This window comes from Janthinobacterium lividum, assembly GCF_011601275.1.
GTDB classification, from domain to species: Bacteria; Pseudomonadota; Gammaproteobacteria; order Burkholderiales; family Burkholderiaceae_D; genus Janthinobacterium; species Janthinobacterium lividum_E.
Genome location: NZ_JAAOLY010000027.1, coordinates 1 through 54871 on the forward strand (window position 1 = coordinate 1; position 54871 = coordinate 54871).

Consider the following 54871-nt stretch of genomic DNA (forward strand, 5'->3'; position numbering starts at 1 on the left):
CCTGCTGGAGCCGCTCGGCTATATACCGCCGGCTGAAGCTGAGGCAAACTATTACAAGCAACTGAGCAGTCAAGCCGTCGCGGCCTGACTCACACCAACCGGCCTCCACGAAAGCCGGGGCGATTCAAGGCGATTGCGGCGGGTGGTGTCTTGAGCAAGTGCGTTCACGCGCTGGTGCATAATTGTTGGGCCACGCCAAACAAGGTGGAACCGGAAACATTAATCCGGGGCTGTGAATTTGACAGTTGCCGCTATGTCAACGATACTTTGGCACGCGCAAATGCTATATTATCGGCCCCTCTCTGAATTCCCTTTATTAACCCTCATGCCGATTACATTGCCACAGCTGGAGCGTCATCTATTCAAGGCCGCTGATATCTTGCGCGGAAAGATGGATGCTTCTGAATTTAAAGAATATATCTTCGGGATGCTGTTCTTGAAACGTTGCTCCGACGTATTCGACCAGCGTCGCGAACAGGTTGTTGCGCAGGAAAAGGCGGGGGGCAAGTCAGAGGCTGATGCAGAGGCCAGTGCCGAGCTCAAACGCTGGTACGGTCAGTCCTTCTACGTGCCACCGACTTCGCGCTGGGACTATCTGGTCAACGAGGCCCACGTCGATGTCGGCGGCTTTCTCAACCGCGCGCTCGGAGGCCTGGAAAGTAACAACTCCAGCCTGGCCGAAGTGCTCGAACACATCGACTTTTCCCGCAAGGTCGGGCAGAGCAAGATTCCCGACATCAAGCTGCGCCAGCTGATCAGCCATTTCGACACCTACCGCCTGCGTAATGAGGACTTCGAGTTCCCCGACCTACTGGGTGCGGCCTACGAATATTTGATCGGCGAGTTTGCCGACTCGGCTGGCAAGAAAGGTGGCGAGTTCTACACGCCGCGTTCGGTCGTGCGCATGATGGTGCGACTGGTCAAGCCCGAGCAGCAGCACAGCATCTACGATCCCTGCGTCGGCTCGGGCGGTATGCTGATCATGGCCAAGGAGTATATCGATGAGCACGGCGGCGATGGTCGCCGCGCCGACCTGTGCGGCCAGGAGGCGAACGGTACCGTCTGGTCCATCGCCAAGATGAATATGCTGTTACATGGCATCAGCACTGCCGACTTGCGCAATGAAGACACGCTGGCCGAGCCGCAGCACGTGGAAGGGGGGGAGTTGATGCGATTCGACCGCGTGCTGTCGAATCCGCCCTTCTCGATCAACTGGGGAAGCGCCGATACCGACCGCAATGGCCAGTCCGTCTGGGCGCCCAAGTTCCGCGCCGAACGCTTCCGCTACGGCGAGGTGTCGCTGGGCAGCAAGAAGGCCGACCTGATGTTCCTGCAGCACATGGTGGCCGTCCTGCGCGACGGTGGCCAGCTTGCCACCGTGATGCCGCACGGTGTGCTGTTCCGTGGCGGTGAAGAGCGTGCCATCCGTGGCGCCATGATCGAGGCCGACCTGGTCGAAGCGGTGATTGGCTTGCCCGCCAACCTGTTCTACGGCACCGGTATTCCCGCCTGTGTGCTGGTGATGCGCCAGCGCCAGGGCAATGACAGCGGCAAGGCGGCGGAGCGCCGTGGACAGGTACTGTTCATTAACGCCGACCGCGAGTATTTCGAGGGCCGCGCGCAGAATTACCTGCTGCCCGAACATATCGAAAAAATCGTCAACACTTTTGAAAATTTCAAGGCCGAACCGGGCTTTTCTGCCGTCGTCAGCACGGCCACCTTGCGCGAGAATGACTACAACCTCAACATTCGCCGCTACGCCGACAACGCCCCCGCGCCTGAGCCGCACGACGTGCGCGCCCACTTGCTGGGTGGTGTGCCCAAGGCCGAAGTGGCGGCGAAGATGGACATGCTGGCCGCGCACGGCCTCGATCCGCTGGCGCTGCTGACCGAACGCGACGCTCACTATTTTGACTTTGCGCCGCAACTGTCGACGCGCCAATCCATCAAGCTTGCCGTCGAGACCAACCCGGGCCTGCTGCAGCGCGAACTAGCGGTGCGCGACGCTTTTGACGCATGGTGGCGCGAGCACAGCCCGCGCATTACCGCCATTGCAGGCGCCCCCAGCATCGTGGGCCTGCGCAACGACTTGTTGCACAGCTTCGCCGAAGCGATGGAGCCGGCCGGCGTACTGGGACGCTTCCAGGTGCGCGGCATCGTGGCCGGCTTCTGGGATGATGCCAAGTACGAGTTCATGACCCTGATGGCGCGTGGCGCCAAGGGTGTCGTCGACGCCTGGCGCACCAGCATACTGGCGGCAATGGACGACGAGCAAAGCAAGGACCAGCCGTTTGAGCATAAGCTGGTCAAGTTCTTGATGGCCGACTTCGTCGATGCGCAGGCCGCGCTGGAGGCGCGCAAGGTCGAGTTGGACAGCCAAGTCAAGGCAGCAACGCCAAGCAAAGGCGCGGTTGAAGAGGGCGAAGAAGCCGAGGTTGCTGACGACGAGCCTATTATGGACGAGGCGCAGGTGAAGGCGTGGAAGACGCAACTGGGCGCACTGAAGAAAGAGATCAAGGCTCAGGAGCAGGGCTTTACGGTACGGCTTAATTCGGCTGTCGATGGACTCGATGATGCCAGTGCTGCTGCCCTATTACTGACCATCTTGCGGAATGACATGGTTTCAATCCTAGAGCGCTGCATAACCGCGCATCGGGTGCTGGTTGTTTCCGAGTTTGAAAACTGGTGGGGCAAGTATCGAGTGACGCTGGCCGTATTGGAGCAAGAGCGCAATATCGCCTCGATTACGCTGAGCGCACACCTTCGAGGGCTTGGCTATGTCTGATTTGGGCGATTTACTTTCACTTGAATACGGTGAACCTTTGCCATCTGAAATTCGGACTGGGCATGGATATCCAGTGTTCGGATCCAACGGAGAAGTTGGTCGACATGATAGTTTACTTATTGAAGGCCCTGGTATTATCGTCGGCCGAAAAGGTAGTGCAGGTAAAGTCTGCTGGACGGATGAATCATTCTGGCCGATTGATACGACTTATTGGGTCAAATGCGAATCCGGCGACCAGCGCTGGCTTTATTGGTTACTATCACACTTGCCGCTAAGTCGGCTCGGTTCGTCAACAGGTGTACCTGGATTAAATAGGGATGATGCTTACACATTGCAAGTATTTGAACCACCTGGAAACGAACGGCGCAAAATTGCAATGGTCCTCGATACACTGGAGACCTCGATTCGCCAAACCGAAGCGATCATTGAGAAGCTCAAGCTGGTCAAGCAGGGGCTGCTGCACGACCTGCTGACCCGTGGCATCGACGCCAACGGCGAACTGCGCCCGTCGCAGACCCATGCACCACATCTCTACAAGGACTCGCCGCTGGGATGGATTCCAGTGGAATGGGAGGTGTTACCTCTTTGCGAACTTGGGGATGTCTTGCGTGGCAAGTTTACCCATCGTCCTAGGAATGATCCGGCATTTTATGGGGGAGCATTCCCGTTCATTCAAACTGGCGATGTAGCTCAAGCGGCCGGTGGTTACTTGACTGAATTCTCACAAACGCTGAGTGAGCGTGGAGCAGCGGTAAGTCAAGAGTTCCCGGCCGGCACTATTGCAATTACAATTGCCGCGAACATCGCAGACACTGCGATACTTTCCATACCAATGTATTTCCCTGATAGTGTGGTTGGAATGATTGTTTCCCACGCCATTAATGTTCAGTTTGTCGAGTTATCTATTCGCCGTGCGAAGCCGAAGCTTGACGCGCGAGCGCCCCAAAGTGCACAAAAAAATATTAATTTACAGGATTTGCGTCCTCTATTGATTGCCGTGCCGCACAAGCATGAACAGGATGAGATTGCCTCACGAGCTGAAGCGATTCAGCTGCGTATTCAGGCAGAGGAGAAGTTCGTCGACAAACTTATGAGAGAAAAAACTGGGCTGATGGACGACCTCTTGACTGGCCGCGTGTGCGTTACTCCGCTACTCGAAACGCTAGGCACGTAACCATGATCTCAACCCTGCCACAGCATGAATCCCTCACGGTCGAGTTCAAAAGCGACCGCAAGCGCCTGTCCGACAACGATCTGGTCGAGGCCGTGATTTGCCTGGCCAATGCCGACGGTGGCGAACTGTGGCTGGGTGTGGAAGACGACGGCACGCCAACGGGCCTGCATGCCGAACATACGCAACTGGCCGGACTGGCGGGACTGGTGGCCGCGCGTACATCGCCGTCGCTGGCGGTCGTAGTCACGCCGGTCGCGCTGGGTGATGTGCATGTGGCAAACATCGCCATACCCAAGGCGCATGGCGAAGTGGCGACTACCGGCGGCGTGTATCTGCGCCGGCGCCTGAAGGCCGACGGCCAGCCCGAATGCGTGGCGATGTTGCCGCATGAGCGCGCCAGCCGCGCCACCACCTTCGGCCTGGTGGACGCCTCCGCCCAGGCAGTGTCCGGCGCCAAGCTCAGTGACCTGGACCCGCTGGAACGCGAGCGCCTGCGCCAGAGCGTGCAGCAATATGGCGGTGACCGCGTGCTGCTCGAACTCGATGACGAAGCGCTCGATGGCGCGCTTGGACTGACCGCGCGCCAGAGCGATGGCACGCGCGTGCCCACATTGACAGGCCTGCTGTTGCTGGGCAAGGAGCTGGCGCTGCGCGAACTGGTTGGCACGCATGAATTCGCGTTCCAGGTGCTGGCGCGCGAGGCGGTCGGCTTCAACGAATTTCGCCGCTTCCCCCTGCTCAAGGCGCTGGACTGGCTGGAGACGAATTTCCGCCCTTACAATCCCGAGCGTGAAATACAGGTCGGCCTGTTCCGCGTGCCCGTGCCCAAGGTGGACTTGGGCGCGTTCCGCGAGGCGGTCGCCAACGCGCTGGTGCATCGTGACTATCACCGCATGGGCGCGGTGCATGTGCGGATGGACGACGAAGGGCTGACGATCAGCAACCCGGGTGGCCTGATGGATGGCGTGACGCTGGCGAACTTGTTGACCACCGAACCGCGCCCGCGGAATCGCACGCTGGCCGACGCGATGAAGCGCATCGGCGTGGTCGAGCGTTCGGGGCGTGGCGTCGACAAAATCTATCGTGGCATGTTGCGCTTCGGGCGTCCCGAGCCGGACTACCGGCGCACCGATGCCACCAGCGTCATCCTGCGCCTGGCCACGACGGATGCCGACGAGGCTTTCCTGAAACGCGTGGTCGAAGAAGAGGCGCGGCGCGGCAGCGCATTGCCGATCGACAGCCTGATCGCCTTGGCGGCGCTGCGTGGCCTGAAGCGCCTGACAACTGAGGAACTGGCCATCCACATCCAGCGCGAGCCGGCGCAAGCGAAGCGCACCCTGGAGGCTTTGGTTGAGGCTGGCCTTGCGCAAGCCCATGGCACGACGCGTGGCCGCACCTATACGCTTGCAGCCGGCGTTTATCAGGCCGAAGGGGGCAAGGCGGCTTACACGCGGCAGATGGGTTTTAGCAATCTCCAGCATGAGCAGATGGTGCTGAGCTATGTGCGACAGCATGGATCGGTGCGTCGTAGCGACGTAGCTGACTTGTGTCGCCTGACCTCAATTCAGGCGAGGGACCTATTGAAGCGCCTCAGGCAGTCTGGGCGCCTGCAACAGCATGGCGAGAGGCGGGCGGCATATTACGTTCTGGGTGACGCTGAGTAGCTTGGGTTTATAGACGGTTTAGACGTCTTTGGACGTGGTTTTGGACCTGTTATAGACGTCTTTCAATATTTTTCCCATTGAAATCAACGAACTATAGAACTGAACGGATACTTATGAATTGGGAATTGGACGAAGTCGAACGTCCGTTTGTTGAGCAACTGACCGCGATGGGCTGGGGTTATGTGGCAGGTGACCTGGACCAGCCTGCCAAGACCGGCCGCGCTAGTTTCGCCGAGGTGGTGCAAGAAGCTACGCTGCGCCGTCAGCTCTACGACCTGAATCTGCGCGATGTGGCCGGGGTGGCGCAGCCCTGGCTGGATGACGAACGCCTGTCGCAAGCCGTCGGCGCCATCACGCGCATCCCCACGCACCGCTTGATGGAGGCAAACCGCGTGGCCACCGAGTTGCTGCACGGAGGTATCACGGTCGACGGCATGCCGGATTGGGATGGCGGCCGCGTCCAGACCATTCACTATATCGACTGGACTCACCCTGAACGCAACGAATTTACCGTTGTTAACCAGTACCGGGTGGACTGCCCGCCGGGGTACAACCGGGGCAAGGCGTTTATCGTGCCTGATCTGGTGCTGCTGGTAAACGGCATTCCGCTGGCGGTGATCGAGTGCAAGAGTCCGTCGGTTCCCGAGCCATTGGCCGAGGCAGTGGACCAGTTGCGCCGCTATAGTAATGCGCGCCGGGCCAGCGGCGAAGTCGATGACAATGAGGGCAATGAACCACTGTTCCACACCAATCAGCTGTTGGTGGCGACCAGTTTCGACGAGGCCAGGGTGGCTTGCATAGGCGCAGAATTTCGCCATTATTCGGCCTGGAAGACGGTGGTGCCGATGACCGAGGAAGCCGTGTGCGAGAAGCTGGGTAAGACCCAGCTGTCCGAGCAGGAGCGCCTGGTGGCCGGCCTGTTCGAGCCGCGCACCTTGCTCGACGTGCTGCGCCACTTCATGCTTTTCATGAATATGGATGGCCACACGGTCAAAACCGTCTGCCGCTATCAGCAGTACCGCGCCGTCGTTCGTGCCATTGAGCGTCTGCGCACCGGAAAGACGCGTCTCCAGGATGGCGAGCATGACCGGCGTGGCGGCATCGTCTGGCATACGCAGGGCTCTGGCAAGAGCCTGACCATGGTATTTCTGATCCGCAAGCTGCGCACCGATCCGCAACTACGGCGCTTTAAAGTGGTGGTGGTGACCGACCGTACCGATCTGGAACAGCAGCTTTCCCTGACCGCCGCCTTGACGGGTGAAACGGTGGAACGGGCCACATCGGCAGATAAGTTGAAGGCGATGCTGCGCCGTCGTGGCCCGGGTTTGGTGTTTGGCATGATCCAGAAAGCACGCGGAGGTGATGCTGCCGGTGAGCCTGGTCTTCAGCTGGCAGACTTGCCACGATATGAAGTGCGCCAGTCGGCACCTGCCGAAGTGCTCAACGAAGACGACAGCATCCTGATTCTGGTGGACGAGGCGCATCGCAGCCAGGCCGGCGACTTGCAGGCAGCGCTGCAGACTGGCTTGCCCAACTGTGCGCGCATCGGTTTCACCGGTACGCCAATTCTGATGGGCGACAAGAAGCGCACATATGAAATTTTCGGCGAGTTTATCGACCGTTACACGATCCGCGAAGCCGAGCAGGATGGCGCCATCGTCCCCATACTCTACGAAGGCCGCACGGCCAATGGTGCAGTCAAGGAGGGGGCCAATCTGGACGAATTGTTCGAGGACTTGTTCCGCGAGCATACGCCTGAGGAACTCGAAGCGATCCGCAAGAAGTATGCGACCAAGGGGCAGATTTTCGAGGCGCCCGCGCTCATTGCCGACAAGGCGCGCGACATGCTGCGCCACTACGTGACGTACATTCTGCCTAACGGCTTCAAGGCCCAAGTGGTGGCATACAGCCGGCTCGCCGTGGTGCGCTACGTGGACGCTTTTTTTGTTGCGCGCGATGCGCTGCTGGCCGAAGCCGAGGCCTTGAGCCCGGAAGACAAGGCGATGGACGACGAGATTTTGTGCCGCCGGTCGCCGCTGGTACAGGCGCAGGTTCAGGCGTGGCGCTATCGCGACACCTTGCGCGCGATTGAGTTCGCGCCGATTATTTCCGGTGGCAATAACGACGATCCCGTATGGAAGCAATGGACCGACGGTGTGGCGCAGGAGCAGCGCATCAAGCGCTTCAAAAAGCCACTGTTGCACAAAGACGCGGCGAAGACGGATCCGCTGGCCTTCCTGATCGTCAAGTCGATGCTGCTTACCGGCTTTGATGCGCCGATCGAAGGCGTGATGTACCTGGATCGCCCGATCCGCGAGGCCGAGCTATTGCAGACCATCGCGCGCGTGAACCGCACTGGGTACGATAAGCAGTTCGGCATCGTGGTCGATTATTTTGGCCTGGCCCATCATCTCAAGCAGGCGCTCAATGTGTATGCCGACGAAGACATCGACGGTGCTTTGCAAAGCTTGATGGACGAAATCCCTGTACTGCGTGACCGGCACCTGCGTGTCGTCGACCTGTTTCGTAGCCGGGGCATCGAAAGCCTGAACGATTTCGATACTTGCGTCGAAGTGCTTGCCGACGAACGGCTGCGCGCCGAATTTACGGTCAAGCTCAAGCAGTTTTTGAATACGCTCGACGTAGTGCTACCAAGACCGGAAGGTTTGCCCTTCGCGCCGGATGCGAAACTGTTGGCCTTCATTTATGCCCGCGCCCGCAATCGCTATCGTGATACGCCGGTGCTGGGCAAGGACGTGGGCGCCAAGGTGCGCAAGCTGATCGATGAGCACGTCATATCGTTGGGCGTGGACCCGAAGATAGCGCCCGTTTCGCTGACCGATGCCGACTTTGCCATGAAGGTGGCGCGCGAGCCGAACGATCGCGCCAAGGCGTCAGAAATGGAGCACGCGGTGCGGGCGCACATCCGCGAGCACATGGATCAGGATCCGGTGGCATTCCGCAAGTTGAGCGAACGCCTGAAGGATTTACTCGACAAGCTGGGCGACCATTGGGACCAGTTGGCGCTAGCATTGAAGGGACTGGTTGACGAAATTCGCAGCGGCTACGTGGAGCATGACGACCGCCTGCCTGACCTGCCAGAACAATACGGTCCCTTCCTTCGCTTGCTGGTCGACACGGCCGTCGGCGACGCTGCAATGGCCGATGTCGAGCGCAAGAAGCTGGTGGACCTGAGCGTCGAAGTGGTGGACACCATCACCTCGGAATTGACGCCCAATTTCTGGCGCCCCAACCGCCAGCCGGCGCAGGACGCGCTGAACACGCGCATTTTCGAACTGCTGATGCGCTCACGCTTGTTGCCCACGCCGCAGATCGAAGCGCTGGTCGACAAGCTGATGGAGCTGGCGCGCGCCAACCACGAAAAACTCGTGACGACATGAACATGCTGACTGTCGATGACTTGTGCTTTGAGGTCCGGCGCAGCGCCGTGCGACGGACCTTGGAGATTACTGTTGACCGTAGTGGTGAGCTGATTCTGTCAGCGCCTGCGGAGACTGCAGAGGCCACTTTGCGCGACTTCGTTCAACGCAAGCGTATGTGGGTCTACCAGCAGCTGGCGCGCCAGGAGACCTTGACGCGCGAGGTGCCCAACAAGATGTTCGTCGATGGCGAGGGCTTTCTCTACCTCGGCCGCAATTTTCGTCTGCGCCTGATTGATGAATCGATTGCGCCAGTCAAGTTAGTTGGTGGACGTTTCGTGATGTCCAAGATACTCGCGAGCGAAGGGCGTGAACACATGATTCGCTGGTACTGCGGCAACGCAACGCGCTGGCTATCGGCAAAAGTCGAAGACTACGCCGCGCGGATGGAACTTGCGCCGGCCGGTGTGAAGGTGCAGGACCTTGGCTATCGCTGGGGCTCATGCGGCAAAGGCGGGCTGCTGTACTTCCATTGGAAGACCATTCTGCTGCCAGCGCGAATCGCGGAATATGTTGTCGTCCACGAGATGGCGCACCTGCATGAGCCACATCACACCCCCGATTTCTGGCGACGCGTTGAACGTGCGCTTCCTGATTACGAATTGCGGAAAGACTGGTTGAGTAGGAATGGGGCTTCGGTTGAGGGGTTATAGACTTGGTTAGGCGTAATCAGCCTCCTGAGTTCGGCCAAAAATTGGTACTGATCCCAGGCAATGGAGCCTGTCAGACTTTCTCTATGAAGCGAGGTCATGAAATAATACTGAAAGCGAAATTCCATGACCGATTTAGTGACCACAAAAAAACCAAAGAAGCCGAAGGCAGCATATCCATTGCTGGTTGCATTGATTGATCAGTTGCTGGCCCAAGTCGAATCCAGGATGCCGAGTCAATTTTAGATGAGTCCAGTTTTGCCGGACAATTGAAAAAGATGTTAGCCGAGCGTATGTCGTCTCCTATTGCGTAGGTCTTGCACTTGATGCGCTCGCGCTTTGAAGCTGAAAAAAGCTTTTAGCGACAGATTTTTAGTAACGGTTCCACGTAGACTCATACTTGGCACCATCTTGGGCTTTGGACTCGACGTTTGGCATACACATAGCTTTGTAGTTGTATAGATGCTGTGGATACTGACATTAAGCCGTTCAGTGCCCTCGACTGCCGGATGCCCGCGCCCGAAAAACTGCTTGACCGCTGCGACCTTGAGCTCTTCCGTGTAACGTTTTCCACTCAAGGCAAGACCGAAACCTGTCGCGACCTAGTAAAAAAGTGTGTTAACTATTGAGAGAATTTCCTTCAATTTTTTCAATGTAGCTTGCAATTTCAGTTTCAAGCGACTGCAACTGAGAGGCAATCTGCGCCCGTTCTACACGAATAGCGGGGAGGTTGAAAATCGCTTCTTCATCGTCCATGCTAGGCTCAACATATCGTGCGATGCTAAGATTGTAATTATTCGAACGAATCTCATCAAGGCTTACGCAGCGAGAAAAATTATCCATGTTTTCCCTTGCTCGGTATACATCTACGATTCGAGAAATATGTGCTTTGGATAGTTTGTTTTGAGTCTTTTCGGAATCGAATTCTCGGCTAGCGTCGATAAATAATACTTGTCGTTCGACGCGACCCATCCGGAATATTAGAATTGTAGTCGGGATCGAAGAGTTAATAAAAAGTTTTGCTGGTAGGCCGATAACCGTATCTAATAAATTCTCTTCTAGTAGTTGCTTCCTGATATCTCCTTCGATAGCGCCGCGAAATAAAACTCCATTTGGGACCACTATACCGAGACGACCGGTTTTAGGCTTAAGTGTTGCTAGCATGTGTAATATGAAGGCGAAATCTGACTTCGCCTTTGGTGGAATTCCTCTGGAGAATCGATCAAAAGGATCGTTCTCTGCAGTTTCGCAGGCCCAAGCGGAAGAAAAAGGTGGGTTAGAGACAATTACATCAAAACACATTAATTTTCCACTTGCATCGATAAGTGTCGGATGCTGCAAAGTATTACCGTGATCGATCCGGTGATCGAGCTCATCATGCATCAACATATTCATTTTTGCTAAAGCCCAGGCAGTCCTGTTTGCTTCCTGCCCAAAAAGTTTTCCGTGCGGCCCACTAGTACTGGATTGGTCCCCGCGTGCGCAGCCAAGTAAGAGTGAAGCCGCGCCACAGGCGGGATCGCAAATACTTTCTCTTTTATTAGGGTTTAATAAGCGAGCCAATAGTTGCGTTATACATTGAGGAGTATAAAATTCGCCACCCTTTCGACCTTCAATCGTGGCAAACTCTCCGATCAGTACATCGTACGCATCACCAATTACCGATCTATTTTTGATAATGCTAGGTCGCATGTCGAGCGCATCGGTAGCAAAGGCTTCAAAAAGATGGCGAAGAATTCTATCTCTCTGAACTTCAGTACCAAGAATAGAGCTATCGAATCTAACACCATTAAATAAGTCTTGCAAAATATCGTGATTGGCGTTTTGAATAATATCCAGAGAATGATCAATTCGCGCTCCATTTCCCGGCTGATGTCGTGTTTTATAGAGACTCCAAAAATTTGCACTTGGAGGTAAAATCAGTTTTTTATGTTCGCTAAAATCTTTAATTAAAATTTCTCTTCCAGTATTCCAGGATTTGTCATTGTCTGATAAATCTCTCCACTCATCGGAGAGAAACTTAAAAAACAGCATTGTGAGAACGTATTCTTTGTAACTACTAAAATCGACTAAGCCACGAAGTACCTCACATGCGGAGAGGATGGAGTGACTTATACTTTTTTTATCCAGAATGTTTTCCATGTTTACCCTTTTTCCTTATTGATGAGGTTTTTGCAAACTCCTTCAACTTCAATTTCTTCAAGAGTAAGTAGCCGATTCCGTAATAATCGACTCTCAGCAAGCATTTCTTGTAATTTACATATTTTATGCTGAGTATTTATTGGCGGTACGTAGATTGGAATTTCTAAGAGACTTGGTTTGTTAAGCGCCTTGATATTGCTTCCTGTTAATACGCGTTCAATAGCCGCTTGTGCCGCAGGTTGATTCAAATACCAAGAAAGGTAGCGTCCATGTAGAGCGGTGGTTGGTGTTATGATATTAATTTGACCAATTGGAAATATATTCGTCTCGCTTCCATTGAAATAGCGTGCTGGATAATGATCGCCACGAGATGGTATTAAAATTTCTCCATTTTTAAGGCAATTTCCTAAAAGTTCATTGCCTATGTTTATCCGATGAAGATTTTCAAAATTATACGGCCAGTTTCCAGCGACGTCCTTAATCGTCAACGCACGTACGTTGCCAACCGGATCTTCTTTTGGTGATTGTTCCCTAAAGATTGTGGCTGTTCGAACAGTAGCTACATTTCCTAATTGGTGTAACATAATCTTTACTCCCTTATACAAGGATATTGCTTGATCATGAAATGAATGAACAAGCAATATATTAGAGCGAAACTAAGGAATCAATATTTCCAAATGAGGAAAACTGAGGGTAAGATGAATACTTCCCTAGTACTATGAGCTGAATGCATCATCAATTTATGGAATTATTAGTGCTCGACAAACATCTTGACGATATGAATGAGTTCTTCCAGTTGCGTGGCAATCACAAAGAGAGCACCTCCTACCATACCCCATGATGATTTGTGTCCCATGAGATTTTTCCTTCGACGATATTGTCGGTTCGCATCACGAGAAGCGGTTTTGTCCTGCTTGGCATTCTTGGTGTACAATTTCATCGTTATATCCTTTTTTTGAGATGAGGCGGTAACAGACGACGAGCGCCAACTCGTCGTTTTTTTTGCCCTCCAATAGAGCAGTAGTCGTCTATTCGCGGCAAGATCACATAATGCCTGCTTCTGAGGATTTTGTAAACAAGATTTTTCTACTGCAATCGAGATGCCGGATGTAAGGCGCGTAAATGGCATAGGACAAGTTTGCAGGGAAGCAGTCCAGAAGCGCATGGGCTTGTGTCACGTCAGCGCCGTTGCTAGCAGTGCCGACGAGCGTCTGCGTGAGACCAGACGCGAGTCCACACCAATCTGCGCCTTCATGCCCAAGAACCAGTTATTGCTCTTCTCGACTGGTGCGAAGATCAAATCAGTGCTTCCTTAAAGGGAGTATGAATGGGGGCATCCTCCGATTTGGAATTTGTCGAAATCGCACAGCCATATGGCCTCCGGAGCATGATTCGAATCCCCCTCTCCGCCAAAGATGAAAAAGAAAAAGCTACCCTCGGGTAGCTTTTTTTTCGTCTATGGCGGAGAGAAGCAGGGCGCCTGCGCGCCCTGCGCGGGGGATTCGAAGGGTCGGGCCTACCGGCCCGGCCCTCTCCGAATCCACTGACTGCTGCCGCTGCGCGGCAGCCCCGCGCGCCTGCGGCGCGCGTTCGTGGTTCTAATTAGGCTTGCTGCTGAGCTGGCTTCTACGGCGACCAATGCATCAGTCCGTGTACGGATGGCGGACCTGACCCCGGCACGTGAAAAACCTACGGTGAGGGATTTGTTATTGAAACAAGAATTCTCTTATATTCAGAAATGGCCGCTGTTTCACGAATGTTTTCAAATGACATTAAGTATGCCAAGTGCCCACCTAATTGCTTGGTTCGCGCCTGAAATTCTTCAGGATATTTTGAGGCATGATGAAACATTGCACGCACCTGACGACGATAGCTTCGAGTAGGTTGAACGATTTCATTTACAACTAGACCTGTTACTACTTGCCGTGATGCCCTTCCAGCAATTCTAGTTTTCTTTTCATTAAGTAAGAAATTTAGATCTTTTAGTTTTTCAGTGGCAAATTCAATGGCAGAAAGAATTTTTCCACGGTCAGCACCACTAATTGTTATGTCATCAGCGTACCTAGTATATTGCATCCCGTTTTCCGCCACGTACACACTAATTTCCTCATCAAAGCCAGATAGAAATGCATTGGAGATTAATGGACTTGTTGGCGCCCCTTGGGGTAAGCTCCCTTCAAAAGTTGTCAGGCGGGAAATTATGTTGCTTGCGATTTGACCATATCCATTGGTAATAAGAAAGTCCTTCAACATATCCATCGTAATAGAAGGGAAGTAATCCTTGATATCAAAATTGCCAACATAATTCGATTTTAAGTGAACGACCGCATTATCGTAAATTGATACACCTTCCTTAAAAGAATAACACGCAGAATGAACGGGTAATTTATAAAGGATATGATCCAATATCCAATACTGAACTACTTTCAGCATCGTACGTGGCGCACAAATTCTTCGTACACCGCCAGTCTTTTTCGGGATTTCAAATTCCCTGTAGTGCTTGCGTGCATTGTGTGTGAAGGATGACAGTAGTCTAGCGCTTATACCAATGCCAAGTGCCAAATCAGAAATATTGAAATCAGTTCCATCCGCGCCATTCTTGTGCGCGGCATGGCAAGCTTTAAGGGACGGGAATGAGCCGAATCGAAATCGGGTGCCAGAAGAGCGAACTGTAGAGCCAACGAGAAGTTGCTTTCCGAGAAGCGGCCAATAAGCGGGCTCGCGACGATGAGTGGAGCGAAGAGGAGTGAGCGCGCTTATTGGCCGCTGCTCTTCTTGTGAAACGAGGTCATTTAAACTAGCTGACGAAACATCAGCCAACTCTGATTTCGCTTCTTCTGGCAATCTGATGCTACCATTGCGGAGATCCTTAAGCAAGAACAGTCTAGTTTTGTCGCGCAAATGACGCATTTCTTTTGAAAGGCTATGGTTTCCAGTTGCACTCAAAGAATACAGATTTTCCCGGGCATGTACGCGTTGAATAAGGCCATCTGTTTTCCAGCGTTCGAACAAAAGTGTTAGTTCGTTCAGATCAACCTTCGATTTCCCTTTCAGCAAAGATTGTTCAATGAAATTCGCCACCTCGGCTGGGCTCGCCGGTTGAACAATACCTAGAGATAAAAGAGATGCTTGAGGGTTTAATCGAACAGCCATTATTTGGCAGGCCTTCCACGTCCATCGTAAAAATAAGCAGATCGTCTACGCTCCAACCGCGAAACAATATCTATTATTTCTGCTGTCGCAAAATCTACGTATCGAACCATTCCAAAATCTCCGATTGCTTTAGCGGGGCCTTCACTAAAATAAGACCTATCTTTTTCGTAATCTTTATTTACCAAAAGAACGAAATCTCTATTATTTGTGCCGCCAACCGCTTGTTCATGGGCAAACAGTCCTAGTTCGCAAAATGAGCCAACGCTATCAGCAACCAAAACAATTGCGGCACATTCCTTTTTTATAAACGCTAATTCGTTTAGATGAGCATAACTTTTGGACACGGTTAACCGGACATCCTCGAGGCCATCATCCTCACCAAGCACAACCTCGAAATCTTGGTCTTCTAAAGCTTTTTTTAGGCGTTTACGTAGCTGAGCACCAGGTGTTTCCATCTTCAATGATGGGCCACACAGAAATACGACCATTCGATTGTCCGAAAAAAGTTCGGTAATTGCCTCACCGAAGCGCACAACTGATGGATTATCGATCATGGTAAAGAGATGCCTGCGTGAACTTTTCGGTTTTGAGACTTTTCTGACGGTCGCTCAATCAGTAGTCAATTATGCTGTATTGCCTAGAGACAAACAACCCCTACCTTTTGGCCCCAACACCATGACTATCGGGCAGTCCAGTTACCCCTTTATTATTTCTTTTCCGACTGTTTGGCTGCGGCCTTCGCAGCCTTATTTGCATCCTGTTCTGCCTTGGCCTTCGCAGCTGCTTTCTGCTTCGCGAACTGGCGCACGCCCTCGGCGATGTCCTTCGGGATGTAAACGTACTTGAGCACCTCATCGATGATCTCAGGATGCAAGAAGAACGGTGAGTTGCCTGATTCCCAGCTCGCTTGCATCTTCACGCCCTTGCGTCGTGACGGGCCGAAGAACAGGTTGTTCCAGATCAGTGCTTCGCGCGCTGGGTGATCTATCTTTTCGATGACCTTTTCCAGGATGCCTCCCATGACGCATGTCCCCTTTTTGTCCTTCGCCTTCGCCAGATGGACGCGATCGAGCTCAAGGGCTAGCAAGTTCACCGTCTTTCCGTTCATCTCAACGATGTCGTAGTCCAGCGGCTGGCAGTACCTTCTGAGCTCCCAAACTGCCTGGTCGAATCGAATAATGTCGAATGCCTGTATGTCATATGAAACCTCGTAGTACCGATACTCTGCTCCATAGTCTTCCAATTTCTTGATGAACTGGACAGTATCGACACTGAGCTCGAGTTCGAACTTACCGTGCTGCTTCATTCTCTCAATGCCCGGAAGCACGCTGTGGCCCTTGTGGGCCTTGACTCGATTGAGCACAAGAATGCCTTTGACGTACTTCTCCAGGCAGTGCAGGGCAGACCACAGAAATGGCTGAATCAGCCGTGCTCGGTAAGCCATCCTTGCAGCAATGTAGTCTTTGTCCGCTGTCTCGCGGAAGCTTCTGATCGCGAAGTCGTTGATCAGGATATGCATCGGGTTAGGCATGCTTGTCCTCAGCAATGGTAGGTCTTGATTGCACCGGCGAACATTGAGCACGCCAGAGCCGCCATCCAGCAATATGTCAGCGCAGTCATTGCAAGGAAGCGACATGCAGGCTGCTTGCGCTTGGAAGCAATGTGGATGTGCACTGACGCTAACCAACCTGTTTTTCTTGATTGGCTGGCAATTCCCAGTTCACAAAATGTAATACTTTCACCTGTACAAAGTGAATCAAAAGATGTTGCCTTTTGGTAAAGGCGCTTGGAGCAGTTGTTTCTGGCATTCGGCCGTGGATCGATGCTACATTAGTAGTGATTTCGCTCTGCTTCGGCGGAGGGTGTTCAAGATTGTGAAGCATGTGAGCAAACATGGGACGACGCTGGCAGGAAGTTGCCACTGGCGTTTCAATTGGATTGCCATTTCTGTCATCAACACGATGGCTTGCGATCACGTTCCAAGAAGCCTTCTTGCGATTTCATCCGTTTCAGCGATCGATATTTCTTCCACTGGTCCGAATTCAGTTCCCCCACCCTCCAGGGTGCCAGCCACATGAAAATGAACGTGGCTAATTGCTTGTCCCGCTGGAACTCCGTTGTTCTGCCAAACAGCGATCCCCGGCTTTGAGTATGCACGGTCGATTAACATGGCAGCATTTCGTACCTCGACACCCAATGCGGCAGCCTCGACATTTGTAAGCTCCAGAATAGTTGGCACATGTCGTATCGGTAAAACAAGTAGGTGCGGGTGTCCTCGCTGTTCGCGAGTGACGAATGTGGCCGTGTTTTCGGTACGAGCGAGGATCGTGTACAGACGTTCGCCCCTGAGGTAGGCGCAGAACGCACATCCGTTGTTCTCTGGAAGGTCAATGTTCGATTCGGGAGTCATGATGATCGCATTGATGACAAAAAGGATTGGAGTTCGAGCCGATCAAGCTTCTTATAGTCCTCAGGTCTGACGACGATTCGAAGCTCGTCGCAAACCTTCTCACTGCGCGATGCAAACATGAATGAAAGGATGGTCAGGCGAATAGCATCCTGAGCCGGGAGAACGCTCGACAGGCGCGCTTGCCCCCCACCGATTACCGGCACCGATACCGTTCCACCGTTGCTCCTTTTTGACACTTCGTCCCAAAGCAACAGGAGGCTTGTCCATACCTTGTCCGGCGTCGAATGGGCAGTGTTATGGACATCCATTTCGGCATATGCGAGAAAGAAGATCAGTCTAGCAGCATGCGTTACCGTTGCAACGGCACCAACACCGAATTGCGTCTGCTTTCCTGATTTTGCAATGGTACCTATTGTTGGCTTGCCCGCGAGCGCGTTGGTCAATTGCGTATCAAGCGCTCTTAAATCACCGCCAAACAGCACTTGTAGAGCTTGGCCCTGAAGACTGTTTTGCGAGATGATATTTGGCGTTTCAGTGTCGAAAGTATCGTTGACCCCAATTACGAGGTGCGTAGTTTCCGCTAGTATGTCACCTTTGATGATTGTGATCTTGGTCTGGGGCGCACTATAGTCTTGCGAAATTGGCCTTGGCCAAGACAGTATTAGTCCAACACCAAGTGAAATGGCAATGACCGAGCATAAGACTGGCATGCCTTGGAAAATTGTCACGGATGGGTTGATCACGTTGCTGGTCTGCAGTACCGTCGACAACCCGCCTAAGCAAGCGAATGACATCGTCAAGAAGTGGCGCCAGAAGCGCCACGTCCGCAGGTCTTGAAAGATTTCCATTTACAGTCCGAGGTCGCTATAGACCTTCGTCGGATACTGGTGTGGTCCCTTCTTGTCGCTCGAAGCGAAAGTGACGGCATAGTTGTCGAGCGCGTGCATGATGATCTTCGGCTGATATGAAACTGACACGGTGTAGTAGTCCACGTTCAACAACGGATTGGGGATGTATGCCTTTTCCACGGTCCGATGTTGATCCAGATTGACGATGACAACCGGCAAATTGAATTCAATGATTATTTCGATTTCGTGAGCCAAAAACGACACGCCATCACTGCCCTTTTTCTTCCCGTCTTTGCTTCCCAATAGAACAACTTGCTTCGCATTTTTCAACCGTTCTCGTAAATTCCATTTAATCGTTTCCGGCTTACTTGTATCGCGAGAAATGAAGAGATCGTGCGCGTCGTAGAAGTCAAAATCAATGTGTTGATTCGCCTTCCACGCCTCCATCAATCGGTACTTGCCGATGTCTTCGCTAGCGAAAGCTACGTAAGTTTTGTTTCTATAGCCCATAGATTCCTCGTGTTGTTGATCTGCTGGATGTTACCGACTCCGTCCCGGACTGACTGTTTTCGATTGCGATTAAATGCAATCACACTGCCCTGGATGCTGCCAAACGTCTTCAGACGGTCCTTACACGGCGCTCGAGTGACGACTTAAGCGGTAAGCGAGTACTAATCGCCGCTGATAGCAGACTAAATCTTAGCGACGTCGATCTGATACCCTGCTGCCGTCATTTCCTTTGCTAGCAGCAAGCCCGCTTCCCTTTCGAGATTGTCCTTGAATGGAATGTAAATCAGCCCTTGGATATCGGACGGTCGTTCCATCATTTCTTGTTGATGAAGAAGGATAGCGACCCTTGGCCGTCCGAGCTTCGCCAGCAGCATACCTAGCTCTAGTACAACGTTCTGCCGCGCACGCAACGCCTGTTCATCGGGGTGGCCACGTCGGTGTCCTTCGTCATCGGGCGTAGCCAGCACCACGGCGAACCGCGCGTCCTCGGTGTACTTTTCCAACTTTTCGATAATAGTTTGACCTTCCGAAGGCAACTGATCCAAAATCAGCGGTTCCAAGCCCCAGCGGCGAAGCATGGCATCTAGCCTTGCTCGCGCTTGGTCGTCATGGCCATAGACGACGAATACTTTGCGGTTGGCCGCAGGCTGGGCTGCTACCGCCACGACAGCGCGTGCAGGTGCGGCTGCTGCCTGACCAGGCACCAGACCTAGTAACTGCTTGACCTGATCTATTTCTCTTCCCTGCGGAACGACCTTTCCGCTATCAAAGACACTCACCAAGGAGCCGTTCGTAAAGCGCAATTGGCAACCGTACTGAATTGCGGTCTCGGAATCGACGATAAAACCGTTGGCCGTCATGATTGCTACCACCTGATCCTTCTTCATGTATGCTCTTTATGCCTTAGTCAAGATGTTGGCTAATATACCACTCCTGTTGCGAGTTAAGTGGAGCGGGCACAGAAGGCGCAAGAAGCGAACAAAGGCCTGCAACTGGCACAACGAATGTTGGGGTAGGGGGGAGGGGTCAAACTCGCGCAAATCGGTGACAAAAACCGGCGCTGCGTAAATACTGCTGGCTGACCGGAAATGGGCCGGACACAAGGACTGTGAATTCAAAAAAAAGCCAACCGGTGACGGTTGGCGTTTCGTGAGGTATGTTCTTGGTGGCCCGGGGCGGAATCGAACCACCGACACAAGGATTTTCAATCCTTAGCTCGAATGGATATTTTTTGTTGCATTAATTCATGGTGTAGGTAGGAAACTTTTTGGTAAGGGCATCGTTTGGGGTATTCTTTAATCTAGCATCCGTCGAAATCAGCCATCCATGCGCTTTGCCAGCTATGATTCGAATCCGCGGGGGATTCGAAGGGCCGGGCCTACCGGCCCGGCCCTCTCCGAATCCACTGACTGCTGCCGCTACGCGGCAGCCCCGCGCGCCTGCGGCGCGCGTTTGTGGTTCTAATCAGGTTTGCTGCTGAGCTGGTTTCTACGGCGACCAATGCATCAGTCCGTGTCCAAATGGCGGACCCCGGCACCTTACCATTCATGATTTCTCTTTTGCCTAAATTAGGGCTCAGGAGTCTCTATAATAGTTATGGCGATTCATATCGTACCTACTTAGCAGGACCGGGGTCTGCCATCCGGACATGGGCTGAGTTATTAGGTATGGTAACAGCCAGCTCAGTCGAAAACATGATTAGAGCCACGAACACACGCCTTCGGCTTGCGGAGCTGGTCGATTTGGAGAGGGCAGCGCCTGGCAGATGCTGCGCCTGGCAGGCACCTCCCATCACCGCGCCCCACCACCCTTGGCTTCGGCCTCGATCAACCTGAGCGCCGCACGCGACAGCAGGCCGCTGCGCGTCTCGTGCCGCGCCGCCGCATAGCGGTCGATCTTGCTCAGTACGAAGCGTGGCAGGCTGATGTTGATGCGTTCGGGCTTGCTGTCGAGTTTTTCAAGGTCGAGCTGGACCAGTGCCCAGATGCCACCCGCATGCTCAGGATTTGCCTGCAGGGTTTCAATCTTGCTCTGCGTGATCTCCACGGGCTCGCCCAGCTCCAGCAGCGTTTCGATGTGGCTGGTGATGGCTGCTCTGACGTTATTGAGCGCGTCCTCCACGCTGTCGCCCCACGAGTGGACGCCTTGGATGTCGGGGACGTTCACGCCGTACACGCTAGCGGCATCTTTAAAAATGACAACGGGGATATCCATTGCTGCTCCCTGATTTCCTATTTGTCGAACTTTGCAACACGCGAGACATCCTTACTTCAGCCCGGCGGATCTTAATATGCTGTTCCAGGTGCCGGCAGGCAGATCCTTTTTTGGATGTGGCACCGTTACCAGGCCAGGCTTTTCAGCATGTTTGAAGTGATGGTGGCTGCCTTTGACGCGTACCTCTTGCCAGCCATCGGCTTTCAGCATCTGGATCAATCGACTTGAGTTCATGCTTCACTCCCAAGTACCGCTACCTGTAATCATACACAGAATGTGTATAAGTGTGTATTGATGGCTTGAAGTCACGCAACGTTTGGGCAAATAGTTACGAGACCGGACATAGTGCGGAGCCTGTCAGGAATGATGTGTAAAAGAAGCCATACGACAAAAGTATCCGATGCGCGAGCCGTTCATCGAACGGCCCGCCCCCGAATCAAAACCGGTATTTGAGCGTCGCCGTCACAGCCCGCTCGGCGCCCAGGTAGCATTCGCCGTGGTAGCAGATGGTGTGGTAACGCTTGTTGAGCAGGTTGCTGGCGTTGAGCCTGAGCAGCCAGCGCCCCGTCTCGTATTTCAGCATGCTGGTGAAGAGCGTATAGCCGCCTGCGCGCGACGTGTTGGCCTCATCGTTCTGGCGCGGGCCGACGTAGTTGATGCCGCCGCCGATGCCGAAGCCCTTGGCCAGCGTCTGGTCCAGCCAGAGCGAGGCCATCTGCTGCGGTTCCGTGGCGGGCACCTTGCCGGCCTCGGTGCGGTCGGCGCTTTCCAGCACCCTCAGGTTCATCTTGGTCAGCGACGCCGTCAGATTCAGGTCGCGCGTCAGTTCTGCCTTGGCTTCCAGCTCGATGCCGCGCGAGCGCTGCTTGCCGATCTGGCGGGTATCGCCGCTGATGTTGTCATAGGTGACGACGTTGGTCTTGCGCAAGTTGAACAGGGCGGCGCCAAAGAAGATGCGCGAATTCTCGGGCTGGTATTTCACGCCGGTCTCTACCTGCTTGCCGCGGCTCGGTTTCAATGGATCGTTGTTGTAGTCCATGCCGTTGTTGGGAAGGAAGGATTGCGTGTAACCGGCGTAGGCCGCCCAGCCATCCGCGAACAGATAGTTCAGCCCGGCGCGGCCGCTGAAGACGCTGTCGCTCTGGACGGTGTGGCTGGCGTCGAGCCGGTCGTCCGTGACGCTGCGCGCGTAATCCTGGCGGCCGCCCACGGTCACTATCCAGCGCTCGAACAGCTTGATCTGGTCTTGCGCATACAAGCCGGTCTGTTCAGCCGTCTGGATGTAGTTCGCCCATGGCTTGGTCGGCACGGGGATGGGCTGGTTGTAGACCGGGTTGAGCAGGTCAAGATCCCGCGTCGGGCCGATGAATCGGTTGGCGACGCCCCTAGAGCGATTCCAGTCGATGCCAAACAGCAGGGTTTGGCTGACGTTGCCGCTGTGCAGTTTGCCCAGCAGCTGCGTATCGAGCCCTGTGTGCTGGTGCGTGTCGTCCCAGGTGCGCGCGATGCGCGTATAGGTGTGCTCGTCGGCTTGCAGCTCGTCCACCCAGATCACGCGGCGCTTCACGCGGTTATCCGTGTAGCGGAAATGTTGACGAAGGCTCCAGTCGTCGCTGAAAGCGTGTTCGAAGCGGTAGCCGATGGAATTCTGGTCCTGCCTGATGCGGCTGAACGCGGGGTCGCCCATCTTCACCTGCGTCAGGCTTTTGTCGGCGGCGATCGCGTAGTAGGGATCTTCGCCGGATTCATTGCGCAGTAACTCCGCCTGTAGCGTCAACGAGGTCGCTGCGTTCGGCGACCAGCGCAGCGAGGGCGCCAGCGCGTAGCGTTTGCGGTTGATGCGCTGGCCGGTCGGGTAGCGGTCCTGGTCATCGCTGTCGAGCGCCACGCCCGTCAGGCGATAGCTGAAGTCACTGCCTGGGGCGAACGTGTCGCCCAGGTCGATGCCGACCTGCTTGCGATTGAAGCTGCCGTACTGCAGCTCCACCTCGCGTACCGGCTCGCCGCCTGGCTGCTTGCTGACACGGTTGATGATGCCGCCCGCATCGGCCTGGCCAAACATCACCGAGGCCGGGCCGCGCAGCACTTCCACGCGCTCGAGCAGGTAGGGTTCGGTCATGCGGTAGACGATACCGAAGGGCGTTTGCGACAGGCCGTCGCGGAAGTTGCCGCTGTTGCCGCTGAAGCCGCGCAGGGAGATATATTCCCAGCCGCGATTGTCCGGACCATAGGTATTGACGGAAATGCCGGGCGTCTGGGCAACGATGGCCATCACGTCCTGTGCGCCGCGCGCCTCGATTTCCGTGCGCCCGATGACCGAGACCGATTGCGGGATTTCGCGCATGGGCGTGCCGGTCTTGGTGGCCGTGTCGGCGCCGCGGGCAACATAGCCGAAGACGGGATCGCTGGCCGTGTCTTGCTCGGCCTGTACGGTGATGCCGGGCAGCATCTGCGCTGCGGCCTGGCCGGCGGGCACGATCACCATGGCAGAGCCGTTCCTGGTCGCCGCCAGGCCGCTGCCTGCCAAAGCCGTATCGAGCGCCTGTTGCAAGGTCATCGTGCCCTGGACGGCGGGCGCACCTTTGCCCTCCACCAGCGCGGCGTTCACGGAGATCGCCGTGCCCGCTTGCTGTGCCAGCGCATTGATGGCCTGGCCCAACGGCAGCGCCGGGATGGCGAATGGTCTTTCCACCGCCACCGCGACAGCTGGCGCGGCACCCTGGGCATGGGCGAACATGGGATTGCCGAAGATGGCGCAGGCCGCCAGTAGCGTTGCCGACAGGGCGGACTGGCGCTGCGTCGTGGTGCCGGCGCGCTGCTCGATGGGGGTACCGCGGAGGTGCTGCACAGGCATGGTATGTCCTTTAGGTAAGTGGTCTTGCTGAAGACGCAGAACTCCCTGAATACCGGACAATTATTTTTCAATGCGCGCCAGACCGTTTACAACGGGGGGTAGGCCTTGCTATTTACCTGGGCAGGATGATGGCTTGCCCATCTTCACGACGTGCCAGCCTCACCGGCAGGATCGTTGGCAGCACCCGCAGGAAAACGTCGGGTTCGGCGAGACGGAAACTGCCTGTCAGCCGCAGGCCGGCAAGCGACTTGTCCGTGCCCAGCATCAACGGTTGCGCAAGGTAGTCGTTCCAGCGCAGGACCGCTTCGCCGAGCGGAGTGCGGTTAAATACCATCCAGCCATCTTTCCAGGCGCCGACGCTGGCCGCCGCCACGGCGCGCACTGCGCCCGCGCCATCGTCGCCCATGCGTACCGCCTGGCCCGCGTGCAGGCTGATGCTTGGCGCCAGCCCGGGCAGGTGGCTGTTGTCGCCGCTGTCCTGGCCGCTCCACACGGCCACATGGCCTTGCGCGACTTCGACGCACATGGCGCTGTCACGCACGGCCACCGTGAAGGTCGTGCCCAGCACCGCCACCTTGCCCCATGGAGTGTGCACGCTGAACGGCCGCGAGGCATCGCGGCTGACTTGCAGGTGGATTTCACCAGTCTTCAGCGTGACCTCGCGCCGGTCGCGGTAATACGCGACAGCGGCACTGGTGCGTGCGGCCAGATGCAGTTCGCTGCCGTCACCCATGCGCTGGAACAGCAGCTGCGACTGGCCAGTGTTCAGTGTAGCCAGCTCTACCGGCTGCAGCCAGTGCCAGCGCGCAGCAGCCCCGGTCAGGGAAGCCATGCTCAGCAGGCCTAGCGCCACGACAATCTTGCGGCGCGCGATGCCGGCAGGCGGCGGGCGCGCAATGCGATCCTCCAGTCCATCAGGGCTGGACGCATGCCAGGCGTTCAGGGCCAGGCGATAGATGGCGTCGTTGTCGCTGCTGTGCTCACGCCAGCTGCTCAATTCCTGCTCGGCAGCCAGTGCCGCGGCCGCACCGCCACCGTGGCGGCGGGCGATCAGCAGAAGGGCGTGTTCGAAGGATTGGCGTGGAGACATGGTGAAGAAGAATCAATGCCTAGCGTCAGCGAACAAGCGGCTTAAATCGATGCAATCGATGACGCCGCGCACGATGTGCTTTTCGATGGCGGCTTCCGTGCACGCCATCTGCCGGGCCGCTTCCGCATGCGTCAGGCCATACAGGCGCACTAGGGTGAAAGCCTCGCGGCGCTTGCGCGGCATCGCTTCCAAGCGGGACAGCAGGCGCTCCAGCTGTTGGCGCGCACACGCTTCGCGTTCCAGCGAAGGGGCCGCATCGGCTGCGATCAGGGTCAGGGTTTCCAGCATCCGCGACTCGGCCAGTCTGCGCCGGGCGCTGTCGGTCACGATGTTCTTGCCGATGCGATACAGCAGGGCGCGTGGGTTATGCGGCGCGGTGCGCGCTTCCATGGCGATCAGCCGCGCATAGCACTCCTGGACGATGTCGGTTGCCGCGTGACGGTCCGACACCGAGCGGGTGAAGAAGCCAAGCAATTCGTTGTAGTAATGCAGGGTCACGCGCGCTGCTCCCATGGCGGCTGCCATGCCCGGCGATGCCGTCCCTCGCGGCGCGCGCGACCGACTCGATGGCGCATGCGCGGAGAGGAGCGCCGGGCAGGATGTTAATTATAAATAAGAATCATTCTTATTTAATTATACTGGACTTGATTACTTTTGGTAATGAACTTGATGATGGCAAAAGTGCCGTTCGGCCCCTGCTGAACGGCAAGGTAGAGACCAGTGCCGCGGCGATGGGGTTGTTTCGCAGACGCAAAAAAGCCCGCCGAAGCGGGCTTTCTTACTCTACAGTCAAGCCAAAAGCTCAGAACTGATTCATCGTATTGTCCTTACCCGCCGCCTTCAGCGCCGCTTCGCCGCTGAAGTAATCCTTGTGGTCGTCGCCGATGTCCGAGCCGGACATGTTTTGATGTTTCACGCAGGCGATGCCCTGGCGGATTTCCTTGCGCTGCACGCCGGCCACGTAGCCCAGCATGCCCTGGTCGCCGAAGTATTCCTTGGCCAGGTTGTCGGTCGACAAGGCGGCCGTGTGGTAGGTCGGCAGGGTGATCAGGTGGTGGAAGATGCCGGCTTCGCGGGCCGAGTCGGCCTGGAAGGTGCGGATTTTCTCGTCGGCCTGGACCGCCAGTTCCGTCTGGTCGTATTCCACGCTCATCAGCTGGGCGCGTTCGTAGGCGGACACGTCCTTGCCTGCCGCTTTCATCGCATCGAAGATTTGCTGGCGGAAGTTCAGGGTCCAGTTGAACGATGGGCTGTTGTTGTACACCAGCTTGGCGTTCGGGATGACCTTGCGGATTTCGCTGACCATGCCGCCGATTTGCGCGATATGCGGTTTTTCCGTTTCAATCCACAGCAGGTCGGCGCCGTTTTGCAGCGAGGTGATGCAATCCAGGACGCAACGCTCTTCGCCGGAACCGGCGCGGAACTGGAACAGGTTGCTTGGCAGGCGTTTTGGACGCAGCAGCTTGCCTTCGCGCTTGATGATGACGTCGCCATTGCCCAGTGCGTCGGCCGATACTTCTTCGCAGTCGAGGAAGGCATTGTATTGGTCGCCCAGGTCGCCTGGCTCATTGGTGACGGCGATCTGCTTGGTCAGTCCGGCGCCCAGCGAGTCGGTACGTGCCACGATGATGCCGTCGTCCACGCCCAGTTCCAGGAAGGCGTAGCGGATGGCGCGGATCTTGGCCAGGAAGTCTTCGTGCGGCACCGTGACTTTACCGTCCTGGTGGCCGCATTGTTTCTCGTCGGACACCTGGTTTTCGATCTGGATGCAGCAGGCGCCCGCTTCGATGAACTGCTTGGCCAGCAAATAGGTCGCTTCGGCATTGCCGAAACCGGCGTCGATGTCGGCGATGATGGGCACGACGTGGGTGACGTGGCCGTCGATCTTGGCCTGGATGGCTTGCTTCTCAGCACCCTGGGCCGCGTCCAACTGGCGGAACAGGCCGCCCAGTTCACGGGCATCGGCCTGGCGCAGGAAGGTGTAGAGTTCGCGGATCAAGCTCGTGACGGCGGTTTTTTCATGCATCGACTGATCTGGCAGCGGGCCGAATTCGGAGCGCAGGGCAGCGACCATCCAGCCTGACAGGTAGAGGTAGCGGCGGTCGGTGCTGTTGAAGTGCTTCTTGATCGAGATCATCTTCTGTTGACCGATGAAACCGTGCCAGCAGCCGAGCGACTGGGTGTACTTGGATGGGTCCGCATCGTAGGCGGCCATGTCGTTGCGCATGATCTTCGCCGTGTACTTGGCGATGTCCAGGCCCGTCTTGAACTTGTTCTGGGCGCGCATGCGGGCGGCGGACTCGGGATTGATGGCGTTCCAGGCGCTACCTTGTTGGTCTTTCAAACCGGCAACTGCCTTGATGTCGTCTTGATATTGGGACATGTGTATCTCCTAAAGAAAAACTAAGTTTGAGAAAATGTTTAAGTACGTCGCCGAGTGCGCCGCTACGTTTGTCGATGCGAACTGCATGACTAAATAGTAGGCCTATCCGTGCCGATGTTCAAGTCTTATATAAGACATATAACTTAAATTAAGTCTTTGTTTTTCAAGGTATTAATTATTATTTTTCATGATATGGAATGAATTTTCAAAAAGTGAGAGAGTTTCTGGCTGAGTCTGCTGTCGGAAATCCCGCGATGTGAAACGCCTTTTCAGATTTTGGTGCAGCGCGACAAATCGGGGCGAAAAAAAAGCCACCCGAAGGTGGCTTGGGCCGCAGGCGGCTGATCTAACGTCCCACGGTCTGCCGCTGATCCTTGATGAACAGCGCCGTCAGCATGCCCACCACGCACACGCCGATCACGTAATAGGCGGGACCGAGCACGTTGTTCTTCAACATCAGGGTCACGACCACGGGCGTCAGGCCGCCGAAAATCGCGTACGACAAATTGTAGGAAAACGATAGCCCGGAGAAACGCACCTGGGCCGGGAACGCCTGCACCAGCACGTAGGGCACGGCGCCTACGACGCCGACGAACAGGCCCGTCATCGCGTACAGGGGCAGCAGCAGGTCGGGGCGGGTGCCGACGGTGGTGTAGAAGATATACGTACTGATGGCCAGCAGCACGGAACCGACGAAGATCACGCGCTTGCCGCCCAGGCGGTCGGCCAGCATGCCGGCGATGATGCAGCCGAAGGCCAGGCAGAGCGTCGCCACGGTATTGGCCACCAGGGTGGTGCGCGGCGCGATGTGGTGGATCTTTTGCAGCAAGGCAGGCGTCATGAGGATGACGACGACGATGCCGGCCGACAGCATCCACGTCAGCAGCATCGAGACGACGACGGCGCCGCGGTGGCTGCGCAGCACGGATTTCAAAGGCATTTCCGTGGCCAGGGCCTTGCGCTGCTGCATTTCCGCAAACACGGGCGTTTCATGCAGCCAGCGGCGCAGATACATGGCGCCAAAGCCGAAGATGCCGCCCAGCAGGAATGGATAGCGCCAGGCGCCATCGGTGATTTCTGCCGGCGTGTAGACGGTGTTCAAGCCCGTCGCCACGAGCGAACCGAGCAGGATGCCGACCGTCAGGCCCGCCGTCAGCACGCCGCAGGCAAAGCCCGTGTAGCGGCTGGGTACATGTTCGGAGACAAACACCCAGGCGCCAGGTACTTCGCCGCCCACGGCCGCGCCCTGGAAGACGCGCATCAGCAGCAGCAGCAGCGGGGCGGCCAGGCCGATGGTGGCATAGGTCGGCAGCAGGCCGATCAGCAGTGTCGGCACGGCCATCATCAGGATGGAGAGGGTAAACATGCGCTTGCGGCCGAGCAAGTCGCCGAAGTGGGCCATGACGATGCCGCCCAGTGGACGCACGACGTAGCCGGCGGCGAAGATGCCGAAGGTTTGCAGCAAGCGCAGCCATTCCGGCATCTCCGGCGGGAAGAACAATTGGCCGATGGCGTTGGCAAAGAAGACGAAGATGATGAAATCGTAAAACTCCAGCGCGCCGCCCAGGGCGGCCAGCGACAGGGTTTTATAGTCTTGCTGGGTGAGGGGACGGCTTGCGGCGTTGATTGCGGCGGTGTTGGAAGTAGGCATGTGTCTCGTTCTTGTATGTTATCGGAGATTGCCAGACCTAGCATACGCATTTCCGCTGCGTGAGTAAACGCCGGGGCAGGGTGCTCGTGCGGGGGACATCCTCAGCTGTGCTTAATACAACGCCGCTATCATCAGCGTTGACTTCATTGGAAAGGACACAGTATGCACATCATGATCGTGGGCGCCAGCCGGGGCCTGGGACGCGCGCTGGTGGACGGTCTGCTCGCTGACGGCCATGCCGTCATCGGCGTATCGCGCCAGCCACCTGCCAACTTGCCCGCCGGCCAGGGTACGCAGCTGCAATGGATCGCGGCCGACCTGGCGGCACCCGCCGAGGCCGTCGAACGCATTTCGCGCGAGGCGCCAGCCGCGCTGGACGCGGTGATCTACAACCTGGGCGTGTGGGAAGAAAAGGCCTTCAGCGACGAGTATGCTTTTCTCGGCGATGCGGACGATGCCATCGTCGACATGGTCAATACCAATATCACGGCGACGATATTGTTGCTCAAGCGCCTGGTGCCGCGCTTACTCAATAGCAGCAAGCCGCAGCTGATACTTACGGGGTCGACTTCGGGCCTGCGCCAGAGCGGCCGCCCGGAAGTGACGTTCAGCGCCTCGAAATTCGCCCTGAACGGCATCGCCGATTCCTTGCGCGAAGGTTTCCGCGAACAGGGGCTGGCCGTGACGGCGCTGCAACTGGGCTATCTGAATACCTATGATGGCTTGTCGGTGCCGCTGGCGGATGCCGCCGCGCGGGGCGAAGGCGAGCTGATCCCCGTGCACGATGTCGTTGCCGTCGTGCGCATGCTGCTGAACCTGTCGAATGCCTCGTTCGTGCGCGAACTGGTGATGCCGGCCCTGCGCGACGAGCGCTTTTAGACTTTACTCGTCCTCGCCGTAGACCTCAGGCAAACACTCTGCGCACGCAGCGCGCGTAGCCGTCAAACTCGCGCGCAGTCTGGTAGCTGACGCCCGTGTCGAAATCCTTGCACCAGGCTTCGCTCTCGATGTCGCCCGGCTCGCTTGACCAGTACCAGTTGGGCCGGAACGCGTCTTTCAATGTCGCGTACAGCAAGGTCTGATCGCGCCGATCCGGCAGGCTGTGGCCGAGGCTGGCGGCCCAGGCTGACGCGGCTTGCCACGTCTGACATTCCAGCTCGAACTCGCCTGGCTGCAGGATCAGGTGGTAATCGGGCGCGCCATCCGTGCCGAGGATCAGCCCGGCATAGCGTTCGCCCTGCTGCAGGGGAATGGGCGCAGCGGCGGATGGCGCCAATTCGACCCGACGCACGGCGCAGGCGCGGCCTGAGTAAGTCTTGCGAAAGTTGTACTGGGTACCGTTGTCGAAATCGTGGCTCCAGGCCATGCGGGGCAGGATGGCGTCCGCTTCCGAGGACCAGTACCAGGCATCCGGGAAGGCGTGGGGCAAGTTGGCGTGCAGCAAAGCCAGTTCGCTGCGCGTCGGCAAACAGGCGCCGCGCGCCGCGGCCCAGTCGAGCGCGTCTTGCCAGGGCAGGTCGCCAGCCTCGCCGGGCAGCAGGAATAATTGATAGCTGGCGGCGCCGTCCTGGCCAGGCAGGATACCCGCGTAGCGCTCGCCAGCAATGGCGCCCAGCACGCCAGGGCAATGCTCGAACCAGCCATCGTCTTCTTCCTCGGCAATAAAGGCCGCGATCAGCGCCTGAGGCGCGGGGGGCGCGCCGGCCAGCAGGGAGTTGAAGCAGTTGATGGCCGAGGCGTGGGGTGTGCCGGCGCCATTGGCGATACCGACAAGAAATTCGCCCGCCCAGTCGGGCAAGGTGGCGATCAGGCGCGGCAGTTCATGCAGCAGTGCCATGCAATACGCCGTCTCGCCGTAGCGCCAGGCGACGCGGTTAGCTATCTGGTAGGCGCCGTAATCGTGTTCGGCTTGCACGGATTGAAAGATGGCCAGTGCGTATTGCGCGCCTTCCTTGCCCGTCAGCGCATCGAGCATGGCGCAGTAGCGCTGGAAGCGCCGCTGGGCTTCATCGGGCGGCGTGGTGTGGTCGTCGTCCTGGATGATGTTGCACAAAATTAAAAGTTCAGTTTTCCAGTGTGCGAACGATGTCGGCATGGGTGTCATTGCTGAGAGTGGTAACGGCGCCATTATGCCCGGGCCAGCCGTGTTTCAGCGTGCCGCTTGAACATGCTACAGTCCGCCTTTGCCGCCAGCCCGGTGCGGCTTTGCCTGGATCAATGTTTGATGCCCACCTGGACTTCCCCGCCGCAACTCGTCGCCCTTGCCGCCTTTTATGCGCAGGCGCAAGCCTATCCGGAAACGCTCAGTGATGCTGTCTTCCTGGAACATGTGAAAAACGCCCACTGGCCCACCAATTGCTGGAGTTATGCGGAAGCGTCGTTCGCCATCATCGCGCCCGCCTGTCTGCTGCGTCCGCATTTGACCGCCGACCTGATCGCCTTGCCCATCGACGCCATGATTGCCGGCGGCCTGGACGATGCGGGGCAAGTCATCGCGATCGGCCTGGACTGCGCCACGCGCGACGCGCCGTATGTGAAGCCGAGCGAGGAGGGCAGGCGCTGGCTGACGCAGGTGTGGCCGACCTTGGGCGAGATGGCCGGGGCCGTGTTCCGGGCCAGGCTGCAAGTGGCGCTGGCCGATGAAGATTGATGTCAATATAAACTGAAAAAGTGTACTCATGATTGCAGGAAATTTCTTCCCTCCCGACTATAAGACTTTTCCTTTCAAGCAAGGAGATCTGCTGCTTTCCCAAGACGAGGGCGGCAAGTTTTCTGTTTCCAAGGTGTTGAAGATAGATACAGTCGAGGTCGGCCCCGGCGAGGCGATTTACATGGGCGGCAAGGACATCGTGGCAACGGAGGACGATTACCTGCTGATCATCGGCTGTGCATACGGCGAATACGAGTTCGACACGGCCGAGGAGGCGCAGGCCGCTGCTCTGGACGGCAGCTGGACGGTCAGGATAGGCCACGCTCCGAATCGCAGTCCAGGTGCGGCGGCGGGGCAGTCATTGATTGGCCATGAACCCGTTCATGAAAGCGAGCTGGAGGGCTATCATTTGTGGAAGGAAGCCTTTGATGCGGGCGAGGCTGGCGTGTTCTGACATCGACGTGGCCTATTGCAGGGCGGTCGCTGGCCCTTGACTTGGAAAGTCGATTTACGTTATGGTATACGTAACTACTTACATATATCTGCCTAACATGTCCTCCACCCTGCAAACCTACGGCTCGTTGATGCTGGCCAGCCGCCTGCGCCGTCTTTCCGATCAACTGTACGCCGGCGTCGATACCAGCTATCTGGCCGCTGGCGTCGAGCTCACGTCGCGCTGTTTCCCCTTGTTATTGCTGCTGCGCGACAACGGCCCCACGTCGATCACGGCCCTGGCCGTGCAGATCGGGCAGACGCATCCGGTGGTGGTGCAACTGGGGCGCAAGCTGCTCGACGCGGGCGTGGTGGCGGAGCTGCCGGACGCCAAGGATGATCGGCGCCGCCTGCTGGCGCTGTCCGACGCCGGGCAAGCCTTGCTGCGCGACATGGCGCCCCTGTGGGATGACGTGCGCGCTGCCGTCGATGTGGTATTGGAGCAGGGCACGCCGCAGCTGATGGCCAGCCTGGACCGCGCCGAAGCGCGCTTGCAGGCACAGGGTTTCGGCGCAACCATCGCCGCCTGCCGGCGCCAGCGCGAGCAGGCCGCCGTGGAGATCATCGATTACGCCGCCCAGTATGCGGCCGATTTCAAGCGCCTGAATATCGCCTGGCTGGAACGCTATTTCTATGTCGAGGCGCTCGACGACAAGGTGCTGTCCGATCCGCAAAGTTCGATTCTTGACGACGGCGGGCAGATTTTCCTCGCGCGCCTCGATGGCAAGATCGTCGGCACCTGCGCCCTGATCCGCACCGGCGACGCCGGGATCGAACTGTCGAAGATGGCCGTCACACCCGAGTGTCAGGGCCTGGGCATCGCGCGCCGGCTGATCGAACGGGCCTTTGACGCCTTCGAGGCCAGCGGCGCCAAGCTACTGTTCCTGGAGTCGAACAGCAAGCTGGCGCCTGCCATCCGCCTGTATGAAAGCAGCGGCTTTACCCACGTGGCGCGGCCGGCCGGCGACGCGCATTACCAGCGCGCCGACGTCTACATGGAGTGGCAGGGCAGGTAGCACACGCGAGGGCGCCACGCGGCGCTCCCCATCGGCCGTCTCCCGCGTTACAATACGGGCACCCATAACGGAACTTATATTCCACTATTTCGAGACGCCGACGCCGCATGCCTTCCTTCCCGATGCCTTTCCCGCAGTTGATCGTTCCACCTGAGCCCACCCAGGCGCGCAGCAAGCTGGCCTTCGAGCGTCTGCTGCTGGTGGGAGAACAGTTGCTGGCGGAAAACCGTTTCGACGAGATCGGCGTGGCCGACCTGGCCAAGCTGGCGGAAACCTCGGTGGGGACGTTTTACCGTCTGTTGGGCGACAAGGACACGCTGAGCCGCTTGCTGCTGCAGCGCTTTTTTTCCGACATGGTGGAAAAGGTCGAGACCCTGACGGAGCTGCGCCAGTGGGAAGGGCGCAGCCTGGAAGAGTTCATTCGCGCCATGGTGGCCATGTTCGTGGCCGTCAACATGGGCCGGCGCGGCGTGCTGCGCGCCTTGATCACGCGCTGCTCGCAGGATGCGCAGTTCCGCGACAAGGTGCACCAGATCAATCATTTGATCTCGCAGCGCACGGTGGCCGTGCTGGCCAGCAAGTCGTCCAGCATCCGCCATCCGAACCCCACGCAGGCGATGATGGTAGTGCCGCCCGTGCTGCTGGGTATCCTGAACCAGCACGTGTTGTCGGGCTCGCTGTCCTTTTTGTCGGCGGCCGCGCTGGAAGATGAGCTGGTGCGTGTTGCTTTAAATTACCTGACTTGAGATATTTCGCGATTTAACTTGAAATCGGAATTCGGATTCCGTATTATGTTTTCCAACAGCAGGAAAACAGATTCCTGCACCTGAACACAAAGCATGTTCAACAGCAAGGAGACAGAATGCGGCGTCACACGACATCCGATGTTCCATTGCATTACCTCGACCTGGGCAAGGGGCAGGGCGATGCCGCGCAGCCAGAGCCCATCTTCTTGCTGCACGGCCTCGGTTCCTGCGCCGAAGACTGGCGCCCGCAAATCGACGCCCTCGGCAGCAGCTACCGCCTGATCGTGCCCGACCTGCGCGGCCATGGCCGCAGTCCCGCGCCAAACGGCGACTGGCAGATCGGCGACTTCGCCAACGACCTCTTCAACCTGATGGACCAGCTCGACGTGCCGCGCGCGCACATCGTCGGTTTTTCCCTGGGCGGCATGGTGGGCCTGGAAATGGCCAACCGCGCGCCGGGCAGGGTGGCCGGTTTGTGCCTGATCAATTCCCAGCCGTTCCAGGGTCGCAAGCCGGCCGCGCTGCTGTTTGCCTACTGGCTGCGCCGCACGGTGATCGCTACCTTCGGCCTGAAGGCCATGGGCAAGATCATCGGCAAGAAACTGTTTCCCGATCCTGCCCAGCATGCCCTCGTCGAGCGCTTCGCCACGCAGATGGCGGGCATGGACAAGCGCGCCTACCTGGCTGCGCTGGACGCCATTTTCCACTGGGATATCGACATTCATTTCCAGGCCCTGGCCATGCCCGTCTTCATCATGGCGGCCGACCAGGATTACACGCCCGTCGCCAGCAAGCGGGCCTTTGCCGCACAGTTTCAGCAGTGCGAGATCGAGATTATCGCGAACTCGCGCCACGCCACGCCCTTGGACCAGGCGCAGCGTGTGAATACCTTGTTGCAGTCCTTCCTCGCCACACATTCAAAATAAACAGGCCACTCGCCGCACGGGCCGAGGGTCGGAACACAGTCATCGCAGGGCAGGTGCACGCTTTCGCGCGCGGGTACCGTTACGTCTTGCGATTCTGAAATCCGGCCGTCTTCCCTGGTGGCAAGCAAGCCTGACATTGGAGACGCTATGAAACTTGCTTTGACATTATTGCCCGCCGCCCTCGCCGTTGCCGGCGCCTTTGCCACCCAGGCCCACGCGCAGGAAGCCGCCCCCGTTGCCGCCAGCACTGCCCAGGACGCCAGCGATGCGAAAGAACGCATGGAAACCGTAACGGTCTCTGCCCGCCGCCGCGAAGAGCGCCTGCAGGACGTGCCGCTGGCCGTCACGGCGTTTTCCGCCAAGGCGCTGGAACGGGCGAATATCCAGAACCTGGCCGACCTGCAGGAGCGCGTGCCGAACCTGACCGTGTACGCCTCGCGCGGCACCAACACCACCCTGACGGCGTTTATTCGCGGCGTGGGCCAGGCCGATCCCGTCTGGGGCGTGGACCCGGGCGTGGGCATTTATTTTGACGATGTCTACATGGCCCGGCCGCAAGGCGCGCTGCTTGACGTGTTCGACGTGCAGCGCATCGAAGTGCTGCGCGGCCCGCAAGGCACCTTGTATGGCAAGAACACCATCGGCGGCGCCATCAAGTACATCTCGCGCCCCTTGGCAAAGGAAAACGGCGCCTCGGCGGAAGTGGGCCTCGGTAATTACAAGCAGCGTAACTTCAAGGCCGCCTTCAACCTGGCCAACGAGAGCGGCACCTGGCGCGCGCGCCTGGCCGCCGCCAAGCTGGACCGCGACGGCTTCGGCCGCAACACGTATAACGGCGAACAGGTCAGCGACCAGGACAGCACGGCCGCGCGCCTGTCCGTCGGCTACTTCCCGCAGGACATTCCACTCACCGTCGTGCTGAGCCTGGACGCCACCGATGACAAATCGGGCGTGCGCGGTTTCCAGCGCATGGGCGTGAGCGCCTTCGATCCGCTCAAGCGGCCCGCCAGCACGGATGCGTATGACATCCAGAGCGGCATGCCGGACAACAATTTCACGCACAACCGGGGCGGCTCGCTGGTGGCCAACTACACGCTCTCGAACGACTGGTCCGTCAAAGTGATCGGCGCCAAGCGGCGCAGCACGTCCGAGCAAACCATCGACTTCGACGGCTTGCCGCTGCCCATCGCCGACGTCTTCGGCGACTCGCGCGACGAACAGAAAAGCCTGGAATTGCAGGCATCCTACAGCGGCGACTATGGCGCCGGCGTGATCGGCCTGTACCGCTTCGAAGGCACGGCGGGCGGCGGCATCTACAACAACTTCCTGGGACGCCAGTTCACGGCCGCCGTCAGCACGGTGGAGACGGACAGCACGGCGCTGTACACGGACTGGACCTGGCCGCTGGGCAAGGTGTGGAGCATCAATGCGGGCTTGCGCCATACGCGCGAGGAAAAGCGCGCCATCGTGCTGAACCGCGCTTTTGCCGACGTGGGCTTTACGCGGCCCATCCAGACGGCGGCCGATTTCGACAAGTCGCTCTCCGTCAGCAATACCTCGCCGAAGTTGTCCGTGCGCTATGAAGCGTCGAAGACGACGAATTTCTACAGCAACCTGTCGCGCGGTTTCAAGTCGGGCGGCTACAACGTGCGCGCCAACAACCTGGTGGTGCCCGATTCCGCGCGGCCGTACAAGGATGAAAAACTCGACGCGCTGGAAGTGGGCATGAAGTACGCGGCGCCGGACGACACCTTCGACGCCAACGTGGCCCTGTTCTACAACCGCTACAAGGATATCCAGCTGTCCGTCTTTACCAGCTATGTGCAGCCGGGCGGCGTGCCGGGCTTCTATGGCGACTTCACGAATGCGGGCAAGGCAACCGTGAAAGGCGCCGAGTTCGAATTCTCATGGCGGCCCAACCGCCAGTGGGAAGTCAACGGTTTCCTCGCCCTGCTCAATGCCCGCTACGACGAGTTCATGAGCGGTGGCAAGAATATCGCGGACACGCAAAAGTTCAGCAATACGCCTGCCCGGCAAGTGGGGCTGAACCTGACGCGCACGGACCGCGACGTCTTCGGCGGCGCCCTGCGCAGCCTGGTCGGCTATGGCTACCGCAGCAAGGTGTACCCGACCACGGACTTGAGCGAAACCCTGGCGCAGGGCGGCTACAGCCTGTGGACGGCTGGCGTTGTGTGGGAAGCGCCGAAGAACTGGACCTTCAGTCTGCACGGCAGCAACCTGGGCAATAAACGCTACCGTACGGATGGCTATAACATTCCCGCCGTGTTCATCCTCGACGGTTTCTATGGCCCGCCGCGCCAGATCATCGCCAAGGCAGGGTACAAGTTTTAAGGAGTTGTAGAAGTGCCGGTTTGACGGGCGTCAAGCCGGTTCGTTGTCGCTGTTTTCGTCGTTAATAATAATCAGGAGACTGGCATGGCACATCTGAATCAGCAACTGCGTCATTTATTTTCTGCACTCATCGCCGCCTGCGGCTTGCTGGCCGCGCTGCCGGCCTCTGCCGGGCAGTGGGACTTCGGCCTGTACGCGAGCCTGTGGGGCTCGCGTGAATACCAGGTCTGGCTACCGAGCAACTATAACGCCAACACGCCGCTGCCCGTCGTGCTGATGCTGCACGGCTGCGGTTCCGAGCCCAACAGCATGGCTGCCGTCAGCCGCTACAACCAGCTGGCCGACAGCGAACATTTCATCGTCGTCTATCCGCGTCAGAACGTCACGGCCAACCCCATGCGCTGCTGGAATTTCATGCTGCCGCTGAACCAGGAGCGCGGCACGGGCGAACCAGCCGTGCTGATGGGCATCTTGGACAAGGTCAAGAATAACTACGCGGTGCAGGACAGCCGCGTGTATGTAACGGGCATTTCGGCCGGCGGGGCCATGGCCTCCATCCTGGCCGCCTGCTACTCGGATGTGTTCGCCGCCGTGATGGTGCATTCGGGTGGCATGTACAAGGGCGCCACCGGCATGATCACGGCCGCCGATTCGCTCTTCAACGGCAGCTCGTTCGATCCCAAGGTGCGCGGCAAGGATGCCTGGCGCTGCTCCGGTTCGCCGCGCCGGCTGATACCGACGATGGTGTTCCATGGCACTTCCGATATCGTCGTCAACCCGGTCAATGGCGAACAGACCATCGAGCAATTCCTGCAGACCAGCGATTACGGCGACGATGGCCTCGACAACGACAGCGTGCGCTACCGTGCCGACAGCATCGTTCGCCAGACGGTGCCGTACGGCCGCAGCTATTCCATCGACACCTACTTGCACAACGGCGCCGTCATCGCGCAAAAGTACACGGTCGAGGGCATGAACCACGCGTGGAGCGGCGGTCCTCCCGGCTGGCCCTTCAGCGATGAACTGGGCCCGGACGCCACCGTGATCAGCTGGAATTTCTTCAAGCAATACCAGCGCTGATGGCGTGAGGGAATTGGCAGCTTGTACAATGGGGCGCAGCGATTGCGCCCCATTTTCTTGCCTGTGAAAGATCCCATGCCTGCTTGCCGTTTGCTGTCCTGTCTTGGCGCTGCTTTGCTATCCGCTGTATTGCTGTCCGCCTGCACCAGCACCGGCCCGTCCGCACCATCGCCTGCCTATACGCAAGCGTTCGAGCGTGCCGCCCAGCAAGACAGCATGCGTAGCGAATGCGACTGGAGCGTGCGCTATGCGCCCGTCGCACCGGCAGACGCCAGCGTGGCGCAATTGCAAGCCGTCGCCACGGCGCGCCTGGCGGCCCTGCAGCTGGCGCCCGTCTGGCGCTTGGCCATGCCCGGCAGCGAAGCGCGCGCCTTCAGCGATTCGGAAGAGGACCGCGCCGGGCTGCAATTGTTGCTCAGCATCGTCTTGCCGGCCATGGAGCGCTACCTGGCCGGCGTTTTCGCGCGCACGGGCTTGCGCCACGTCGTGCTGGTGAAAGACTTGAGCGTGGACGGCCAGCGCCGCCTGGCCATGCCGGCGCCGGAAATCGACAGCGTCGTCTATGCCGACAACCTGCTGGCCGCGCTGTGTCCATCCGGCATGGAGCTGCGCGTGCACCACGAGTATTACCACTTCATCGAATACCGCCTGTTCAACGATTTCTATTACCGCGACCCCGCCTGGCTGGCCCTGAACCCGCCCGCCACCGCTTACGGCCAGGGCGGCGCCACGGCCTACGGCAAGGGCTTCCAGAACCTCGGCCACCCGCAGCCTGGCCTCGTCAGCCTGTACGCGGCCTACGGCCCCGAGGAAGACAAGGCGGAGGTGTTCGGCTGGATGATGACGCCCGCCTACACCTTGCGCCTGCAGCACTGGACTGCGTTTGATCCCGCCTTGCTGGCCAAGCGGCAAAGCTTGAGGGAAGTACTGGGGACCCTGGCGGATTCTTACTAAATATCAAGTATTTCCCCACGATCCCGTGGCATTGTCGTTTCTCCAGCTTGATTAAATGCAAGTGCGCATGAGGAGACGGCCATGGACGGTGATGAGTCGATGTTGGGTGGCCAGCGCCCCTTGCGCTTGCGCCTGGGTGTTTCGCCCAAGGTGCCCGCCGGCGTACTGATACCACAGCGCATCGCCGGCAGAGAGGCCATCTGTGGCGGCATCGAATACCGCGTGCTGTGTGTCTCGACGCATGCCGACTTGCCATTGAGCAGTTTGATTGCCTTGCCGGCCGCTATTGACATCGTCACCGACCAGGGGCAGTTGCGCAGCATCTGCGGCCTCGTCACGCAAGCGAGCGCCGGTGACAGCGATGGCGCGCTGGCCAGCTACCAGCTGGTGCTGACGGATGCCTTCGCCGTCATGGAAAAACGCTGCAATACGCGCGTCTTCCGGCGCCTGACGGATATCGAGATCGTCAAGACCTTGCTCGATGAATGGATACGCAGCAATACCGTGCTGGCGCATGCGTTTCAATATGCATTTGCCGATTTCTTCGAAGCGCAGACATATCCGCAGCGCGAGTTTGTCATGCAGCACAATGAGTCGGATGCAGCCTTTGTGCGGCGCTTGCTCAAACGCAGTGGCGTCGCCTGGTTTTTCCGTGCGGAGGGCAATACGGATGCACATGCCGAGCCGGCGCATACCCTGGTGCTGTTCAACCATGCCGACGGCTTGCGAAAAAACATGGCGGACACCGTGCGCTATCACGCGGACCGGACAACGGAAGAACGCGACACCCTCACCTCGTGGAGCGAAGTGCGCAAGCTGCAGGCGGGCAAGGTAACGCGCCATAGCTGGAATGAAGAACACCCGCGTGCGCGGCCGTTCATGGCTGCCGATGCCTTGGGATGGGGGCAGCAGGGCATGCATGGCAATGCCATTGCCGCCACGCTTGATGATTACCGCGTGCTGCCACCGCGCGCGGGCGTGGACCATGAGGCGTTGTGTCAGCTGGGCATGCTGGCTATGCAGCAACACGATTACGAGAGCCATTGCTTTCACGCCGAAGGCAGCGTACGCGACCTGTGTCCGGGTGAATACTTTACTCTGGCCGAGCACCCCGACATCGACGCCTTGCCAGCGGTCGAGCGCGATTTTGTCGTCACGTCGCTGCAGGTGGCGGCGCAAAATAACTTGCCCAGGGAGCTAGCCGCCAGGGTGGCACGCCTGTTTGCGCGCAACCGTTGGCTGGACGATGAGGGCGTGCACAAGCAGCGCGATCTGGCGGCCGAAGTGGACGGCGGCCCCTTGCGCATGCGTATTGAAGTGTCTGTCGTGCGGCGCGGCGCGCCCATCGTTCCGGCCTACGACACACGCATCGACCTGCCGCCAGTTACCATGCAAAGCGCCGTGGTGGTGGGGCCGGCCAATGAGGAAGTCCATTGCGATGCGATGGGTCGTGTCAAGGTACGCTTCCCCGCCACGCGCAAGGTGGACCACGAGCATGCCGACGGCACGGGCGCTTCCGACACCGATGCTGATTCGGCCTGGGTAAGAGTCGCATCGAGCTGGGCGGGAAGCGGACCTGGCAGCATGCAGCAGTGCGGCTATCTGGGCTTGCCGCGCGTGGGCAGCGAAGTCCTGTTGGCTTTCCTCGGCGGCGACCCGGACCGGCCCATCATCGTGGGACAGCTGTACAACCACAGTGCGTTGCCGATCGCATTGAGCAAAGCGGGCGACTTGCCCGGCAACCGTTACTTGTCCGGCATCAAGAGCCGCGAAATCAAGGGCACGCGTGCCAATCAGCTGCGCTTTGACGATGTCCATGGACAAATCAACACCCAGCTTGCCAGTGATCATGGTTCCACCCAGCTCAACCTGGGCTGGCTGACGCAGGACCGGCGCAATGGCCAAGGCACAGCGCGCGGCGAGGGGGCCGAGCTGCGCACCGATGAGCAGTTGGCAATGCGGGCCGGCAAGGGCATGCTGATTTCAGCCTGGAAGCGCCTGAATGGCGACGGTGGGCACATGGCGCGCAGCGAATATCTGGGCCTGATGGAAAATTGCCTGGAACTGTTTCGCTCGCTGGGCAGGTATGCGGCCACGCACCAGGCGCTGGAGCAGGATGAGCAGGCGCAGCAGGCATTGCAACACAGCATGAAAGGCTGGGAAGGCGGCAGCAATACGGAACCGCGTGCCGAATTGGGCGGTGCCGCGGCGATTGCCGTCACGGCGCCCGCCGGCATCAGCTTTGCCAGTTCAAAGGCCATCGTCAGCTATGCCGCCGGCAGCGTCGATACGGTGGCGCAGCAGCACCTGCAGGCGGTGGCAGGCCAGCGTTACAGCGTGAACGCGGGCAAGGGCATCTCGCTGTTTTCGCACGCGGATGGCATCCGCGCCATCGCCCATCATGGCAAGTTCCTGCTGCAAAGCCAGCATGACAACATGGAACTCAATGCGGGGAAAAACCTGAAGCTGACGGCCAGCGATGGCAAGCTGACGGGCATGGCTGACGAGATCGTATTGATTTCCAAGCACGGCGCCTTTATCCGTATCGCCGACGGCATCACTTTCGGCAGCAAGTCGCCGCTGAACTTCAATGCGCCCAACTTCGTCTTTAATGATCCGCAGAGCATGGCAGTGCAATTGCCAGGTTTTGCCGAAGGCAAGGCCGACCAGCAATTCATTTTTCAGTACGAGGGCGACGACAGTCCCATCGACGGCGTGCCGCCCGCGCCGCAGCTGGCACCGCTAGCGCACTTTGCCGTGAAGCTGGACGATGGCTCCTCGGCCGATGGCCGCAGCGATGGCGGTGGCAAGACGGACGTGCTGGAGCGCGCGGCAATGCATCTTGCCGCTATCGAAGTGATCAACAACAAGGATTGATGACGCCAGGAGAGTGCGATGGGCAGCTATCCGAAAGTACCGTACGTGGTGGGCGAGGACGTGACGCTCTTGCATTGCGAACGCAGCGTGTGCAAGAAGGTCAAGATACGCCGCAACCTGCCAGGCAATATCATCGTCATCCATGGCGTCAATGACGTGGGCGTCAGCTACAAGGCGGTGGAGCACGGCTTGTGCGAGGGATTGGCGCACAGACTGGGGCGCGGCTTTACCCCTGCCACTTACCGCATGCCTGTCGCGGCGGACAAGGACAAGTTGGAAGACGATCCAGATGCCGTTTTCTTCAAGCGTACGATCGCCAAGGACACCAACAGCCCCGTGATTCCGTTTTACTGGGGCTACCGTGAAGTGGCAGTGAAATGCAAAACCATCAACGGTCAGTCCGTCGACCGCTACGGCAATCGCCTCGACAAGGACCTGTCCAAGGAAGGGGGGCCTTTCGGCAACGCCACCAGCAGCTTGCCCGACATGTGGCGTCCGGGTATCTATGCGCCTGGCGATCCCATGGGAGATGCCTTGCGGCCACTGAAAACGGCGCCCGGGCGCATGTACATGGTATTGGCGGCCCAGCGGCTGGCTGCGCTCATTTCCATGATTCGCGATTACGATGCGAATGATACCGTCAGCATCGTTGCGCACAGCCAGGGCTGTCTGCTGTCGCTGTTGGCGCAAGCCATGCTGATGGAGAAAGGGGTGGCGCCAGCCGATAATTTGATACTCATGCATCCGCCGTACAGTCTGGTGGACAGCCTGCCTCTGTTGATGCGAGGGGCTGCCTGGTTCGATGGCGGCGAGGATGCGGCGATGAAGCCCTATTACCATTTGCTCAGTGGTGCGCAGACCATGGGAGCGCGCCTGAAGACATTGGTGAATATAGTTTCCGACGTGGCGAAGGGCAACGGCCAGGCTTGCAAGCCGCCGTTTTCCGAGCTGAAGAAGGACGAACATCGCGGCATGGTCAGCAGCCGCTGGCAGAGTGCTGACGACCGCGACAACCGTCGCAAGGTTTATCTATATTTTTGCCCTGAAGACATGACGGTGGCCCTCGATAACATCCAGGGAATAGGCTGGGATGGCGTGCCCGATTATGCATCGGGAAGCGAATTGGTGGAAGAGGAGGAGACTCTCAGTCTTGATGGGGTTAGCGTTTCATCAGGACATACCAAGATGGTGGAGCGCGAGCAGGTACGCAATGCGCTGACGGAACTGGGTGGCAGATTTTATCAACGGATATTCAGCAACAAGACCAGGCTGGATCCGGCCACTGGAAAGACCACGCTGTCGTTGGTAGGCAAGCCGCCGCCGTTTGATTTTCCACTGCGCCTCATGACAGAAAGCGAACAGGCACACGTCGATGTTTCATTAAGAAAATACCGTGCGCAACATAAAGCAGTGGCCTGGCCTATCAATACCAGGTTGAGCAAGACGGAACAGCGTAATGGCATACGCACCATCAATGGCGAGGCGTTGAAACAGCCGGTGCCGGCCGATTTGCGGGGCACTTCGCAAATCGATCCGCTCAATATTCCAAAAACCTCGATGATGCGAAACCGCAAACCTGAAGATCAGGGACCTGCGGAAGAAGTCGATCCCTGCGATGCATCAGTGGCGCTGACCAGCGGAAGCGGCCTGCACACAACCGCCGAGGACCGTCCGGATCCGGCCGGCTATCGTCGCTTCCCAGAGCGCGACGAAGCCATACGCGGGGCCGAACTGGCCTTGATGACAACAGCCTATAACAAGGAAAAGAAACTCGATGGCAAAGGGCCGCTCGATCAACGCAAGGTCATTGCCGCCACCCGTTATACGGAAGGAAATGTCTTGGCAACCATCCAGGAAAGCCCGAATGAGGCGCGGTTGCGCTGGCAACGTGAAGTCAGCGCCAAGTCCTTCCACAGTTCGATTATCGGGAGCGCCAAAAATCACAGCCAGGTAACTGCGTATGACGTGGCGATTGGCAGCGGCAAGGCTAGTTCTGATCCGCAGTTCTATGCGTATTTATGTGCGGTGGCGGATTGGCGGGTGAAGATATCGTACGAAAGTGGGAAGCGACGGCCAGGAATCCTTTTATGGTCGGAGTTTCTTGAGACTTTTCGTATGTATTTTGATGCGGAAGATAGTTGGAGAAAAAATGTAATCAAAGGGAACATATCTTATTACAACTCAGGTGTTTTACCCGCTGATCTACCGTTGCTGACAGGGTCTTTATGGAAAATCGTCATAGCAGAGACCAAAAGCGGCAAAAGAACCTCTGACGTCAAGCAGTCGAAAACTTGAATGACTTTAGATTTTTATGGTTTTCTGCTCGCTCTGCGATTAACTGCGAGCGATACCTTTCAATAGTTGGAACAGGAGGTCATTATGACCGTCGTTCGTTGGATTGGCATTCCATTGCTAGTGCTGTTTCTTGTTCTATTTGTTAGGTGGATCAGTGTGTCGGCACAAGCAAATGAACGAGAGTCGGCATCGAAAAAGAGAGCAGCGCAGGTTCAGAAAGAGAGTGTCGATGGCTCGACATCGAGGGACAAATATGTCTTGGAAGTGATAGGCCTTGGGGTGACCTTTGATCGGTATCGGCAAGCCAGGCTATGGGATGCCTTAAAAAAAGGTAGTGCTTTTACTTCTATCCGAGAACAGGACAAGAGCAAGTACGCGTGGAGTGCCTTGGATAAAAATGGGGTCAGCGGAGGGCGTGCATACGATGCGATGGAGAATGGAATTAACTTTACACCGCTGTACTGGGGAGTACCGTCATTTTATGCTGGCCCGCCAATTCGTGATTCCAAGCAACAGCCTGAAGCTGGGGTACCGATGGCTGGATTGATTGCCGGCGCGGGGAGTTCCGGCATGGCATGGCATTTGTTTTCGATAGCTCCCTGGAGTCTGGCTGAACATCCTGATAAATTGCTGCTCAACATCTTTGAGTTTTTTGATACCCATCCTGATGTGCCTTACGTGGTTCTGACTGCCGATGATAGCGCGGGGACGAGAGATGGTATTCGCGCGAAAGGGGATGCAAAGATGCTGCAGGATGGGTATTACATACCCGATATGCCCGATACCACCGTGGCATTTGTACTGGCACGGCGCGAACGTGTTGAACTTTTGCGGTCAGCGATATGGGACGACCCTGAAAATAAGTTCGTACAAGAGGAATTCAGGGCGATGTATTATCAATTGATGGAATCTTTGGCAAAACCAGATAAGGAATTAGGAGCGGAATTTCCGCCAATACCTCGCCAACCCACCGTCGCCGAATGGCTCACCGCCGCCGCCGCCTTCGCCCAGCGCCCCGATATCCGCGGCGTGGGCTTGCATACCTTCGACAAACTCAATCCCTCGCAAAACCGCCCCCCGGATGACTGGAAACCGACGCCGTGGTTTCCCATTCCGTGGAACCGGGAACAGATGGAAACCTTCGACCACCTGCCCTCGTTCGGTTTCGTGCACCGACCCGTATTCGTTAAACTTGCGGATGAAGAGGGTAAGCCCGTCACGCGGCGCGATGCGCGCCAGGCAATGTTCAATGCGGGCTGGCAGCAGGCATTGCAGACCTTGCCTGAAGCGGAGCGCGGCAAGGGAGTGGCGCGCATCGTGGCCGGAACGGGAAACCAGCCGGAACAATTGCTGATGTTGGAAAGCATGTTGCATGACTATGCGGTGCAGGGCGGGCCGGAAATCGACAGCGGCAAGAGCACGCAGTTCATCAATACCGATCTTCGCCTGGGCAACACGGGGGCGGCTACGTGGTTCATGCAAATGGCCATCGGGGTGATGGGCAGCTACCGCGAGGGCGGCGCCAGTGCCGCGATCAACTTGCGCGACCGTAACGAGGCCAGCATCATCTTCATCACGCCGCCATCGAACGACAAACGCCAGCAGCAGGATGCCAATGGCGATATCTTCCGCAGCCGCATCACCCCGGCGGTCGATCCGGCCAACTATGCGGCGCCATCGGTGGAAGCCATCCTGGAAAGCCAGGTAGGACAATAGTTCGGGAGGCAGCATGCGCAAGGTCATCCGTTTGGGCGACGCCACTTCGCACGGTGGCAAGGTGCTTAGTTGTGCCGCCACGCATTTTACCGTCAACGGTATCGCCGTCGCCTGCGTCGGGGATTTGTGCAGTTGCCCCGTCAAGGGACATCAGGGCTGCAAGATTGCCAGCGGCTCGTCCCGGCATAGCGTCAACGGCATCGCCGTCGCCTTTGAAGGCGACACCACTACCTGCGGCGCCAAGCTGCTGGCCGGTGGCGTCAACTTTCGCACCTCCTGACGCCGCGTCCGCCTGCCATTTCCTGGTAACTATATAATCTGCGCTTGGGCGATACCCGCCCCTGAACGTCGATTGAAGGAATGCCATGCCAGGATCCATGCCAGCTTATTTCGTGCGCCCCTTGGCGCTGTGTGCAGTGTCGGCCGCGTGCTTCTCTGCCAGTGCCGCCGAGGCGGTGGCGGTCGATGCGCAGCAGCGCGCGTCCTTGCTGGATTTTTATGCGCAGCAATATCCGGGCGAGCCGGCTGCGCGCACCGTGTTTGAGAGCGTGCCCGTGGTCGGTGGCCGCGGCAGCGAAGTGGTGGGCAGCGTCGAAACGTCGCCGTATCGCGGGCATGGCGCGCTGTGCCGCACGCAGCGCACCAAGTTCGTGCGGCATGGCGAAGGCAAGCAGGCGCGCTGGCAGGAAGCGGGCATGGAGTATTACGCCTGGCTCGACCGTGGCACCTGCCGCGCGGTGGCCGAACCCGTGCGCATGCTGCAGCGCGTGCCCGATGTGGAGCTGGAAGGCGTGTTGCTGTATCAAAAGTCGCTGCTGGAACGGGCACGCTTGCTGATGGCTGGCAATACGGCCTGCGCCCCGTTGCGGGCGCTGAAGTTTTCGCTGGTGGCCGTCGATGTGGGTGCCGCCGCTCCGCGTGCCGAAGAACGTTATGCACTGGTGTTCAAGAGCGACCGCGACAGCTACGCCCGCGTCTGGCTGCGAAAGAACGGTGCCCAGTATGACGCATGGAATGTGACTTGCCCGCCGGTGCTGTAAGCTGCGCCCCCTCGATTTATTTTTTTGACTGTTGCAACCATGAACGAAAATTCCACTTCCGCCCGCAGCTGGGGCACCATCGTCACGCACAGCGACGAGATGGCCATCATCTACCGTTATGTCGACACCTTCCATGACGACTGGGACCTGTCGTCGCAGCCCGACCGCATCATCATCGCCTGGCGTTATGAGGACGAAACGGGCATGCCCGCGCCGAACGAGCGCGAGCACATGGAAGAGCTGGAAGCGGCGCTGGCCCCCGTGGTGGAAGAAGACGGTTTCGCCACCCTGGCGCTGGTGTCCACCGGTGAAAACTTGCGTGAATGGATTTATTACACGCAGTCGGGCGAAGAATTCTTCAATCGCCTGAACACGGCGCTGGCGCCGCGTCCAAAGTTCCCGATCGAGATCCGCAGCGCCGCCGATCCCGCCTGGTCCACGTATGCCGGCTTCATGGCTGCCTTGCCGAAGTAATTACACCAACGCGGCCGTCACGATGCGCGTGGCGGCCGTGATGATGTCCTGGTTCGTGTCCGCTTTTTTCTGTTCGCGCGTGTAGTACACGGCGATCACCAGCGGCGCGCCGCTGGCCGGGTAGGCCACGCCGATATCGTTGACGCTGCCATAGGCGCCTGAGCCCGTTTTATCGGCCACCTGCCAGCCGGCAGGCACGCCAGCACGGATGCGCTTGTCGCCCGTCGTGTTGCCGCGCATCCAGGCGTCCAGTTGCTGGCGCTGCGGTGCCGGCAAGCTATTTTCCAATAACAATTGCTGCAAGCTGTGCGCCATCGACGCGGGGCTGGCCGTGTCGCGCACTTCGCCGGGGATGGCGCTGTTCAATTCCGTTTCCCAGCGTTCCAGCTGGAACACCGTATTGCCGATGCTGTGCGCAAACGCCGTCACGGCTTGCGGGCCGCCTAATAATGTCATCAAGAAATTGGCAGCACTGTTGTCGCTGTACTGCAAGGTGGCGGCGCACAGGTCGGCCACGTTCATGCCGTTGGCCAGATGCTTTTCAGTGATGGGCGAGTAGGTGACCAGTTCTTTTTTCTCGTAACGCACGTGCTGGTCCAGCAAGCCCGGCTGGCTGACGCTGCGCGCGAGCACGGCGCCCGCCAGCATGGCCTTGAAGGTGCTGGCCAGGGGGAAGCGTTCGTCGGCGCGATAGGCAACGCGCAGGTCACTGCCCTGGCGCCAGGCGGCAACGCCGAGGCGTCCGCCTGCGGCTTGTTCCAGCGCGGCCAGTTGCGTCTGGGCGGCGGTGATGCTGGTGGCGGGCGCGGCAAACAGCAGCGGTGTCGGGCACAGCAGGGCGGCGCCGCCTGCCAGCAGGAGGTTGCGGCGGACGTGGTTCAGGGATTCAGTCATGGTCTGTCAGTGTTTTCGGAGTGGAAAGGGTGGCCAGCAGTTCGCCGATGGCGAGCAGGTTGGCCGGTTTGGTCAGATGGTGGTCGAAGCCGGCCGCACTCGATTGGCTGCGGTCGTTTTCGGCGCCCCAGCCGGTCAATGCAACGAGCACGACGTTGGTGCCCGCCGGTATCAGGCGCAGCGCGCGCGCCACTTCGTAGCCGTTCATGCCGGGCAGGCCGATGTCGAGGAAAATGACGTCTGGCAAGAATTGCGGCGTCACGGCCAGGGCTTGCGCGCCATCGTGGGCCACTTGCGTTGCATGGCCCATCATGTCGAGCACGGCGGCGAGGGTAACGGCTGCGTCGACATTATCGTCGACCACCAGCACGCGGAACTGCGGGCCGCTGTCGGTAATGGCGGGCGCGGCCAGTGCGACGGGGGCGGCCGGCTGCGCCGCCAGCAGGGGCAGGCGCACGCTGAAGGTACTGCCCAGGCCGGCGCCGGGGCTGGCCACCATGGCGCTGCCGCCATGCAATTCCACCAGGCGCCGCACCAGCGACAGGCCGATGCCCAGTCCGCCCTGAGCCCTGCCCATGTTTTGCCCCACTTGCGTGAACATGTCAAACACGGTCGTGATCGATTCGGCGGGAATGCCCACGCCGCTGTCCTTGACTTCGATCAATGCCTCGTGACCATCGCGTAATGCGCGCAAGCCGATGTGGCCGCCGGCCGGCGTGTATTTGGCGGCGTTGTTGAGCAAATTGCCCAGCACTTGCGCCAGGCGCGTGGGGTCGGCTTCGAGCGGCAGTGACTGCTCGTCGAGTTCCACTTGCAATTGGTGACGGCCCGCCTCGATCAGCGGCATGCTCGTCTCCACGGCGCTGGCGATGATGGTTTTCAGATCCGTGCGTTCAAGCTTGAGTTCGATCTGTCCCCGCGTTATGCGGGCCACGTCCAGCAAATCATTGACCAGATGCACCATCTGATTGACTTGCCGCTCCATCACGTCGCGCACCCTCGCCACGGTGGCGGGCTTGTCGGCGGCCAGGCGCATGATCTGCAAGCCGTTGCGGATGGGCGCCAGCGGATTGCGCAGTTCGTGCGCCAGGGTGGCGAGGAATTCCGTCTTGCGCCGGTCCATTTCGGACAGGTTGTCGGCCAGCTGGCGCAACTGCTGTTCAGATCGCTTGCGCTCGCTGATGTCGCTGAACAATACCGTCAGCAGGCGGCTGCCGGGGCCGCCAAGGCGCGCTGCGAAGACCTCGAACCAGCGCTCCATGGCCACGGCTTCGTTTTCGTAGCGCACGGGCTCGCCGGTCTTGACGACCTGGTCGTACAGGTCGAACCAGTGCTGGTCGTGGTCGGGCACGAAGCTGCGGATGGTCTTGCCGATGGCGTTTTCCAGTCCCGACTGCTTGACGAAGGAGGGATTGCCTTCCAGGTAGCGGAAATCCACGGGGCGGCCCTGCTCGTCGTACAGCATTTCGATCACGCAAAAGGCCTGGTCCATCAGCTCGATCAAGGTGCGGTAGCGTTCCTCGCTGCTGCGCAGCGCGTCTTCCACCTGTTTCTGGCGCGTGATGTCGAGCAGGACGCCCGGCAATTGCAAGGGCGTGCCATCGGGTGCGTACTCCACGCGTCCCCGTGCGATGACCGAGCGGTACTGGCCATCGCCGGCGCCGACGCGGTAGCTGGCCTCGAACGGCGTGTGCGCCTGTAGCGCCTCGGCAATCTGCGCGCTGACTTGCTCGCGGTCATCGGGATGGATGATGTCCAGGTAGCGCGCCAGCGGCGCTGCCGCGGCCGCGTCGGCATTGACGGGGAACAAACGCGCCATATTGCTGTCGGCCGTGACCCGGTCGGCAACGATGTCCCAGTTCCATGTGGCCACTTCGCCGGCCGCCAGGGTCAGGCGCAGGGTTTCCTCGTTTTGTTTGCTGGCCGTCAGGTCGAGCGAGATGCCGGACAGGCCGATCACGTTGCCGGCGCCGTCGCTGGTGCAAGTGCCGCGCATGTGTGCCCAGTGCAGCGCACCATCGGGCCAGCGCACGCGGAGGTCGATTTCGAAATCGCTGGCGCCGGCGATGGCCGCGTGCACCACCGTTTGCCAGTGCTGCAGGTCGCCGTCGAGCATGGCGCCCGTCAGCTGCGCGTAATCGATGTGGCTGTCAGGCGGCAGGCCCAGATTGGCCTTGAACGCATCGGAGCCAGCCATGCTGCCACTGCCCAGGTCGATCTCCCACGTGCCCATGCGGCCGCCCTGCATGGCCAGGCGCAGCCGCTGTTCCGTCTGCCTTTGCTGCGTCACATCGCAATGCGAGCCCAGCCATTCAACGATGCTGCCGTCGGGCGCCAGCACAGGCAGCATGCGCACGAGCATGTTGCGGTAGGCGCCGCTGACGTGGCGCAGCCGGTATTCCGCTTCGAACACGCTGGTCAGGTGCGACGGCACGACATAAGGCAAGTTGCGGTCGTCCGGATGCAGGGCATTGACCCAGCCGCGGCCCAGCAGTTCGGCCTCGGTCTGGCCCGTGAAGGCGCGCCAGGTGGGCTGGTCGGCATCGAACTGGCCGAAGGTTTTTGTGCTCCAGACGATGTCGCAGTGGGCGCTCAGCAGTAGATGCGCCGCTTGGGCTGCGACGGTGGAGGACGGGACGGCATTGCTGGGCAGGCTGGGTTCTGGCATGGCGGCGGTTAATGATGGTGCAGGGGGCCGCCGCCGCACTGGAATGGGGCGGCATGGCAGCGCAAGTCTGGCGATATTACAACTATTTTTACCGTCGGGGCTGTCTTGCAGGATGCCAATTCCGCTTTCGTCTGGCCAGGCGGAAAACGCGTGCCATGCGGCAGGTTATCAGCGGAAATAGCAAGGCAAGGGCGCTATTGTGGCTGAATAACCACTAGTCGGCCCTTTATGTTGATGAATGAATATTTTACATAACAATATTCTTGCAGCGCACAAGGCGCTTGAATTAAATTGGCGCCTTACTCAAAAGTTGGTGTTCATCAGACATCCCGGAGATGCGGCCGCTACCGCTGTCAGCTAGCACGACAGCCAGGGCAGAGCCAATGACGCCAGGAGCGGAGAGACATCCGCTCGCGCTGCTGCACCATGATGGTGCAGACGATCATCCAGCGCCGTACATAAGCCGGAGACAGGTTTCGCAATTCTTTTTTAAACTTCTGGGAAACAACATGATCAAGATGTCCAAGATGCACAAGCGGTTGTGCGCCAAAAGCGCCGCCATGCTGGCACTGTCCGCAGCCCTGCCTATCGGCTCGGCCTATGCTGATGAAGTCGCTGCTGATACGACTCCTGCGGCCAGCCAGCTGGAAACCGTGACCGTGACGGCGCAGCGCCGCAAGGAAAATATCCGCGACGTGCCCGTCTCCGTATCGCTGCTGCGTGATGAAAAGCTCGACGTGCTGGTCTCTGGCGGTCAAGATATCCGCGTGCTGGCCGGCAAAGTGCCGAGCTTGAACGTGGAGTCGTCGAACGGCCGTACCTTCCCTCGCTTCTACATTCGCGGCTACGGCAATACCGACTTCAACATCTTTGCATCGCAACCTGTTTCCCTGATTTACGACGACGTCGTGCAAGAAAATCCTATCCTCAAGGGCTATCCGATTTTCGACGTGGCTGGCGTGGAAGTGCTGCGCGGCCCGCAAGGTACCTTGTTCGGCCGCAATACGCCTGCCGGCGTGGTCAAGTTCGAATCCGTCAAGCCGAACCTGGACAAGGTTGAAGGCTATTACAACGTTTCCGCCGCCACGCACAACACGACCAATTTCGACGGCGCCGTCAACGTGCCACTGAGCAAAGAATGGGCGTTGCGCTTCTCGACCCTGCGCCAGCATCGCGACGACTATGTCGACAACACGTTTACGGGCCAGAAAAACGCGCTGGACGGCTACGATGAACACGCCGAACGCGTGCAACTGCTGTACGCGCCGAACACCATGTTCAACGCCCTGTTCAATGTGCACCAGCGCAGCACCACGGGCAGCGCGCGCATCTTCTACGCCAACATGATCAAGCAGGGCACGAACGATATCGTCGACGGTTTCGACCCGAACAAGTCGTTCACGAATGCGCCGAACTTCCAGCGCTTGCGCACCAACGGCGCCAGCGCCCGCCTGAGCTGGGATCTGGACGGTATCAAGCTGTACTCGGTCACCGGCTTTGAACAGGTCGGCAATTACGTGTCGCATGGCGACATCGACGGCGGCACGCCAACGGGCCCCAGCTTCATTCCTTTCCAGGTTGAAACGGCCGGCGGCATCACCAGCGTGAAGCAGTACTCGCAGGAGTTCCGTGCCGAATCGAAGAATGCCGGTCCGCTCAACTGGCAGGCCGGCGTGTACTATTTCAACGAAGATGCCAACGGCTTCACCGACAACTTCAATACCGACACGCATGTGCTGACCACGCACCTGGCCAGCCGCCAGAAGAACTCGGCCTGGGCAACGTTTGGTTCCGTCAACTACGCTGTCAACGATGACTTCATGCTGCGCGCCGGCTTGCGCTACACCAAGGACAAGAAAGATTTCAACACGGTGCAAGCGACCAACATCGTGCAGGTCAGCCCGACCAGCGCCGATGTCAGCAAAGCCAAGGTCAACTGGGACTTGAGCGGCACCTATAAATACAACAAGGATGTGAACTTCTACGGCCGTGTTGCCACCGGCTTCCGCGCGCCAAGTATCGCCCCGGCCAGCACCAGCGTGCCTGTCACCGTGGCCGATGCGGAAACGATCACCTCGTTTGAAGCCGGTATCAAGGCCGATTTGTTTGAGCGCCGCGCCCGTGTCGCCTTCAGCCTGTACAACTACCAGGTGAAGAACCAGCAATTGACGGTCGTTGGCGGCACCTCGAACGTGACGCGTTTGATCAATGCAGCCAAGACGAATGGCCGCGGCGCCGAACTGGAACTGGAAGGTTTTGTCACGCCGAGCCTGAAAATGTCCTTGGGCGGCAGCTACAACTTCACGGAAATCAAGGATCCGAGCCTGTCGATCGCCACCTGCGCCCAAACGCGTTGCACCGTGACCGATTCGCTGACCACCGGCAACCGCGCCATCATCGACGGCAATCCATTGCCGCAGGCGCCGAAGTGGACGATCACCGCCACGGGCCGTTATTCGATCCCGATGGAGAACGGCGAATTCTTCGTCTTCACGGATTGGGCTTACCGCAGCAAGATCAATTTCTTCCTGTATGAGGCAACCGAGTTCACCGGCAAGCCGATGGTCGAAGGCGGCTTGCGCGTGGGCTACACCTGGGATGCCGGCAAGTATGAAATGGCCGTTTTTGGCCGTAACATCACCGACACCCAGCGCATCACGGGCGCCATCGACTTCAACAACCGTACGGGCTTCATCAATGAGCCACGTCAGTTTGGGGTGCAATTCAAGGGCAACTTCTAATTGCCTGATACCAGGCGCCGGCCCTAGCGGCTGGCGCCTGCATTGCTACCCGCCGACGGTTCGCCGCGGCGGGTTTTTTTATGCCCGCTCGGGAAGTTGCGCCAGCCGCTGTGCCCAGGCGGGAATGGCTTGCCGCCAGAAGTCTTCCACCTTGTCGGCACGTATGTCGAGGCCGAGGAAGCGGGCGGCCGGCAGCAACGCCGACGTCAGCAGTTCGGTGGCTTGTGTTCCTGTATCGAAAGCGAGGGCGCCCGTCTGCTTGGACAGCTTTTCGCCGCTGTCGTTCGTGACGACAGGCACGTGCAGGAAACCGGGATGGGGCAAGCCCAGCAGATCCTGCAAATACAGCTGGCGCGGCGTGGAGTCGAGCAAGTCCGCGCCGCGCACCACTTGCGTGATGCCCTGCGCGCCATCGTCGACGACGACGGCCAGCTGATACGCCCAGTAACCGTCGCCGCGCAGCACGATGAAGTCGCCCACCTCGCTGGCCAGATCCTGCCGCTGCGGACCCGCCCAACGGTCGGCAAAAGCGTACACCGCATCCGCCCCCTGCGGCACCCGCAGCCGCAAGGCCCGCGCCGCCTTGCCCGGCGCCAAACCGTGGCGACAAGTGCCAGGATACACGGCGGCCCCATTTTTCGGCGCACCCGCCCGCAAGTTCGAATCCTGGATTTCCTTGCGCGAACAGCCGCACGCATACACGAGACCGTCGTCCTGCAACTGCTTGAGTGCCGCCTCGTACAGCGGCAACCGCCGGCTCTGCCACGTCGCCTCGCCATCCCAGAACATGCCGCAGCGCTGCAGGCTGGCCAGGATGCCCATGTCGGCGCCCTCGACATTGCGGTCATAGTCCAGGTCCTCGATGCGCAACAGCCACGTTCCATGATGCACCTTGGCATCAAGGTAGCTGGCCATGGCGGCAACGAGCGAGCCCATGTGCAATGGGCCGGAGGGGGAGGGGGCGAAGCGGCCGATGTAGGGG

At 58.5% G+C, this 54871-nt stretch carries 43 protein-coding genes and 2 pseudogenes; 22 read left to right on the top strand and 23 right to left on the bottom strand.

The genetic code is table 11. The features are described 5' to 3' along the window. Positions 1-325: 325 nt before the first annotated feature. From GYK42_RS26695 to GYK42_RS29430, 6 genes and pseudogenes are all read left to right on the top strand, one after another. A complete protein-coding gene (locus tag GYK42_RS26695; protein ID WP_166449951.1) occupies positions 326-2785 on the top strand; it encodes a type I restriction-modification system subunit M in 2460 nt (819 codons plus the stop codon). After that, complete coding sequence (locus tag GYK42_RS26700; RefSeq protein ID WP_166449952.1) at positions 2778-3959, top strand: restriction endonuclease subunit S; 1182 nt, start codon at positions 2778-2780, stop codon at positions 3957-3959. The genes GYK42_RS26695 and GYK42_RS26700 overlap by 8 nt, the downstream gene beginning before the upstream one ends. Before the next feature lie 2 nt (positions 3960-3961). Beyond that, complete coding sequence (locus GYK42_RS26705; RefSeq protein WP_166449953.1) at positions 3962-5623, top strand: DNA glycosylase AlkZ-like family protein; 1662 nt, start codon at positions 3962-3964, stop codon at positions 5621-5623. A 113-nt stretch (positions 5624-5736) separates the two neighbouring features. Then, positions 5737-9024: a type I restriction endonuclease subunit R gene (locus tag GYK42_RS26710; RefSeq protein ID WP_166449954.1), complete on the top strand. Its 3288-nt coding sequence runs from the start codon at positions 5737-5739 to the stop codon at positions 9022-9024. Beyond that, positions 9021-9716: a M48 family metallopeptidase gene (locus tag GYK42_RS26715; RefSeq protein WP_166449955.1), complete on the top strand. Its 696-nt coding sequence runs from the start codon at positions 9021-9023 to the stop codon at positions 9714-9716. The genes GYK42_RS26710 and GYK42_RS26715 overlap by 4 nt, the downstream gene beginning before the upstream one ends. Before the next feature lie 123 nt (positions 9717-9839). Next, a pseudogene (locus tag GYK42_RS29430) lies at positions 9840-10009 on the top strand (IS256 family transposase); the annotation flags it as partial. A 322-nt stretch (positions 10010-10331) separates the two neighbouring features. Here the strand turns inward: GYK42_RS29430 and GYK42_RS26720 are convergent. The 19 genes and pseudogenes from GYK42_RS26720 to GYK42_RS26805 form a co-directional block, all read right to left on the bottom strand. Continuing rightward, positions 10332-11855 carry a type I restriction-modification system subunit M gene (locus tag GYK42_RS26720; RefSeq protein WP_166449956.1) on the bottom strand — a complete coding sequence of 508 codons (1524 nt, stop codon included), beginning with the start codon at positions 11853-11855 and terminating at the stop codon, positions 10332-10334. Between the two features lie 2 nt (positions 11856-11857). After that, complete coding sequence (locus tag GYK42_RS26725; RefSeq protein WP_166449957.1) at positions 11858-12439, bottom strand: restriction endonuclease subunit S; 582 nt, start codon at positions 12437-12439, stop codon at positions 11858-11860. A gap of 167 nt (positions 12440-12606) precedes the next feature. Beyond that, complete coding sequence (locus tag GYK42_RS26730) at positions 12607-12795, bottom strand: hypothetical protein (RefSeq protein ID WP_166449958.1); 189 nt, start codon at positions 12793-12795, stop codon at positions 12607-12609. Positions 12796-13009: 214 nt separating this feature from the next. Continuing rightward, a pseudogene (locus tag GYK42_RS29435) lies at positions 13010-13137 on the bottom strand (IS5/IS1182 family transposase); the annotation flags it as partial. A gap of 407 nt (positions 13138-13544) precedes the next feature. Continuing rightward, entirely contained in the window at positions 13545-15008 is a 1464-nt protein-coding gene (locus tag GYK42_RS26735; protein ID WP_166449959.1) for a retron St85 family RNA-directed DNA polymerase, read from the bottom strand. Then, positions 15008-15562 carry a hypothetical protein gene (locus tag GYK42_RS26740; RefSeq protein ID WP_166449960.1) on the bottom strand — a complete coding sequence of 185 codons (555 nt, stop codon included), beginning with the start codon at positions 15560-15562 and terminating at the stop codon, positions 15008-15010. Before GYK42_RS26740 ends, GYK42_RS26735 begins: the two co-directional genes overlap by 1 nt. 152 nt (positions 15563-15714) lie before the next feature. Next, positions 15715-16539 (bottom strand): HEPN domain-containing protein, encoded by an 825-nt coding sequence (locus GYK42_RS26745; RefSeq protein WP_166449961.1) that lies wholly within the window; start codon positions 16537-16539, stop codon positions 15715-15717. Positions 16540-16687: 148 nt separating this feature from the next. Continuing rightward, entirely contained in the window at positions 16688-16984 is a 297-nt protein-coding gene (locus GYK42_RS26750) for a hypothetical protein (RefSeq protein ID WP_166449962.1), read from the bottom strand. Then, complete coding sequence (locus tag GYK42_RS26755) at positions 16981-17418, bottom strand: HIT family protein (RefSeq protein WP_166449963.1); 438 nt, start codon at positions 17416-17418, stop codon at positions 16981-16983. Before GYK42_RS26755 ends, GYK42_RS26750 begins: the two co-directional genes overlap by 4 nt. Next, a complete protein-coding gene (locus tag GYK42_RS26760) occupies positions 17415-18266 on the bottom strand; it encodes a macro domain-containing protein (protein WP_166449964.1) in 852 nt (283 codons plus the stop codon). Before GYK42_RS26760 ends, GYK42_RS26755 begins: the two co-directional genes overlap by 4 nt. After that, positions 18267-18776, bottom strand: coding sequence for a TIR domain-containing protein (locus GYK42_RS26765; RefSeq protein WP_166449965.1), 510 nt, complete (start codon positions 18774-18776; stop codon positions 18267-18269). Positions 18777-18958: 182 nt separating this feature from the next. Then, positions 18959-19663 (bottom strand): TIR domain-containing protein, encoded by a 705-nt coding sequence (locus tag GYK42_RS26770; RefSeq protein WP_166449966.1) that lies wholly within the window; start codon positions 19661-19663, stop codon positions 18959-18961. A 904-nt stretch (positions 19664-20567) separates the two neighbouring features. Continuing rightward, on the bottom strand, positions 20568-20990 hold the full coding sequence (locus GYK42_RS26775) for a type II toxin-antitoxin system HicB family antitoxin (RefSeq protein ID WP_166449967.1): 423 nt from the start codon (positions 20988-20990) through the stop codon (positions 20568-20570). 51 nt (positions 20991-21041) lie between these two features. Continuing rightward, the gene (locus GYK42_RS26780) at positions 21042-21224 is read right to left on the bottom strand and encodes a type II toxin-antitoxin system HicA family toxin (protein WP_166449968.1); all 183 of its coding nucleotides are present in this window, start codon (positions 21222-21224) and stop codon (positions 21042-21044) included. A 202-nt stretch (positions 21225-21426) separates the two neighbouring features. Beyond that, the gene (locus GYK42_RS26785) at positions 21427-23844 is read right to left on the bottom strand and encodes a TonB-dependent siderophore receptor (protein ID WP_166449969.1); all 2418 of its coding nucleotides are present in this window, start codon (positions 23842-23844) and stop codon (positions 21427-21429) included. A gap of 112 nt (positions 23845-23956) precedes the next feature. Next, a complete protein-coding gene (locus GYK42_RS26790; protein ID WP_166449970.1) occupies positions 23957-24934 on the bottom strand; it encodes a FecR family protein in 978 nt (325 codons plus the stop codon). Positions 24935-24946: 12 nt separating this feature from the next. Beyond that, positions 24947-25447 (bottom strand): sigma-70 family RNA polymerase sigma factor, encoded by a 501-nt coding sequence (locus GYK42_RS26795; RefSeq protein ID WP_205711573.1) that lies wholly within the window; start codon positions 25445-25447, stop codon positions 24947-24949. 289 nt (positions 25448-25736) lie between these two features. Then, complete coding sequence (locus GYK42_RS26800) at positions 25737-27317, bottom strand: isocitrate lyase (protein WP_166449971.1); 1581 nt, start codon at positions 27315-27317, stop codon at positions 25737-25739. Between the two features lie 346 nt (positions 27318-27663). Beyond that, on the bottom strand, positions 27664-28968 hold the full coding sequence (locus GYK42_RS26805) for an MFS transporter (RefSeq protein WP_166449972.1): 1305 nt from the start codon (positions 28966-28968) through the stop codon (positions 27664-27666). 162 nt (positions 28969-29130) lie between these two features. Between GYK42_RS26805 and GYK42_RS26810 the strand changes: the two genes are divergently transcribed. Continuing rightward, entirely contained in the window at positions 29131-29847 is a 717-nt protein-coding gene (locus GYK42_RS26810; RefSeq protein ID WP_166449973.1) for an SDR family oxidoreductase, read from the top strand. Positions 29848-29872: 25 nt separating this feature from the next. Here GYK42_RS26810 and GYK42_RS26815 read toward each other — a convergent pair whose 3' ends face one another. Further along, complete coding sequence (locus GYK42_RS26815; protein ID WP_166449974.1) at positions 29873-31063, bottom strand: DUF1566 domain-containing protein; 1191 nt, start codon at positions 31061-31063, stop codon at positions 29873-29875. A gap of 129 nt (positions 31064-31192) precedes the next feature. On the opposite strand from GYK42_RS26815, the gene GYK42_RS26820 reads away from it, so the two are divergent. The 14 genes from GYK42_RS26820 to GYK42_RS26885 all read left to right on the top strand — a co-directional run bounded on the left by GYK42_RS26820 (position 31193) and on the right by GYK42_RS26885 (position 47586). Further along, complete coding sequence (locus tag GYK42_RS26820; RefSeq protein ID WP_166449975.1) at positions 31193-31618, top strand: hypothetical protein; 426 nt, start codon at positions 31193-31195, stop codon at positions 31616-31618. A gap of 28 nt (positions 31619-31646) precedes the next feature. After that, a complete protein-coding gene (locus tag GYK42_RS26825) occupies positions 31647-32072 on the top strand; it encodes a hypothetical protein (RefSeq protein WP_166449976.1) in 426 nt (141 codons plus the stop codon). A 97-nt stretch (positions 32073-32169) separates the two neighbouring features. After that, complete coding sequence (locus GYK42_RS26830) at positions 32170-33126, top strand: bifunctional helix-turn-helix transcriptional regulator/GNAT family N-acetyltransferase (RefSeq protein WP_166449977.1); 957 nt, start codon at positions 32170-32172, stop codon at positions 33124-33126. Between the two features lie 107 nt (positions 33127-33233). Next, entirely contained in the window at positions 33234-33872 is a 639-nt protein-coding gene (locus GYK42_RS26835; protein ID WP_070257218.1) for a TetR/AcrR family transcriptional regulator, read from the top strand. A 116-nt stretch (positions 33873-33988) separates the two neighbouring features. After that, on the top strand, positions 33989-34798 hold the full coding sequence (locus GYK42_RS26840; protein ID WP_166449978.1) for an alpha/beta fold hydrolase: 810 nt from the start codon (positions 33989-33991) through the stop codon (positions 34796-34798). Positions 34799-34945: 147 nt separating this feature from the next. Next, on the top strand, positions 34946-37150 hold the full coding sequence (locus GYK42_RS26845) for a TonB-dependent receptor (RefSeq protein ID WP_166449979.1): 2205 nt from the start codon (positions 34946-34948) through the stop codon (positions 37148-37150). Between the two features lie 84 nt (positions 37151-37234). Continuing rightward, entirely contained in the window at positions 37235-38230 is a 996-nt protein-coding gene (locus tag GYK42_RS26850) for an extracellular catalytic domain type 1 short-chain-length polyhydroxyalkanoate depolymerase (RefSeq protein WP_166449980.1), read from the top strand. Between the two features lie 114 nt (positions 38231-38344). Further along, positions 38345-39184, top strand: a complete 840-nt coding sequence (locus GYK42_RS26855) for a hypothetical protein (protein ID WP_166449981.1) — start codon at positions 38345-38347, stop codon at positions 39182-39184. A gap of 81 nt (positions 39185-39265) precedes the next feature. Beyond that, a complete protein-coding gene (locus GYK42_RS26860; protein ID WP_166449982.1) occupies positions 39266-42061 on the top strand; it encodes a type VI secretion system Vgr family protein in 2796 nt (931 codons plus the stop codon). Between the two features lie 18 nt (positions 42062-42079). Then, entirely contained in the window at positions 42080-44356 is a 2277-nt protein-coding gene (locus tag GYK42_RS26865; protein WP_166449983.1) for a T6SS effector phospholipase Tle3 domain-containing protein, read from the top strand. 84 nt (positions 44357-44440) lie between these two features. Then, positions 44441-46072, top strand: coding sequence for a type VI lipase adapter Tla3 domain-containing protein (locus tag GYK42_RS26870; protein WP_166449984.1), 1632 nt, complete (start codon positions 44441-44443; stop codon positions 46070-46072). Positions 46073-46085: 13 nt separating this feature from the next. Continuing rightward, positions 46086-46352 carry a PAAR domain-containing protein gene (locus tag GYK42_RS26875; RefSeq protein ID WP_166449985.1) on the top strand — a complete coding sequence of 89 codons (267 nt, stop codon included), beginning with the start codon at positions 46086-46088 and terminating at the stop codon, positions 46350-46352. Positions 46353-46437: 85 nt separating this feature from the next. Then, on the top strand, positions 46438-47112 hold the full coding sequence (locus GYK42_RS26880) for a hypothetical protein (RefSeq protein WP_166449986.1): 675 nt from the start codon (positions 46438-46440) through the stop codon (positions 47110-47112). Positions 47113-47151: 39 nt separating this feature from the next. Beyond that, positions 47152-47586 carry a DUF695 domain-containing protein gene (locus GYK42_RS26885; protein WP_052755885.1) on the top strand — a complete coding sequence of 145 codons (435 nt, stop codon included), beginning with the start codon at positions 47152-47154 and terminating at the stop codon, positions 47584-47586. Here GYK42_RS26885 and bla read toward each other — a convergent pair whose 3' ends face one another. Both bla and GYK42_RS26895 read right to left on the bottom strand, forming a co-directional pair. Next, positions 47587-48480: a class A beta-lactamase gene (gene bla, locus GYK42_RS26890; protein WP_166449987.1), complete on the bottom strand. Its 894-nt coding sequence runs from the start codon at positions 48478-48480 to the stop codon at positions 47587-47589. It lies immediately after the preceding gene. Continuing rightward, positions 48473-51148 (bottom strand): hybrid sensor histidine kinase/response regulator, encoded by a 2676-nt coding sequence (locus tag GYK42_RS26895; protein ID WP_166449988.1) that lies wholly within the window; start codon positions 51146-51148, stop codon positions 48473-48475. Before GYK42_RS26895 ends, bla begins: the two co-directional genes overlap by 8 nt. A gap of 509 nt (positions 51149-51657) precedes the next feature. Between GYK42_RS26895 and GYK42_RS26900 the strand changes: the two genes are divergently transcribed. Beyond that, positions 51658-53889, top strand: coding sequence for a TonB-dependent receptor (locus tag GYK42_RS26900; RefSeq protein WP_166449989.1), 2232 nt, complete (start codon positions 51658-51660; stop codon positions 53887-53889). A 78-nt stretch (positions 53890-53967) separates the two neighbouring features. Here GYK42_RS26900 and gluQRS read toward each other — a convergent pair. After that, positions 53968-54871: tRNA glutamyl-Q(34) synthetase GluQRS (gene gluQRS / locus GYK42_RS26905; protein WP_240943863.1), on the bottom strand; the 904-nt coding region annotated here is incomplete at its 5' end.

What these genes read in the sequence shown, in the direction of transcription:
- GYK42_RS26715 (WP_166449955.1), top strand. Translation starts at nt 9,021, where the DNA reads ATGAACATGCTGACTGTCGATGACTTGTGCTTTGAGGTCCGGCGCAGC.
- GYK42_RS26880 (WP_166449986.1), top strand. Translation starts at nt 46,438, where the DNA reads ATGCCAGGATCCATGCCAGCTTATTTCGTGCGCCCCTTGGCGCTGTGT.
- GYK42_RS26700 (WP_166449952.1), top strand. Translation starts at nt 2,778, where the DNA reads ATGTCTGATTTGGGCGATTTACTTTCACTTGAATACGGTGAACCTTTG.
- GYK42_RS26845 (WP_166449979.1), top strand. Translation starts at nt 34,946, where the DNA reads ATGAAACTTGCTTTGACATTATTGCCCGCCGCCCTCGCCGTTGCCGGC.
- GYK42_RS26870 (WP_166449984.1), top strand. Translation starts at nt 44,441, where the DNA reads ATGACCGTCGTTCGTTGGATTGGCATTCCATTGCTAGTGCTGTTTCTT.
- GYK42_RS26725 (WP_166449957.1), bottom strand. Translation starts at nt 12,439, where the DNA reads ATGTTACACCAATTAGGAAATGTAGCTACTGTTCGAACAGCCACAATC.
- GYK42_RS26825 (WP_166449976.1), top strand. Translation starts at nt 31,647, where the DNA reads ATGATTGCAGGAAATTTCTTCCCTCCCGACTATAAGACTTTTCCTTTC.
- GYK42_RS26765 (WP_166449965.1), bottom strand. Translation starts at nt 18,776, where the DNA reads ATGGGCTATAGAAACAAAACTTACGTAGCTTTCGCTAGCGAAGACATC.
- GYK42_RS26830 (WP_166449977.1), top strand. Translation starts at nt 32,170, where the DNA reads ATGTCCTCCACCCTGCAAACCTACGGCTCGTTGATGCTGGCCAGCCGC.
- GYK42_RS26860 (WP_166449982.1), top strand. Translation starts at nt 39,266, where the DNA reads ATGGACGGTGATGAGTCGATGTTGGGTGGCCAGCGCCCCTTGCGCTTG.
- GYK42_RS26755 (WP_166449963.1), bottom strand. Translation starts at nt 17,418, where the DNA reads ATGACTCCCGAATCGAACATTGACCTTCCAGAGAACAACGGATGTGCG.
- GYK42_RS26900 (WP_166449989.1), top strand. Translation starts at nt 51,658, where the DNA reads ATGATCAAGATGTCCAAGATGCACAAGCGGTTGTGCGCCAAAAGCGCC.
- GYK42_RS26895 (WP_166449988.1), bottom strand. Translation starts at nt 51,148, where the DNA reads ATGCCAGAACCCAGCCTGCCCAGCAATGCCGTCCCGTCCTCCACCGTC.
- GYK42_RS26760 (WP_166449964.1), bottom strand. Translation starts at nt 18,266, where the DNA reads ATGGAAATCTTTCAAGACCTGCGGACGTGGCGCTTCTGGCGCCACTTC.
- GYK42_RS26810 (WP_166449973.1), top strand. Translation starts at nt 29,131, where the DNA reads ATGCACATCATGATCGTGGGCGCCAGCCGGGGCCTGGGACGCGCGCTG.
- GYK42_RS26720 (WP_166449956.1), bottom strand. Translation starts at nt 11,855, where the DNA reads ATGGAAAACATTCTGGATAAAAAAAGTATAAGTCACTCCATCCTCTCC.
- GYK42_RS26770 (WP_166449966.1), bottom strand. Translation starts at nt 19,663, where the DNA reads ATGAAGAAGGATCAGGTGGTAGCAATCATGACGGCCAACGGTTTTATC.
- GYK42_RS26795 (WP_205711573.1), bottom strand. Translation starts at nt 25,447, where the DNA reads ATGGGAGCAGCGCGCGTGACCCTGCATTACTACAACGAATTGCTTGGC.
- GYK42_RS26805 (WP_166449972.1), bottom strand. Translation starts at nt 28,968, where the DNA reads ATGCCTACTTCCAACACCGCCGCAATCAACGCCGCAAGCCGTCCCCTC.
- GYK42_RS26875 (WP_166449985.1), top strand. Translation starts at nt 46,086, where the DNA reads ATGCGCAAGGTCATCCGTTTGGGCGACGCCACTTCGCACGGTGGCAAG.
- GYK42_RS26775 (WP_166449967.1), bottom strand. Translation starts at nt 20,990, where the DNA reads ATGGATATCCCCGTTGTCATTTTTAAAGATGCCGCTAGCGTGTACGGC.
- GYK42_RS26790 (WP_166449970.1), bottom strand. Translation starts at nt 24,934, where the DNA reads ATGTCTCCACGCCAATCCTTCGAACACGCCCTTCTGCTGATCGCCCGC.
- GYK42_RS26800 (WP_166449971.1), bottom strand. Translation starts at nt 27,317, where the DNA reads ATGTCCCAATATCAAGACGACATCAAGGCAGTTGCCGGTTTGAAAGAC.
- GYK42_RS26785 (WP_166449969.1), bottom strand. Translation starts at nt 23,844, where the DNA reads ATGCCTGTGCAGCACCTCCGCGGTACCCCCATCGAGCAGCGCGCCGGC.
- GYK42_RS26850 (WP_166449980.1), top strand. Translation starts at nt 37,235, where the DNA reads ATGGCACATCTGAATCAGCAACTGCGTCATTTATTTTCTGCACTCATC.
- GYK42_RS26695 (WP_166449951.1), top strand. Translation starts at nt 326, where the DNA reads ATGCCGATTACATTGCCACAGCTGGAGCGTCATCTATTCAAGGCCGCT.
- GYK42_RS26885 (WP_052755885.1), top strand. Translation starts at nt 47,152, where the DNA reads ATGAACGAAAATTCCACTTCCGCCCGCAGCTGGGGCACCATCGTCACG.
- GYK42_RS26740 (WP_166449960.1), bottom strand. Translation starts at nt 15,562, where the DNA reads ATGATCGATAATCCATCAGTTGTGCGCTTCGGTGAGGCAATTACCGAA.
- GYK42_RS26840 (WP_166449978.1), top strand. Translation starts at nt 33,989, where the DNA reads ATGCGGCGTCACACGACATCCGATGTTCCATTGCATTACCTCGACCTG.
- GYK42_RS26815 (WP_166449974.1), bottom strand. Translation starts at nt 31,063, where the DNA reads ATGCCGACATCGTTCGCACACTGGAAAACTGAACTTTTAATTTTGTGC.
- GYK42_RS26820 (WP_166449975.1), top strand. Translation starts at nt 31,193, where the DNA reads ATGCCCACCTGGACTTCCCCGCCGCAACTCGTCGCCCTTGCCGCCTTT.
- GYK42_RS26735 (WP_166449959.1), bottom strand. Translation starts at nt 15,008, where the DNA reads ATGGCTGTTCGATTAAACCCTCAAGCATCTCTTTTATCTCTAGGTATT.
- GYK42_RS26730 (WP_166449958.1), bottom strand. Translation starts at nt 12,795, where the DNA reads ATGAAATTGTACACCAAGAATGCCAAGCAGGACAAAACCGCTTCTCGT.
- GYK42_RS26710 (WP_166449954.1), top strand. Translation starts at nt 5,737, where the DNA reads ATGAATTGGGAATTGGACGAAGTCGAACGTCCGTTTGTTGAGCAACTG.
- GYK42_RS26865 (WP_166449983.1), top strand. Translation starts at nt 42,080, where the DNA reads ATGGGCAGCTATCCGAAAGTACCGTACGTGGTGGGCGAGGACGTGACG.
- GYK42_RS26780 (WP_166449968.1), bottom strand. Translation starts at nt 21,224, where the DNA reads ATGAACTCAAGTCGATTGATCCAGATGCTGAAAGCCGATGGCTGGCAA.
- GYK42_RS26835 (WP_070257218.1), top strand. Translation starts at nt 33,234, where the DNA reads ATGCCTTCCTTCCCGATGCCTTTCCCGCAGTTGATCGTTCCACCTGAG.
- GYK42_RS26705 (WP_166449953.1), top strand. Translation starts at nt 3,962, where the DNA reads ATGATCTCAACCCTGCCACAGCATGAATCCCTCACGGTCGAGTTCAAA.
- GYK42_RS26745 (WP_166449961.1), bottom strand. Translation starts at nt 16,539, where the DNA reads ATGCCTAACCCGATGCATATCCTGATCAACGACTTCGCGATCAGAAGC.
- bla (WP_166449987.1), bottom strand. Translation starts at nt 48,480, where the DNA reads ATGACTGAATCCCTGAACCACGTCCGCCGCAACCTCCTGCTGGCAGGC.